This is a genomic window from Marinobacter sp. MBR-105, from assembly GCF_053628895.1.
Genome location: NZ_JBRJHG010000004.1, coordinates 115344 through 173014 on the forward strand (window position 1 = coordinate 115344; position 57671 = coordinate 173014).

Sequence of the window (57671 nt, forward strand, 5' to 3'; positions counted from 1 at the left end):
GCCAGGGCATCCTTACCGGAGCCGGTCTCGCCATGGAGCAGAATATTGGCCGAGATATCCAGTACCGGGTCGATGGTAGCCATCACCTTTTGCATGGCGGGGGAGTCCCCCAGCATGCGTGGGCCAGGCCGTGCCAGGTGCTTCAGTTGGGCTTTCAGCCGGCGGTTTTCCAAAGCCAGGTGGCGCTTTTCCAGAGCGTGGCGCAGCAGTTCAATCAGCTCCTCGTGATCAAATGGCTTTTCAATAAAGTCATAGGCCCCTTGCTGCATGGCCGACACGGCGGTACTGATGTCGCCCTGGCCGGTCAACAGGATCACCGGAATATCCTCATCCAGCGCCCGGATATTCTGCAACAGCTCCAGGCCATCCATACCCGGCATGTTGTAATCGCACAGAACGATGCCCTCGAACTCGGGATGAATCTGTTTCAAGGCCGACGCACCATCGGCAAAGCAGGCCACCGGAATATCTTCCAGCGCCAGGGTCTGCTCCATCAGTGGCCGGATATCCGGGTCGTCATCCACGAAAATGACCGAAGCTGTTGTCATTCCTCTGCCCTACGCTGTTTCAGTTTCAGAACAAATTCTGCACCCGGGCCGTCGTTACGGTTGTGGCCGACCAGACTGCCACCAAGCGCCTCAACTATCTGGCGCGAGATGGATAGCCCAAGGCCCAGGCCCTGTTTGACCGAGCGGGTGGTAAAAAACGGCTCAAACACCTGCTCGGTGTTGCCAGGAAGACCGTGACCGTTATCCCGCACCCGGCAACGCCAGTGATCACCGTCATCATCAATCATAATATCGATAGCCGGATCGTCACGGCCTTCCAGCGCCTGGACCGCATTCGCCATCAGGTTGACCATCACCTGCTCAATACGGATCAGATCGCCATGGCACATGACCGGCTGATCGGGCCGGTGCCAGCGCATCTCGATGCCGGTGCTGCTGTTCTGGGCACGGATAATCTTCAGAGCCGCATCAACCGCCAGCCTGAGATCGACTATCGACGGCGGCCCCTCAGACTTGCGGGCGAAAACCTTGAACTGCCGGATCAGCTCCGCCATTTTGTCGCACAGGCCAACGATTTCCGCCAGATTCGCATCCACCATGTCGGTGGCGCCCCGCTCCAGAAACTTCCGGCTATTGCGGGCATAGCCCTGAATCGCCGTCAGGGGCTGATTAATCTCGTGGTTCAGCCCCGCAGACATCTGCCCCAGCACCGCCAGCTTGGCTGCCTGAATCAGTTCCTGCTGGGTTTCGCGCAATTCGGTCTGGGCGCGTTCTCGCTCCTGGATCTCCCCCAGCAGCTGATCGTTGGAGCGTTTCAGGTCCGCAGTACGCTGTGCCACGCGACGCTCCAGCTGTTCACCCCGCAAGGCCAGCTCACGCTCTCGCCGGTAGCGCTCCCGCAGGTAAAGCCAGGTCAGGAAACCGGCCAGGAACAGCGCGAGGCCTGCGGCCACAAACCCGGCGCGAACCCAGAGGACCGATCGGGTTTCCGTCAGTACCAGCAGGCTCCAGTCCAGACGGGGCAGACCGATTTGTACGGTCAGATAGGTGCCAACCCTGTCGTTGTCCCGCAACTGGATTCGGGCGGATTCTTCAGCCAGCCCCCAGGGCCTGCCGGAAATCGAGAAATCGACAGGCCGCAGATCCCGCTCCGGGTACCGCTGGTGAATCCGGTTGGCTTTTTCGGCATCGTTTCCGGGTCGGAAATCCCGATAAAGCCACTGGCTGCGACTGGAGAGGAAACTGATACCGTCGCCATCCAGCACCACCATTTCAGCCTGCTGGGACGATTCAGGCCGGTGCCACTGGGATTCCAGCTCGTGCACCAGCACCTTGATGGCCACCACCCCCAGCATGTTCCCCCGCTGATCACGCACCGGATGGGTGAAGTAAAGGCCTCGTTCCAGGGAGCGGGAGCCCAGCGCAAAGTAGGCAACAGATTCCCCGGTGCGGACGGCCTGATAAAAGTAGGGTCGGAAGGCGTAGTTGTTGCCAACGAAGGTGTCCGGCTGACCAAAATTGTTGGCGGCAATGGTCATGCCGGAGAGATCCATCAGATAGATGTCGGAGCCACCAACAATGGTCGCCATCCGCTGCATCTGCTCATTGGCCCTGAGCAGGGTCACGGCATCGTCCGGTTGCTCGAGCGCACCAGCCAACAGGGGGTGTTCGGCAATCAGGGCCGGTACCGGCAGGTAACGGTTCAGCTCGTTGGCCACCAGTTGCCGGTACCGGAAGGCCTCCTGCAAGGCCTCCTGCTCCAGTTGCCGGTAACCGTACCAACCGCCCAGAAGCCAGGACAGCAGCATGATGACAACCAGAATGACAACGACGCTGAGGCGCTGGAGCATGGAGTTCAGTTCCGAAACAGCAAAGAGGGGCCTCGGCCAAGCCTAGCGCCCCCGGCCCGGCAGGACAACCCGCTCAGCAGCGGGCTGCCCTCAGGGCACTGGCCAGATCAGGCCGTGGCGAGAGCCGGCGCACGTTTGCGCTGGATGAGCATGGCGATCACCGCCAATGCGATACCTGCCAGGTCCGTCCACAAACCGCCCTCGATGGTGAGCAGGGCTGCCGCCACCAGCAGCAGCCGTACCAGAACCGGGGCAGACGACCGTGCGAACCAACCCAGCACACCGGCAGACAGCAGGTACACGCCAAAGGTAGCGGTAATCAGCGCCCGGGCGATCTCGAACCATCCACCTTCCATCAACAGGGCACTGTTGTAGAAGAACATGAAGGGCACGATGAACGCTGCAATGCCGATACGGAACGACGCGACCGATGTCGACATGGCGTTGGCACCGGAAATACCCGCTGCCGCATAGGAGGCCAGGGCCACGGGCGGTGTGATGGCCGAGACCACCGCAAAGTAGAACACAAAGAAGTGCGCGGTCAGCGGTTCAATCCCCAGCTGCACCAGGCCCGGCGCCACGACCGAAGCCGCAACCGCATAAGCCGCGGTGGTCGGCATGCCCATACCCAGCAGAATGGAAATGAACATGGCAAACACCAGTGCCAGCAGATGGCTATGGGCCGCCACATCCAGCAACAGCACCGAGAACCGGGCGCCAACGCCAGTGAGTGAGATCACACCCACAATCACGCCGGCTGCCGCACAGACCACGATGATCTGAATCGACATGTAGGCCGCTATCTCAAACGCATGCAGAATCTGCCGCAGGCCCATCTTGTTGGGCGAAATCCAGCTGACCACCGCCGCGGAAATCGTGGCAAGGGTACCGGCGCGAATCACCGAGTAGCCCTGGAACAGCGCCACAATCAGAATAATGATGGGCACAAACAGGTATACCTGGCGCAGCATCAGGCGCAGATTGGGCAGTTCGTCTTCGCGCATGCCGCGCATACCCAGCTTCTTGGCCTCGAAATCGACCATGAAGTAGACCGAGGCGAAGTACAGAATCGCCGGAATGATCGCTGCAATGGCAATCTCGGTATAGGGAATACCGGTGATTTCCGCCATGATGAAGGCACCCGCACCCATGATCGGCGGCATGATCTGCCCACCCGTGGACGCTGCTGCCTCAACCGCGCCGGCGGATTCCTTGCTGTAGCCAACCCGCTTCATCAGGGGGATGGTCAGGGAACCGGTGGACACCACGTTCCCGGCACTGGTGCCGTTGATCATGCCCATCAGGCCAGAGGCGAAAATGGAGACTTTGGCGGGACCACCCCGGGACCGGCCAGCCGCTGCAAAGGCGAAATTCACAAAGTAGTCACCTACCTTCGACGCCTGCAAAAACGCGGCAAAGATAATGAACAGGATAATGTAGGTCGAAGACACCGCCGTGGTCGGCCCGAGGATACCGGCATCGGTATACACCTGGCTGAAGAAGCGCTGCACCGACAGCCCGGGATACCCCAGAAAGCCCGGAAGGTAGGGGCCGGCGAAGACGTAGGCCAGAAACACCAGCGCAATCACCACCAGAGCCATACCGGCTACCCGGCGGGTAAGCTCCATAATCAGCGCGGTACCGGCCACAGCGGCAAAAGAAATACCCACGGGGGCGAACGCGGTGCCGGTGGTCATCCGCATGGAGGTGTTGAACACCACCAGCAGGTAGGCAGCAACCGCCACAGAGCAGATGATGAGAACCAGATCCGGCACGCTGAACCGGGCACGATCGCGCTGGTGGAACCAGCTCATGACAATACCCACACCGGAAGCCGCCAGCAGCGGCCAGCCAAAGTGCCAGGTTTCCAGCTCGGCGGGAATCCGCAGGGTACCACCCAGAATCATCTGGTGAAAGGCGTAAGTCTGGTACAGCGCATAGAGCGCTGGAATCAGTGCGACTGCTGCAAACCAGGTGGTCCAGCGATGCCGCGCAGCACCTTCTTCACTGGAAACGAAGCGGGCACCGGCAAACAGGATAAAGCCCAACACCAGGGCACCGGCCACGTGCACAATACGGAACGACCAGGTTTCCATGGGCGACACGTTCAGGGTGTAGAGGTGAAACGCCGAATAGGCAATGGCCAGCAACACCACGAACTTCAGCAAAATACCGGTGTACAGGCGACGGTTCGCCTCTACCGGTTCTTCATCCACATTGTGGGCCAATACATGGTCTTCATTGACCGTCAGGTTTTCTGCCAGCTGCGTTTCGCCGCCGGCATGGGATTGTTCTTTGGTCATGATAAGTCCTGCCTGTCTGAGAGGCGGTGAATCGGTATCGACCGGATGCCGAAGGGTCGTCAGGCGACCCTTCGGCCTGGTTCATTACTGCTTGATGGCCGCGTCTTCGATGGGATAGCCGTTCTCGTTGAACCAGCGTGCTGCACCCGGATGCCAGGGCAGTACCTTATTCTTGGTGTAGTTCTCGGGAACGGAGTGGCGCGCTGCCTTGTGGATCGACACCATCTTGTCGTTGTTCTCCATGGTCAGCTTGGTGATTTCATACACAAAGCTTTCCGGCATGTCGCAGTTCACCATGGCGAAGTTCCACATGGAGACCACTCGGGATGGAGCGTCCAGGGACTGGTAGGTGCTGGCCGGAATGACGAACTCCGACACCGGGAAGTTATCGACGATCTTCTTGGCTTCATCATCGTTCATGCCGATCACGTTAACGTCGGTCTGGACTTCCAGCTGGCTGACCGCCGGAATGGGAATACCGGCCGCAAAGGCCACCACATCAATCAGACCATCCTGAAGCTGGCCACCGAGGTCTGACCAGCTGCCGTTACGACGCTCGAACTTGACGCCCAGCGTTTCCATCATGCGCGGGAAGTAGGTATCCGAGGTGGAGCCGGCCGGCCCGAAACCAATGGTGGCACCGTCCGGAATCTCGGAGATGCTGGTAATACCAGAGCTGGACAGCGTGGCGATGGAGAACGGGGTTTCATACATCGGGAACATGGCACACACGTTGTCCATCTTCATGCCCGGGGCCAGCGGGCTCTCGCCTTCCATGGACTCACGGGCCGGGCCCATGGTGGTCAGGCCAAACTTCAGATCCCCGGTGTGAACCAGCGCCATGTTCTGAACCGGGCCGCCAGTGATTTCAGCACCACCAGACACTCCCAGATTCTCCGCCACGAAATTTGCCCAGCCGGAGCCATAGGCAAAGTAGGTGCCGCCCTGGCTTGCCGTGCCAACGGTAAAGCTCTCGGGCCAGCCGGCACGATCCTGGGCAATCACAGGGCCAGCAACAACGGAGGAGGCGATCGCAGCCGCCAGAATGGTTTGAAGTTTCATAAGAAATGCTCCCGATTCATCTTGTTGGTTGGGTGCTGATGAGGCCTGCCCGGCCTCGCTGGGGGAGCTATCAGCAAGGGCCAGGCCAGTTAGTAAAAATACTTACAAAACAATTAATTGATTTCTTATTAGACAAATAGACGAAGAACATTGGGTGGCTAACCACCCACAGCAAAGCTAATAATGGGTGGATATTCACCCATGATATTTTCGGGAGAACCAATGTCAGACTCGGAGCAATTCGCCAGCGATAATTACAGTGGTATCTGCCCCCAGGCCTGGAACGCCATGGAACAGGCCAACCAGAAGGACGAACCTGCCTACGGCGAAGACAGCTGGACAACCAAAGCGGCAGACCAACTACGCGAAGTATTTGGTACCGATTGCGACGTTTACTTCGTATTCAATGGCACAGCCGCAAACTCGCTCGCTCTGGCGTCCATCGGGCAGTCCTTCCACAGTGTCATCTGCCACGAACTGGCCCACATCGAGACCGATGAATGCGGCGGCCCGGAATACGCCTCCAACGGGGCAAAGCTGTTGCTGGGTACCGGTGCCAACGGCAAGCTGACCCCGGAAAGCGTGGAACACCTTGTCACCAAACGCAGCGATATTCACTATCCCAAACCCAAGGCCCTGAGCATCACCCAGGCAACGAAAGTGGGTACCCTTTATTCCCCAGAAGAACTCCGTGCGCTGCGCGCAGTGGCCGACCGCCATAGCCTGAACATTCATATGGATGGCGCACGCTTTGCCAACGCGGTAGCAGCGCTGGACGTGCACCCTTCTGAAATCACCTGGAAAGCGGGTGTCGACGTGCTCTGTTTCTCCGGCACCAAGAATGGCCTGGCCCTGGGTGAAACGGTCATTTTCTTCAACCGTAAACTGGCCGAAGACTTTGAATGGCGCTGTAAACAGGCGGGGCAACTCGCCTCAAAGATGCGCTATATCTCAGCCCCCTGGTGCGGACTGCTCACGGACGATACCTGGCTAAAAAATGCCAGGCACGCCAATGCCTGTGCCGAACGACTGGAGCATGGACTGCGGGGTATTGAAGGCGTATCCCTGCGTTACCCCAGGCAGGCGAATGGTGTGTTTGTGGATTTACCGGAAACTACCCAGGCTGCGCTAAGGGCGAAAGGGTGGAAGTTCTACAACTTTATTGGCGGCTGTTCCCGGCTGATGTGCTCCTGGTCGACCTCGGAGGAGCAGGTAGATCGGTTTTTGCGGGATGTTCGGGAGTTTGCGGGGGTACCTGGGTAGAAGCGACAAATCGCATACTACGTGGATTGTTTGGCAAAGGGCAGCCTGTTCTCCATCCAAACTTACTCATTGGGACCGATGGGTGGCCCCTGCATTGGTTTTGTCGCGCACTAGCTAACCCTATGGTGCTGCCAATGGAATGGCTACCACGGCGACGGCATACTTCCCTCATCAATCAACTCCTGAGTTTGCAATCGGTAACCGCTTGGGTCCCCTTCGACCTCTTCGGCTTGGACGTTTTCGATCAGCGGCGTGTAGAAATCGTGGCTGCGATCGTAATTGCAGGTGGAGCAAAAAGCCTTCCACCAGGCAAGCGCTTCTCCCTTACCTGAAAACCCAACAATCAGAGTATGGCTATAGTCATCAAGCGGATAGTCCCGATACCATTTGCGCAGTTTGTCATCAAGATCCTCTGGCAGCGAAAGGATAACTTCATAGAATGTCTGGGTCCGGTAGGAGAACCAGCGGGCATGCACGGTGCTGGGGGCAGGTTTAGGGCTTATCCCCACGATAGCCCCTCCTGGGGGAATGTGGTCAAAGCCACCTCCCGATGTGCCGCCACGAGCAATCCATGAATCATCAAACTTTATGCTCTCAATCCAAACAGGCCACCCTTTTGGCCCTCCAGCCACGGACACGGCAAAGTCGTACCTGCGAGGTTCCGAGGAGCAAGCCGTTACCAAGACCAGCAATAGAAATGAAAAGGCTACCCTTGCCGTGATGTTATTGCGCATGAGCAACTCCTTTGCTGAGCGGGGTTATGGCCTTAGTTGGCCGGTTGAAAAACACTGTTCGATTACCAGAGGGGTCCGGCTCCAGACCAAGCCGGTAGATGCTGTCAGAGGTGTGGATATATCCACCCAGGTAATCTCTTGACGCATCAAGTAATCCCCCACTTGTATGCCAACTGCTCAGCGCGGCCTGCAAGTCTTGAGGGATTTGGAAGTCTTTGTTGTTGGTATTCATCTGCCTGCGTGGCACGTCGCTCTGCAACGCGAATTCGTACATCCGATGCAGGTTATAGATAGCCAATTCCTTACGGGTACGCCTTCGCTCCTGCACGTGGATGTCTCCATTTGGCTGGGGCACCGCTACCACCGTCCGGCCTGGGCGCGCGTACTTCGCCTCAAGATGTGGAATCGCTGTGCGCTGAGTATGGCCGCCGTCCGCAAGCCCCGAGTGGATACCCAGAACGATCTTCTCAATATTCTCGAAGCCCTTGTCCGGATTTTCATAACCGCCGCCCACATCGGAATGGGCACCCGGTACAGCTATTTCCATAAAGTGTGAGGGCCCATTACCGTTGGCATCCATAATACTGCTCAATGGGAAATTCTTGCGGATCTCGTGATGGGCTGTAAGGTGCACCACCCGTTCGGCACTGCTGGGCGAAAGGTTCAGGTTAAAGTCCAGGTTGGCGTTGTCTCCAGGTAGGTAAAAACTACCCACCGTATCGAACAGGCCAACAAAATTCACCCGGACCTTCACACCAGGCGGGAATGCAGGTACGGGTGTGACGCTAACCATTGGGGAAAACAAAGAGGCACCTTTAAACTGGGGCAGCAGGACCGCTTCACGTTGTTCATTAATCAGATTGACAAAATGCCGGGCCAGAGCCGCGCCACGGCTGAAGCCGAATACATCGAAGACCACTTCGTCGTAATCCCCAGCATGGATTTCATCTCGCATCCGTCTAATCGCAAACTCTATCCTGTCATGTCCACCCTCGGGCCCAATGCCCAAACCCAAACCCATGAGGTCCTCCGAGGCCTCAAAGCCATTCGGAGTGTGCTGGCCGTCAATGGTGCCAGGTCCATTAACGTAGATTCTTCGATATTTGCTGCCAAGGCCATCGTCACGGTACAGGTCATACAACTTCGCCACATTCGTCACATCGCGGTTCGCCAGGATCTGGTCATTGCCTCGATGGTTGCCAGTGCCATCAAAAAACACCCCCAGGCGGAGGGTTTTGCCAGACTCATCAATATCCTTGGTGGCCTGAGAAGGGGTTGCGGCTGAGCCACCTCTTCCACCTGCATGGCTGGAGGTGCGACTGCGTAGCTGCGCCCCGGAAGAGGCCTGCATGCCGTTTGTGTGTGTTTCTGCTGTACTGGATTCTGAGCTCAAAGGCGCAGAGTGAGCATTTGCCCCCGAAACACCAGAAAATGGCAATGGCGCATGGGTATCGCCAACCACCACACTACTGCTGCCAATGGTGACTCCACCACAGGAAATCGCACCACCGGTTGTGGCAACGGGTAACCCGTTAATGAAAACCGTGCTTGAACCGGAAGCGATAGTACGCGGATGAGGGGAATGCTTGGGTTTGGAGTGCAGGGCAAGTTGGTCACCTACCCGCGCGACGGGCTTGCCGTCGATGAGTACATCCGGAGAACCATTGATTACCGGGGTGGGCGGAAAACCCTCATGATCGGTACCGAGATCCCCCAACAGCACAACTTTCTTGCCGCTCATGGCTTTGCTCCTTGCTTCTTCCTTGATGCCCGAAAATCCTCGGGGTTCCTTGACGGGCAATCCTGCCCTCATGCCAACTTCAATAAGACCACATGCGCTCCTTATTGCTGTGGAGCAAAGTGTATCAGCACCACTCTCCCATAAGGAAACATCTACTATGTAATCGAATACTAGTCACAATAGTACGTGAAGGAGTTGTTTAGAATACAGCACCGGGCAATACCCAAGTACCTAACAACATATTGAAAGTGGAGACCTGAACGGAGAAGTGGCATGTTCCATTTTGGAACGTGCCACCCAATAGGACTCAGTCGAAACTGAACCCCACCTGTAGCTGCGTCGATCATCAAGTTACCGATCGTAATTGATTACAGCATCCAGAGCAGTCGCCATGGTTATTTCTGAGACTCAATCCACGCGCCCGCGAGGGGCGCGACGTGTCGATCTGTTGCGACCCTTGCCCTACGCCTCCGTTTCAATCCACGCGCCCGCGAGGGGCGCGACCCCCACAGCTTTTCAAGCCGGGCCGCCCATGCCTGTTTCAATCCACGCGCCCGCGAGGGGCGCGACCAGCAACCCCACCCTGACAGACCAGGACCTGCGGGTTTCAATCCACGCGCCCGCGAGGGGCGCGACACTGACGCTGAGACAGGCCGGCCATGAGGATTTGGTTTCAATCCACGCGCCCGCGAGGGGCGCGACGCCATCCTCCCAGCCATCCTGAGCGGCGATAGGCGGGTTTCAATCCACGCGCCCGCGAGGGGCGCGACTCTATCGTGGCCGGGACGCAGATCACCACGGCGAGTTTCAATCCACGCGCCCGCGAGGGGCGCGACTTCATCGGACAGGTCGTAGTTGCCGGTCTGTTCTCGTTTCAATCCACGCGCCCGCGAGGGGCGCGACCGCAGATTCAGGCCATCCGTAACGCGTCGTTCGGTTTCAATCCACGCGCCCGCGAGGGGCGCGACGCGCCAGGGGAAGGCATGGACCCCGCGGATGCGGTGTTTCAATCCACGCGCCCGCGAGGGGCGCGACAGGCGAAACTCAAAACGCGCAACCAATGGCGCAAGGTTTCAATCCACGCGCCCGCGAGGGGCGCGACTGGCCGAGGCAAGGGCAAAAAACGAAAGCCCTGGGTTTCAATCCACGCGCCCGCGAGGGGCGCGACGAAGTCGCTCACTTTTCACCTCCCGGCCCGGGCAGTTTCAATCCACGCGCCCGCGAGGGGCGCGACGGCTCCGGTGGAGTTGTGGGTAAACACTCATAAGTTTCAATCCACGCGCCCGCGAGGGGCGCGACCAGCTCGTCCAGCCGTAACCGTCCGGTAAACCCATCTTGAGCCAGGCGCTGCGGCCGTCAGGATAGTGTCCACTTATTTTTAAGTGGACACTTAACATGACCAACATAAGCGTAACCAAGCCCTACCAAAAACGTCGTCGTTACTCCAAAGAGCTGAAGGCTCGTATCGTCGCCGAATGTCTGAAGCCCGGGGCGTCTGTTTCCCGGATTTCGCTGGATAACGGCCTCAACGCCAACATGGTCCGGCGCTGGATGAGCGAAGCGCGAAGGGCGGCTAAAACTCCGGAAGCACCTGAATTCGTTCCGGTCCGTCTGCCAGCCGTAGCGCCTGTGCCGGACACCCTGTCAGTCTCGAATCAATGTAGCACCATCCGCATCAAGATTCCCCGCGCCGGTGGTGCGGTTGTGGTGGAGTGGCCTGCGGAGCAAGCTCATCAGTGTGCGGCTTTGCTTCGGGATCTGTTGGGATGATCCGCATTGATGAGATCTGGCTGGCCACCGAACCGCTGGATATGCGGGCCGGACCCGACAAGGCCCTGGCGCGGGTTATTCAGGTATTCGGTTCGGCTAAACCCCATTGCGCCTACCTGTTCGCCAACAAGCGAGGCAATCGGATGAAGGTGCTGATCCATGATGGCCTGGGCATCTGGTTGTGCGCCCGCCGGCTGAACCGGGGCAAATTCCACTGGGGCGAAACCTGGCGTGGTGACCAACTGCGCCTGACCGAGGAACAGTTGTCTGCCTTGGTTCAGGGCCTGCCCTGGCAGCGCATTGGCGCGGAGGGCGTCATCTGCATCCTGTAATCACAAGTGCTGTGATGCCGCTATAGCCAGAACCGCGAATCGCCTGCCGAACAGAGACTTGGCATACTAGGCGGCATGACTCAGCGCCCCGATATCAACCAACTCTCAGCCGATCAGCTCCGCGCTCTGGCGACGGAACTGATGGACTCTCTGGACGCCAAGGATCAAGCCTTGGGCCGGAAGGAGCGGGAGTTGGTGCGCCGCAATGCCATCATCGAGAAGCTGACCCACGAAGTCGCCATCCTCAAACGTCACAAGTTCGCCCGCCGCAGTGAGCAACTCGATGCCGTTCAGGGCAAGCTCCTGGACGAGCTGATCGACAGCGACCTGGCCGCCATCGAAGCCGAGCTGGACCAGGCGATGACTGAGGAGCAGAAGGCCGCTCGACCCAAGCAGAAGCCTAAGCGCACCCCGCTGCCACCGGAGCTGCCCCGTACCCTGATCCACCACGAACCGGACAATACCCGGTGCCAGTGTGGCTGCCAGCTCAAGCGTATTGGCGAAGACATCAGCGAGAAGCTGGATTACGTCCCGGGCGAGTTCACGGTGGAGCGCCACATCCGGGGCAAGTGGGCCTGCGAGCAGTGCGAGACCTTGATCCAGGCACCGGTACCACCGCAGGTGATCGACAAGGGCATCCCCACCGCCGGCCTGCTGGCTCAGGTGTTGGTGGCCAAGTACGCGGACCACCTGCCACTGTACCGTCAGGAACGCATCTTCGGCCGTGCCGGCCTGGAAATACCCCGTTCAACACTCGCCGAATGGGTCGGTGCCTGCGGTGTGCAGTTGCAGCCCCTAGCAGATGCGTTGAGAAACGCCTTGCTGGAACACAACGTTCTGCACGCCGATGAAACGCCGGTCAGCATGTTGGCTCCGGGTAAGAAGAAAGCCCACAAGGCCTACGTCTGGGCTTACTGCACCACACCGTTCTCGGACCTGAAAGCCACCGTTTACGACTTCGCCCCAAGCCGGGCGGGTGAACACGCCCGTACCTTCCTGGGTGACTGGCAGGGCAAATTGGTCTGTGACGACTACGCCGGCTACAAGGCCGGGTTCGGTAACGGGATCACCGAAATCGGCTGTATGGCCCACGCCCGACGCAAGTTCTACGACCTGCAAGAGGCCAACAAGAGCGAACTGGCGGCCAAGGCCCTGGAATACATCGGCGGACTCTACGAGATCGAACGGGAAACCAAAGACCTGCCGCCGGATAAGCGTCGGGACATCCGACAAGCCAGAGCTAAACCACTGGCTGAGGCACTGCATCAATGGATGCTGGAGCATCGCCAGAAAGTGCCGGATGGTTCCGGCACGGCCAAAGCACTGGATTACAGTCTCAAACGTTGGGAAGCGCTGACGCGCTACCTGGACGATGGCGGGGTGCCCATCGACAACAACTGGGTGGAAAACCAGATCCGGCCCTGGGCACTGGGCCGCAGCAACTGGTTGTTCGCGGGATCACTACGCAGTGGCCAACGGGCGGCTGCGGTGATGACCCTGATCCAGTCCGCCAAGCTGAACGGGCATGATCCCTATGCCTATCTGAAGGATGTGCTGACCCGCTTGCCGACGCAGAAGAACAAAGCCATCGACGAGCTGTTGCCCCACAACTGGACGCCGGCTACACCTGACAAGGTGTGATGGGCGGACGCTTACGTCCAGCCGGCTGCTAATGACGCCAGACAGTTTCAATCCACGCGCCCGCGAGGGGCGCGACGCCAGTGGAAAGCATGGCAAAACGCCAGAGATAGGTTTCAATCCACGCGCCCGCGAGGGGCGCGACCGCCCGAAGGTGCATATTGACCTGGGCCAACACGTTTCAATCCACGCGCCCGCGAGGGGCGCGACTTTTCGCCCCCTCCGTTTTCCCGAGCATCTTTTTTGTTTCAATCCACGCGCCCGCGAGGGGCGCGACCTGGCGAACTGTGCGCCCTGGCCAGAGAGGATGTTGTTTCAATCCACGCGCCCGCGAGGGGCGCGACCTGGCCAGTCTGTTCGGCCTGCATGGCGGCTTGCTGTTTCAATCCACGCGCCCGCGAGGGGCGCGACTTGGCTTGCAGATCCTCGAAATACTCCTGCAGCCGTTTCAATCCACGCGCCCGCGAGGGGCGCGACCCCTCAATCACGCAATAAGGCTCACCAGTTTTAAGTTTCAATCCACGCGCCCGCGAGGGGCGCGACATAAACGCCCCACGCCGCCGCCAGAATTGCGGCAGGTTTCAATCCACGCGCCCGCGAGGGGCGCGACATGTGGGTCTGGCGACTGGTGGGCGACAGGGCCGTTTCAATCCACGCGCCCGCGAGGGGCGCGACCGTTGGCGGCGATCTCCCGGCGGGGGATCTCGTCGTTTCAATCCACGCGCCCGCGAGGGGCGCGACGCCATGTATGCGGAGGTTTCCCCTCCAGAAAATGTTTCAATCCACGCGCCCGCGAGGGGCGCGACGCTTGGCAACCTCTACGTCAATTACCTTATCCAGGTTTCAATCCACGCGCCCGCGAGGGGCGCGACGAGCGATCCTGTTCGCCCTCGACTGCGAAACCCCGTTTCAATCCACGCGCCCGCGAGGGGCGCGACATAACCCATGGCCTCGCGGATCTCGTCAGCCGTGTTTCAATCCACGCGCCCGCGAGGGGCGCGACTTCCGTCTGCGACCCTGCCCGATGACGTGACAATGTTTCAATCCACGCGCCCGCGAGGGGCGCGACTTGTCGAAAAATTCGCCGTTCGTCCGCCCCTCAATGTTTCAATCCACGCGCCCGCGAGGGGCGCGACCTGCTGGACGAAGAGACCGCTAAGGCTCTGGACGTGTTTCAATCCACGCGCCCGCGAGGGGCGCGACCGTCCAACGCAGACAGCCGCTCACCGGTCGGGTCGTTTCAATCCACGCGCCCGCGAGGGGCGCGACACTACCGCGCCCTCGGTATCGGCGCTGACAATGTGTTTCAATCCACGCGCCCGCGAGGGGCGCGACTCAGGTCGCACTGCTCTTTGCTCTGGATGGGCGGGTTTCAATCCACGCGCCCGCGAGGGGCGCGACCCCATGATATTAGATTTATCCCAATTCCGGCTTGGGTTTCAATCCACGCGCCCGCGAGGGGCGCGACAACCTTGGCATGAGCCCTACGCTGTCCAAGTTCAGGTTTCAATCCACGCGCCCGCGAGGGGCGCGACGGCATCGAGGGTCATGATTGGCTGGCCGGTTCTTCGTTTCAATCCACGCGCCCGCGAGGGGCGCGACTTCATGCGGCCTTTGCCTCCTGATCGATGCGCTTGTTTCAATCCACGCGCCCGCGAGGGGCGCGACTTGACCAGGTGCGCCGCGCCGCCCGTGCCGACATGTTTCAATCCACGCGCCCGCGAGGGGCGCGACCAATGACGGATCTGTTCAAGACTTGGCAGAAAATGTTTCAATCCACGCGCCCGCGAGGGGCGCGACTGGTGTCTGATTGGCTGGCGGAAAGGCTGGAAAGTTTCAATCCACGCGCCCGCGAGGGGCGCGACAGGATATGGAAACCTTAACATTACTTAACCCGTGGTTTCAATCCACGCGCCCGCGAGGGGCGCGACCAATGGTGACCTATCCGGTAACACCAACGAAGAAGTTTCAATCCACGCGCCCGCGAGGGGCGCGACGCTATTCCCTCGAATCGACCAGAAGAAGTTGGAAGTTTCAATCCACGCGCCCGCGAGGGGCGCGACGTTACGGTCCAACGAACTGAACCAGCTTATCTGGTTTCAATCCACGCGCCCGCGAGGGGCGCGACACACAGAAGCACCGACAGGCGCAACCCTGAACGGTTTCAATCCACGCGCCCGCGAGGGGCGCGACTGAGTGCGTGCAAGGGCTTGACTTTGGTTACACGTTTCAATCCACGCGCCCGCGAGGGGCGCGACCATTGCCGTAGGTATCCCGCTGGCCCGCAAGCTGTTTCAATCCACGCGCCCGCGAGGGGCGCGACTGCCACCAACCTAAAAACGTCTCTAGCGGGAAATCCGTTTCAATCCACGCGCCCGCGAGGGGCGCGACGAACGGCATTAAAGAGATTATCCGTAATCCCGAGTTTCAATCCACGCGCCCGCGAGGGGCGCGACCCAGCTTAGCCTCGCACATCGTCACGCACAACCTGTTTCAATCCACGCGCCCGCGAGGGGCGCGACTGTCGAATGAGCTACGAAGTACAGTTGAGCGAAAAGTTTCAATCCACGCGCCCGCGAGGGGCGCGACGGCAAAGCGCAAGAAGTCGCATACCCGCTTAGTGTTTCAATCCACGCGCCCGCGAGGGGCGCGACACTGGCATCACCACTATTTCAATTGGGCAGCCGAGTTTCAATCCACGCGCCCGCGAGGGGCGCGACGGCGGGTCGCTCATCTCCGCTGTCTGCATTCCGTCAGTTTCAATCCACGCGCCCGCGAGGGGCGCGACGCAGCCTGAGACTTATTACCAAAATTGCTACCCTGTTTCAATCCACGCGCCCGCGAGGGGCGCGACAGAGCGCTCGCTGTTTTCGTTTACAAGGTCTTTTGTTTCAATCCACGCGCCCGCGAGGGGCGCGACCCCGATGTAGATATGCCGCCGCTGTATAACTTGGCGGTTTCAATCCACGCGCCCGCGAGGGGCGCGACGCTGGAGACAGTTGTTGGTAACGCCAGCGAAGGCATTGTTTCAATCCACGCGCCCGCGAGGGGCGCGACTGCTCTATCCTAACCGACTGAATCCAAAGCGGCCACTCCTCGGATTCCGCTAATATGGGCACGCATTATAATTTTCTTGCTGTTCATTAGATGCGCAAATACAAAAAGGCCAGGTGCCACACAGGCCCTGGCCTTTCGCTAACGTACCGGCTTTTTAATGAGCACTACCGGTTAGCGCTTATAAAATCATCGCATCCCGGAAAATATCCGGCGCTGGCTTCACTCCATGATGTTCAATTCGATTCTTCCAGTTTTTACCGAGTTTGTAGAATCTCAGGCTATCCTTCTCTTCATCATAAAGACCCAGTAATTCGTCCCTGAAAAAGGTCCACTGAGCCGGATCAACCTCGCATTCGAACACCGAATACTGAACACGCACCCCGTAATCAAGACACGCTTTTGCCACTCGCCTCAAACGCCCAGGACCCTCGGGATCTTCCATCGAAATGTCGTAAGTAACCAGTACCATCATGGCAGAACTCTCCTATCGGACGACACAAGGCGGGTATCTTTCCAGATCATTTCTGAGGTGGCGGGCAAGCAGCATCGCCTGAATATGCGGAATGATTCCTATCGGCACCTTTTCTTTTAGGAAGGGATGCATAACTTCCTGCTGCTTGCGTTCCTGATAACTCACCAGAAGCTTTTTCCTTGCATCGTCTGACATTCTGACCGCTCCGGAGGACTCTGTGACAAAATCCGTTGCTCTCAGCTGTTTCCGGTTTATCAAGCTCAGTACGAGCCTGTCCGCCAGCCATGGCCGAAATTCCTCAAGCAGGTCCTGTGCAAGACTGTCACGACCTGGCCGATCGGCATGCAAATAACCTACTTGCGGATCCAGGCCCACTCCGTTAAGTGCAGCACTGATATCCTGGCCAAGAATCGAGTAGACAAATGACAACAACGCATTAACCGGGTCACGTGGCGGCCTTCGATTTCTGCCTGAGAAAGCAAATTCTTCACGGGCACTCTTGTTAATCAATTCCTCAAATACAGCAAAATATTGTGCAGCAGCGTCCCCTTCAATGCCTCTCAGGGAGTCGAGATTATCGACATACTTTGCCAACCGGATTGAAGCGGCAAGATGCTTCACGGCCCTGCCCAGAGATGCTGTTTCCCCATGATTGCGCTGTTGCCTGAGCAGTACATTCCGGCAACCAACCAACTTTGCAGCGACTACGGAACGGGCAATTTCGAGACTCGTTGATTGATCAGCATTGTACTGAGCCCGCCTGAGGAGCACATTGCCTGATTTCTTTCCCTGTAGACGCCCATAAAAGCGACCATACTCCGTAAAAAAAGCCAGATTAACGCCTTTCTCCCCGCAAAACCCCATCAAGGCCGGAGAGACCAGCACGTTACCAAAACAAAACAAACCGGAGACCGAGTGAATGGGCACCTGCATGAGTTTCTTGCGCTCATGCTCTATAACAACGGTCTCACGCTCCTTGTGCACATAAGCACCTTGCCGGGTGACATAAAGACTGTTCTGAAGCTTTTTCACGATCGATCCACCTCATCGAACAGCTCGTCCACGTATCGAGTGCTTCGGTCATTACCAAGTAGTTTTGGGTTGCACAGATCGTATAGCGAGCACGAGTCACACTTCTTCTCATAAACTGCTTTAGGGGTTTGTCCGCTGCGGAGCAAATTGCGTACTTCAGTAATGACAGCCCGCGTCTCTTCCCTAAGGTCTTCTGTAAATGCCACCTCATCCCGGTGGCGAGTTTGCCAATACCATAGCGCGCCTGAAAGCACAGGTTCGCCCTTCATCTCCTCGAGGCAAAGCCCCTGGGCACACAGCTGAATCCGATCCCAGCTATCCCGCTTGGGTTTGCCTCTTTTATACTCGACCGGTTTCATTGTCCCGGTTGAATGCTCGATCTCCACCAGGTCCAGCTTGCCGGTGATCCCGAGCGACTCAGCGCTGACCAACACACCCCGCTCATAGCGAATACCCTTGCGGGTTTCCGGCTCACCCCGATCCACACGCTGGTGCAAAACCTGCCCTTGTGCCGTCAGCCAGTTCTCTGCCCACACCTGTTCGTTGTGTATCAAAGCACACTGACGGGGACAAAAGGCATAGTGCTGCAACGCGGAAAGCGGAACCAGCTTTTCATCCTGCATAACCAGGCGACCTTTTATTCATGCAGCGAACTGAATCACTTCTACCTCGTGATTTTGCTTGATCGCTTCCTCCGCCAAGCCAAGAATTTTTGCGGAGATCGAATCGTCGAGGTAGTACTCACCACAGTTATCACAAATCTCAGCGGGCACATTTTTGATAACGATAGTTGCCTCCCCTCGCGTCATCGTGACGGTGGTAGTGCCGGGATGGGTTTCCCCGTTTTTACAGATTGCGCATTTCATTCAGTTTCTCCTGGTTTTGAAGTCTTCCTTCCAGATGTCCGGTGATGGCACATAAGCGGTTATCACGTAACACTCATTGTTCTCCTGATTCTGAGCCACGACAACATGAACAGGCTTATCGTCTACCCACCCCAGGCGCAATTCACTCGGGTGGGGTTTATCGTCAGGATAGTCCGTTATCGTTTCCCCGGTCTGTATAGTGAATATGACTTCTTCCGTAGACAGCGATCTCTCGAACATGCGCCTGAGCGCATGGCCGCTGAACTTGACTGACGTACATTGTTTCATCCCTGAAGTACTCTCCCTGATATCGATACTGAATGAGGCAGTCAGCTCCGGGCTAGTCCAGATACTTGATCAGTTGCACACCCTTCGGCAGTTGGTCCTCTTTGACTGTAACTTCGTAGTCGCTGAAATCCCTGGCCGGCCCTTCAGATTTCCGCTTAACGTCAACCAACTCAAACAGCTTCCTGGCCGGCGCATTACCGAGCACGGAATCGTGCTTGAATACCAACAGTGCACAAGGTGACATTTCGCCCCGGCTGGCAGAGCGGTCATGATCAAGCATGTTTACCAGCGAATCCCAGAGAAGCTCCAGATCCTCTTCGCTGAAACCAGTCTGCTTCGCCAGATTCGCCGAGATGAATCCGTGACAACGGTACAAACCATACGGGATTGTGAACTTTCGCCCCATTGTCCGGTTATCACCGCTTTGAACCTCAGCTTCTTTTTCAGTCGTTACGGCCATTCTGGTAATACTGTGTTCGGCGCTGACAACCGGCTCGATACTTCGGGCAAAATTCATTTGGACAGGGCCTCGGACCTGGCCTGTATTTACGTCCGTCGACATGACCGCGCCGAACGTCCGAATATCAAAAAAGTTCTGGCACATCCACTGCGTCACCTTTCTGGCATCATCTTCTTTTTTAGGCAGCTTTTTTGACTCGTGTTTTAATTCCAGCGCCTCGTAAGCCCGAAGATTGTTCCTGTTCAGCACTGCCTTCTCTTTGATGTAGATCTCGAAAGGAGGAGTTTCCTCCTTCACCATGCCAACGTAGTTACGTACCTTGCGTTTCAGGCACACATCGGTAACCAACCCCTGCCCGGTCTCGGCATCCACCCGCGGCAAATTACCAGCGTCGGGATCTCCATTCGGGTTACCATCTTTTACATCAAACAGGTACACAAATTCATAACGGTTGTTAAGGCTCATGCTTCGGCTCCTTCTGATTCATTATGCGCTGGTTCTTTTGAATGCTTGGTAAATAACGCCTGGCGTTGGTGGTAGTAACCAATGGCGAACAAACCCTGATCCTCCAGATTGAGGTATGCGGGGAAGTCGTTGATATCTGAAATAATCTCCGCAATGCGCTTCTCGGCGACGACTCGCTGCCCCTGATGTGGCAGTTTCTTTAGGTGATGCGCATGCAAGCGCATCAGCGTTCCGAAAACAGATTTTGGATTACAGCTGGCGCTACTGTAATAACGATCCCGGATACCCGCGTTCAGTCCCGGATTGGCATCCGATTGCAGCTTTTCCAGCACAGCAAACAGACAGCCCAGGCGGTAACCAATCCGCTTTTCTTCAGGGTTATAGGCCATGGTCACTTCCTTATTGGTGAGGTTCTGATGACGATAAGAGCGGTTCAGAAAGGCTTTGATCAATCGCGCACGATAGGGTGTCACCTCGCCCTGCTCTGCTTTGATTCGCTTGATGACACCCTGCATAAGGCTCGTCGGCAGCGGCAAACCCATGAGGATTGCGCGTACTGATTCGCCGACCAAGTGTGGCGGCAAGTTTTCATCTTTTCCCAACAATGCCGTTGATCGAAGCAGTGGTTTCAAAGGCGGGTAGTCCGTGCTCCGGCTGACAATTTCGATATCACGGAACCACTGGGCCAGTTGTTTGCTGAATTCCGCCACGGTGCCAACCTGCCAGAACCGGACGGCTATTCGAGCTGCGTTGGGGGATAGTCCGAGAAGGTAAAAGCGATTCGTACCATCCCCTTCCAAAAATGCGCCGGAGTGAAGACTTTCGAACAGTTGCCTCACCGCTCTGACACCTCTATCAGGGTCATCCTTGGGGGTATCGTTGAAGAATGATGGCAAGCTGTCTTCGAGGAAACTCTCTCCCGATGACCACCAAACCACCGACGTCTCATTTAACTGTAACCTCTGAGGACTGCTGGTACGCAGCAGTTGATTAAGAGCGGTGGTGTACTTGAAGGCGGCTTCCTCGCCTACTGGCGCGTTATTACCTTTATCCTTGCCCCAGGAATTGAACGAGTCGATATTAAAAGAAACAATGTTCGCGCCGGCCATCTGGGCCCCCCACACACCTTTTACCGCAGGGTGCAGGCGAGCAATCTTGGTTTTATCGCCAGTAACCAGACAAATACCATCCTGATTCTCACTGTCGAGAGGTTGCTCCGCGATCCACTGGCGAACAGCCGTGGACTGGCAGACCAGATTATTGTCTGTGCTCAACTGAAAGGTGAGATTGCACCCCGAGATCTTCAGGCATTCCTGAAATTCTGGTGCCTGCCGGACTTTCGCTTTCTCGGCTTCGTCGTGAAGGAATGCATAAACGGCCTGAACGCCCTCGTCATCCGGTATCTCTGTTCGAAGACGGTCTACCAGATCAACGAACGCTTGGTGCTGCTTCCCGGCCATGTCGACTTCTTTTGGACTGGGCTCTGTACCCGGTTTGGAAACCTTGGGCTGTTCCAGTACATATCCGACATGGTCCCAGAGGCAGTAGGCTGTTTCGTAGGATTTTGCACCGCTGCGCTTTACACCTTGCGGTACCGTGAAAGCCTTGGCTACTGGCTTACCTTTCTCCTGAAACTCTCGGGTGTCCTTTAACTGAACAAACTTCCCTTCAGGACTAAGGACTATGACAAACGGAATTTCTTTCTCTTCAAATCCCACGGGCGGCAGCGGGCTTCCCGCCGTTTTCTTCCGGTCGTAATACTCACACAGTGCCTGAAGAATCATCCCCTCACCTCCGGGCTGTTGCGGTCAGGTACAGCTACTACACCGTTCTCCATTTTCGCTCTGAAGAACAGTGGCCGGGGCGAGGCCGGATCAGAGTAATCCAGGTCATACAGCATAAACCCGAGATCCGGTGAATCCTGAATCGGCTCAGGGCTATCACTGGCATTCACCAGAGCAAAATCACAACTAAACTCACGACATCCCAGATAGGGTTGGTTGAAACATTGACCCTTCTCGGCGCGGCGACGGAACATATCCGCAAACTTGGCAGCTGAATCCTGCGGGCCGGCCTTATCCGTCATTTGAAATTCGGCATGAAGTCGGTATCGCACATCTTTCAATAACAGGCTCGCACGCTGCTGGCGCTGTTCGTCAACATAAATCCCCAGATGCCCTTCCCCGCTGATCATTGCCGACTTGGCCGTGCGAGTGGATACAATAGACTCCACTTCGTTGCGTCTCAGGTTCATCCATTTGATCGGATTCAACACCTCGATCTTTGTAACCTGCCACTGAATCGCGGGTTTCCACAGAATGGCCTCGAAAATGGCTCTGGCCGACGACGGGGTAATCACGTCATAGCTCACCCGCTCTACCTTCATCTCGGGCCTGGTGAAACAGGCAAACTCTCCACTGACATCCAGGCAAAAGCCCATGAGCCCTCCTATATAACGGTTGATTCGGCGGGTATCAGGCTATCCGGTGCCTGAACACCCCAAACCGGGTGGTAATGACTGGATTCAACAACAAATTTACCGGCACGTTCGTAGATTGCCCCCATGCCATGCAACTGCTTGGCGAGCGACTCCGGCAATGTGACGCTGTACCTCTGTAATTTCCTGTGCACCCATTTCCGGGAGCCATCCTGCTCCAGCATCGCAAGCCACTGATCAACAGGTGTTTCTTCATACCCTTCCGGACAGAAAGGAACCACCACACCTATACCCTTGTCATCGATCAGTCGGAACTTGTCCGCTGCCTCCCGGAACTGGATCGCCAACGGTGCATCCGGTGAACTTTCCGCTTTCAGCAAACCGCAAATACCATGCTTGTCGCGATCACCCTGCGTGTTAAGGTCGCTAAAGAAAGCCTGTATAGCTTCCGGGCTGAGAGGTTCATTCAACTGACCACTTCTGAGCAGTTTGAGCGTTACCTGTGCGGCTTGCCTGAGGAAACCGGGAGGCGGCAATTGCTCTGGCTGAAACACCACAACACGACCGTGATTGGGCAGCCGCCCTTCGCGATTGCAGCGGCCCGCTGCCTGAGCGATGGAGTCCAGACCAGCCATTGCCCGGTAAACCACCGGAAAATCAACATCTACCCCGGCTTCAATCAGTTGGGTGCTGACAACTCGCAGAGGCCTCTCAGATCCAGAGCGCCGCTCAGCAAGCTTATGGCGAATATCCGCCAGGATCCGTGAGCGGTGCTCTGCGCACATATTTGCAGACAAGTGGTACAGGTCGCCATTGCCTGGCAGAAGTTCATAAAGCGCTCTCGCATCCTGCCGCTTGTTAACCACTACCAGAACGCAATCTTCTTTCACCAACTGCTGAGACAAGTCCTGCCAGGACATTTTTTCATCCGGATCGGACGGCATCTCGATGTTTACACGCTTCAACTCACTCGCCAGAGCGGCTGGCTCCTGGATTATTTCCCGAACTTTATCGAGACCGGTATGGAGAACGCTGCCAAAAGCATCTACCTGCTTCCCAAGATCCGGCTGCGTAGCCGTGCAGAGCACCCAGGTGACCCCGAAATACTCGCTCATCTGTTGCATTGCTCGTGTGATGGGTTCGTGAAAATCACGGGGAATTTGCTGGGCCTCATCAAGAATCACAATGCTGTTCACCAGATTGTGCAGTTTCCGACAGCGACTGGTTCTGCTGGCAAACAAAGATTCGAATAACTGGACGTTCGTGGTGACAATCAATGGCGCGTCCCAGTTCTCTGCCGCCAGCCTGGATCCCGCATTCTCAGATCCGGGATCAACATCCAGGCTGCTGTGGTGCTCCAGCACAGCTTCATCGCCAAGAAACTCACGGAACACGCCAGCATTCTGTTCAATGATGCTGGTGAACGGTATGGCATAGATAACTCTCGACTTACCATGTTTCCTGCCATGCTCCAGCGCAAATCCCAGACTGGCGAGTGTTTTTCCACCGCCGGTGGGAACCGTCAGACTGAATATTCCCGATGACTCGGCAGCGCTTCGTTGGCAAGCATTGAAAATCGCCTTTCGGGTCTGATTTAACGGGGTGTCATCTGCCGCGTTCTGCAGTCGATTCATCCGTTCAAAGAACACTGAATGAAGCTCAGACAGTTTCGGTAATCGACCTCTCTGGATAACCCTTTCAGGCACCATGTAGCTTTCGGTGTCCAGGAAATCGGCATCTACCAGGCACGAAAACAAAAGCCGCATCCATAGGCTGATTGAATCCGTGTTCCTGGCAGGTTCCGGAATATCCGGTTGTTGCGTAGTCAAAAGGTCGCCGGGGATCTTTGCCTCCATGGCTTCAGAGTACTCCGGCCCCACCTCTTTCAGGCGAAACTGCAACGAGCCACGACCACCCGACCAGTCTGGCAATCCTGCATGATGCCCGGCAATCAGATAAGCAATGATGTAACCCGGCACAGATGGCCATTGGTTAATCGCATGAACCGCACCTGCTGTGGAATGCGTCACTCTTTGCGGGTTTTCTACGTGAGCATTTTCCCGTTCATATCCAGAGGCATCGCGAATGTATTTCTGGAAAGCACTACGATACTTTCCGAGATCGTGCCAAAGTCCAGCAGCCATGCCCCAGCCCGATGACTGAAACGTTCCCGCTTTTGAGGCACTGAGCTTTGCTACTTTGCGCAAATGCTCCTCCAGGCGATGCGGTTCATGCCAATCGCCTGAGGAATCATCCTGCTTCACATGGGCAACATAACCGAGATTATTCATTCCAGTCATCGAAACCTTTACTTGTTATAAGGATCCCAGCCTAAATCAACCGCTGCCCCAACCACTGCACCACTGCAAAAATCCTCAGTAGATTTCTGCCATTCTGCGAACCCTTTCCGCCACTTCACACCTGAGGCTTTCCGGCGCAACAACCTCAACATCCGGACCATAGCGCAATACCTCCATGACCAACTCACGCTCATCAGAGTAGGGAACATGGAGGTGGTAGCGGCCATCCAGCCACTCACTTTTTTGCTCTTCATGCCAGACTTCTTCGGCCACCCAGCGGGCCGCATGCTCGGTAAACTTCAGGTGGGCGGTTTGTGTTGCTGCACCCCCGAATATTCCGAACCCAGAGCCCGCAAAGGCGTCCAGATCATCTTTCAATGCTTTTTTGGATGGATCAGCAGAAACGGAGGGGGCAGACATTCGGTCAAGTGAAAACAGCCGAAGGGAATTTGCTTCATTACAAATAGCCAGCAAATACCAATTAGAGCGGTAATGCACTAACCGCTGGGGGTGCACGGTTCGCAGCTTGTCTGTGCTCGTGCTTCTGGAGAGGTAATGGAAGGTCAGGCATTTGCCCGCAAGCGTTGCTTCTGCAACCGGATCAAAAATCTGGTGTTCCGCTGAGCGGGTCTGGATTGGTTGGATTCGAATGCGCTCGCTGATGGTCTCTGCATCATGGCCGGATTCACCCAACAAATCCCGGATTCTTGTCCTCAGCGGAGCCAGGCGATTAGTGATAAGCCCGGGCTGAACGTTCTCCAGCAAGTACTCGCAGGCTAGCAGGGCATAAAGCTCTGCTGGATTCATCCAAAACCCCGGCAGCTCGAATACAGGTGCTTCCGGTGCATAGTGGTGGCCATTCTCTTCCCGGCAGTATTCGATTGGAGCGCCCAGGGAATCTCGCAGGTACTCGAAGTCTCGGGTTATGGTATTCCGGCTGGCCTCCAGTTCTTCCATAAACCTGCGCATGGGGACTGGTTTTTTAGCACTGCGAAGTAATTCGTGGATTCGGTAAATGCGGTAAAAGCGGCTCACTTGCTCTCCTTGCTGAAGACACCTCCTTCATCAAGATTAGCTACATATCCATTTGGTTGCCACTTTCACTGAAACCTACTCACCAACGCCCCTGCAAAGTCGCCACAATTTTACGACCACCGGCATGATTCCGGTGTTCGCAAAGATAAATCCCCTGCCAGGTACCGAGGGCCAGGTGGCCGTGGCTGATGGGAATGGTCAGCGACGGCCCGATGATCACACTTTTGATATGGGAGGTGGTGTCATCCGGGCCTTCCAGGGTGTGCTCGTAATAATCAGCGTGTTCCGGCACCATCACGTTGAAGTGACGCTCCAGATCGCCACGTACGTCCGGGTCGGCGTTTTCATTGATGGCCAGGGAAGCGGAGGTGTGCTGAATGAACAGGTGCAGCAACCCCACCTCGCAGTTGGTCAGCTCCGGCGCCTGGGCCAGGATCTCGTTGGTCACGAGATTGAAGCCCCGCGGCAGCGGTGCCAGCTCAATGATGTTCTGGTGCCAGATCATAGGTACTCCAACGTTCGGTTATTTCTGAAGTTCGTCCCAGGGGTGTACCGGCACCACGGCTTCCTCCGACACTTCGTTCTCGAAGGAGCTGCGGAAGTAGTCCATAGCCTTTTCGGCTTCACCTAACTCGTCAAACCGCGCCACGTGGTAGATCGCTTCGCCCTCATTCACCAAGGGCAGATTGTTCACGCAGATGACGATCCCGGAGCAGGGCGAGGTGATGGCCACTTCGGTCTCGCCAAAGGGATCGGCCACCATGGCCAGCCGTTGTCCCTTGCGAACCTTCTGGCCCAGCCTGGCCACCGGCCGCATGATGCCGTCGATGTCTGCCCGCACCCACTGGGAATTGGCCGCCGTCTCCGAGCGCTTTTTCGGCGCCTTGGGGCCTTTCTTGGCGGGTACCATTTCCAGCTCCCGCATTACCCGGATTACGCCTTTAACACCGCTGGCGATAACCACTTCATCAAAACGCAGGGCTTCCCCGCCTTCAAAGGTGATCACCGGAATATCCAGCGAATCGGCATAGGCCCGCAGGCTGCCTTCGCGCAGGCCAGCATTGATGATAATCGGTGCACCAAAGGCTTCAGCCATGCGTGAGGTTTCCGGGCTTTTCAGTTCCGCACGGATCTGCGGCAGGTTGAACCGATGAATGGCGCCGGTATGCAGGTCGATAATGTGGGTCACGCTTTCCATGATCTGGGTGCGCAGCAGATAGGCAATACGCCCGCCCAGAGAACCACTCTCAGAGCCCGGGAAACACCGGTTCAGATCCCGACGGTCTGGCAGGTAGCGGGTACGCTGTACAAACCCGAAGATATTGACAATGGGAACCGCCACCAGGGTGCCCCGAAGGTGCCGCAGCACGGAGTTCTTCAACACCCGGCGGATGATTTCAACACCGTTGATCTCGTCGCCGTGGATGGCGCCACACACCATCAATACCGGGCCGTCCCGGCGGCCGTGCACCACTTCCACTGGAATGTGCAGCGGGGTATGGGTGTAGAGTTTTGCCACCGGGACTTCCACGGTCTCCCGGGTACCGGCTTTCACCTGCACGCCGGCAATCTCAAACGGTGCTCTGGCCATGCCGCTTATCCCCTGCCCCGGGTTTTGGTTTTCCAGGGTTTATAGTTCTTTTCGGTCCAGTTGATGATCATGCCGGCCACGTTCTTGCCGGTAGCATTTTCAATACCCTCCAGGCCCGGCGAAGAGTTTACCTCCATCACCAGCGGGCCACGGCTGGAACGCAGCAGGTCAACACCGGCCACATTCAGGCCCATGGCCTTGGCGGCGGTGATGGCGGTGCGGCGTTCTTCCGGGGTAATGCGCACCAGCGAGGCAGTGCCGCCGCGGTGCAGGTTGGAGCGAAATTCGCCTTCGGCGCCCTGGCGCTTCATGGCGGCAATGACCTTGTCGCCAATCACGAAACAGCGGATGTCGGCACCGCCCGCCTCTTTGATGAACTCCTGCACCAGAATGTCGGCTTTCAGGCCCATAAAGGCTTCAATAACGCTTTCTGCCGCCTTACGGGTTTCCGCCAGCACCACGCCGATGCCCTGGGTACCCTGCAACAGCTTGATCACCACTGGCGCGCCACCCACCATCTTCAGCAACTCCGGCACGTTGTCCGGTTTATTGGCAAAGCCGGTCACTGGCATACCTACACCCTTACGGGCCAGCAGCTGCAAAGAGCGCAGCTTGTCCCGGGAACGGGTGATGGCGACCGATTCGTTCACCGGGAACACACCCATCATTTCAAACTGCCTGAGTACCGCGGTGCCGTAAAAAGTGACCGAGGCACCAATGCGGGGAATCACAACATCAAAATCTTCCAGCACCTCTTCGTGGTAGTGGATTTTCGGGTCGGCAGAGGTGATGTTCATGGAGCAGTGCAGGCAGTCGATGACCTTCACTTCGTGGCCACGGTTAATGCCTTCCTCCACCAGACGCCGGGTCGAATACAGGTGACGGTTTCGGGACAGTACCGCAATTTTCATAGTCAGGTCCTTGGTGCCGGCTCACCGGCAAGATAAGAAGCTTCGGGGTAAATCGTTGAGCGTCCCGCCATGGCGGTGCGCCCAAGTAACATCCGGAACCGCATGGAGTCCCGGTTGGTCAGTGTCATTTCAATGGGCCAGCTCTGGTCGCCCAGGACCAGCGTGGTTTCAATCACCAGGCGTTGTTCCTTGTGGCCACCGGAATCCGATACCGTGCGCTCGTCCAGCACCCGGGCATCGCATTCCACCACATGGTGCAGATCGTTCTGAACCGGGTGCACCCAGAACTTCACACGACGTTCGCCGTTTTCGGTATAGGGCTCGGTTCGGAACGTGTGCAGACAGGATGTCCTGGCGCCAGTATCCACCTTGGCCTTGATACGCTGGATATCAAGATCCGGCAGCGCCACCCATTCCCGCCACCCCAGACTAACCTTGTTCTCCGCGGCTTTCGGGGGAGTGGTTTTGATGGCTTCAGGTTTTATTGTCGACATCCGGTGATTCCTTTTCTTGCTGTTGTTCCGACCCGACCAGCTGTATGCGGAAAGGTTCGGAATGACTGCCGGCGTAGACACTGGTGTGGGGGAACGGTATTTCGATGCCGGCCCCATCCAGTGCTTTCTTGATGGCGACCATCATGCCGCCTCTACCTTCCAGAAATTCCTCCCGGGCCACCCAGAAGGAAAACTGGAGATCCACAGACGAAGGCCCGAACCCGGTCACCAACACAAACGGCCGGGGCTCTTCCAGGCAATGAGGATTGGTCTCCGCCAGCCCGAGCAACAGATCCCGCACCCGCTCCACATCTTCAGCGTAGGCGATACCGATCACCAGATCGATCCGCCGGATAGGAAACCGGGAGCGGTTCACTACCCGGGTCTTGATCAGGGTTTCATTGGGAATACGCACATACAGGTTGTCCGGTGTTCTCAGCTTTACACTGAGCAGATCAATTGCCACCACCTCACCGATGGTAGCATCCGCCTCGATGAAATCGCCTATCTCAAACGGGCGCTCCATCACCAGGAACAGGCCGCTGATGATATTGGAAGCCGATGTCTGCGAAGCAAAACCAATGGCTACCGTAAGAATACCGGCCGCCCCCAGCACCACTTCCAGCGAAAACCCGGCTTCCCGCAGCGCTGCGATGGCAAACAGCACGAAAATTACATAGAACACCAGGCGCCGGATCAGCACCTGGTGGTGCCGTGAGGTGCGACTTTCGACCAGCCGCCCGACGCTGCGGGCCAGCATGGTACCCAGGAATATACCCAGCACCAGCAAAAAGCCCGCCGACAGCCACTGCCCCCAGGCAATACCACTGATCAATTGAATAAAGGTAGTTTCAATAGCCTCAATCAACAGAGTTGCTCCTGGTTCTGTCAGCCAAACATCCGGTCAAATGCCCGCACCAGGCGGCGCCCTTTGGCCAGTTTTTCCCTGGCCGGCGCCACCAGCTGGCATTGACCGGCACAGGCGGGCACCGACTGCTCAATATGCAGGCTGGCAGAATTCATATCGGTTTCACACTCTACCGTGACACCCGGCGTCCACAGCTGTCCACGTTCGTTACGATAAAGGGCCAGCAATGGCGTGGGCAGGCTGAACCGTTCCAGCAGGAGTGCCTGCTCACGGCGATTGATAATGGTCACCGGGGTGACCGCGCGCCAGGGCCGTTTCGGCACTGCTTCCAGCGCCAACCGGCCAAAGGTGGAGGAAGCGTAGCAAAGCTCGCCCTCCATGGTGTTACGGCCAAGCCAGGTCATGGATGGCACGGCCAGCGGGATCTCGGTCAGCTCCGTTTGCCCATCGCCCACACACACTTTCATCCACAAGGATGTTCCCACGTAAAGCAAACAGCGCCCACCGGCGGGAATGGTTAAAGGCTGGAACGGACGTATGACCGTGGGCAGGCCGCCCATAGCCGGGTTGAAGCGGACGATACCGTTATCATCCATACGCACAAAACGCTGCACCGGGATATCGGCGGATGGCAAGGTATGGCCCAGGATTTCCTGCCAGTGGAGCGGGTCGGAATGAATATCCAGCTTTTGCTCTCGAACCTGCCACTCCAGATCCAGCAGGGTAATCCACACCCGGGTATGCCCGAGCTGATGCTGTTGCGTCTGGCCGGAAGCCAGTTGATAGGGGTGTGCCCAGACACCTTCGCGCTGGCTTTCGGTTTGCTCGGTCATGCCTGCGAAACGGCTCCTTGTTGTCAGCGTGATTCGGTGGCGGCTGGTTTTAACTATAATCCAATCCGGTAGTCGCAGCGAATATACAAGCCTATGATTTTTTGGGTTGTATTTACCCTTATATGCACCCGTCAACGACCTGGATGACCCGATGACACAACTGGTGTGGTTCCGTAATGACCTTCGGCTTGCCGACAACCCTGCCCTGACGGCCGCGTGCCAGTCAGGAGAACCGGTGCGCGCGTGTTTTGTAGTCACCCCTCAGCAATGGCAGGAACACGATTGGTCTGCCGCCCGGGTACGCTTTGTTCTTGAACACGCCAACGCCCTGGCCCGGGAACTGGCTGAGCTTGGCGTTCCACTAACGTTCCTGAACGCCGAGCGTTTTTCGGATGGCAGTGATGCACTGCTGCAGTTCTGCAAGAACAGTGACATTGCCGACGTCCATTTCAACGAGGAGTACGGCATTAACGAACGCCGCAGGGATAAAGCACTGCGCGATCGCCTGGTGGATTTCGGCATCCGGGTGAGCAAGTACCGGGATCAGACCGTCGCCCCGGTCGGCCAGATTCTGACCCAGCAGAACGAACCCTACTCGGTGTTTACGCCCTTCTCCCGTCGTTGGCGCAGTTGGATAGAGGAAACACGGCCCACTCTGCACCCCAGGCCCGCCGCGATCGGCAACGCGGTCAAACCCGAACAGACCGACACCCTGCCTGCGCCGTTCAGAGAGGCACCGAAGCCCCTGGTACCAACGGGAGAGGATGCCGCTCACGAGCAGCTGGAGGCGTTTCTGGCGGAGCGCGCCAAGGACTACAAAGATAACCGGGACTTCCCGGCGCTGGATGGCACCAGCCAGCTCTCCCCCTACCTGGCCAATGGCGTGCTCTCCGGGCGCCAGTGCCTGATTGCGGCAAAGCAATCAGGCCTTTCCGGGGAAGGCGTGGAAACCTGGATCAATGAAATCGCCTGGCGGGATTTCTACATCCATATCCTTTATCACTACCCGCGGGTGAGTATGGGGCGTGCGTTCAAGGAGGAAACCGAGGCTCTGGCCTGGAATACGCCGGGCGAGCATTTCGAAGCCTGGAAGGAAGGCCGCACGGGTATCCCTATTGTGGATGCAGCCATGCGCCAGTTGAAAGCCACCGGCTGGATGCACAATCGCCTGCGGATGATCACTGCCATGTTCCTCACCAAGAACCTGTTTATCGACTGGCGGCTTGGTGAAGCCTGGTTTATGCAGAATCTGGTGGATGGCTTTCTGGCGTCTAACAACGGTGGCTGGCAGTGGAGTGCCTCAACGGGTACCGATGCTGCGCCCTACTTTCGGGTGTTCAATCCGGTGACCCAAAGTGAGCGGTTTGATCCGAAGGGGGAGTTTATTCGGAACTGGGTGCCCGAGTTGGCAAAGCTGGACAACAAGCGGATTCATGATCCTTCCAAGGGCGGTGTTATCCCGAAAGGCTACCCCAGACCCATTGTCGATCTGAAAGAGTCCCGTAAAGAGGCCATTGCCAGGTTTCAGGCGCTAAAGGACTGATCATTTGGCGTGTTAACCGCCGTGTCGGGTTGGGGATGCCCTTCCAAAAACCGCTCCTTACGGCACATCCCTGTGGCGCTTCTACTCCGCCATCCATGGCTCCGCAAATTTTTGGAAGGGCATCCCCAACCCGCCACCACTTTGGCGTTAGCCTGCGCATACGGAGCAGTCTGGATCTTTTGCGAGTTTCATTTCTCGCCACTCCATTTGCCAGGCGTCGAGTAGGAGCAAGCGACCGACAAGCGGCCTGCCTACCTCTGAGATTACTTTTATTGCTTCCATGGCCTGAGCCGAGCCGATCATGCCGACTAACGGAGCGATGACGCCGGCTTCTGAGCAGGTCAGGTCTTCGTTGCCCTGTTCAGGATACAGACAGTGGTAACAAGGGCTTTCCGACTGGCGAGGATCGTAAACGGAAAGCTGGCCTTCACCTCTTATTGCAGCACCCGAAACCAGGGGCACTTTCGAAGAAACCGAAGCCCGGTTCAATGCAAACCGGGTGTTGAAGTTGTCCGTGCAGTCCAGCACCAGTGTGGATTCGCTCACCAGCTGGCGCAGATCATCGCCATCCACCCGGCGATTGACTGCGTTAACGGTAATTTCCGGATTGATGGCCCTCACCCGCTCTGCCAGACGCTCGGCTTTTGAATTGCCCAGCCAGCTTTGCTCAAAGGCTATCTGGCGCTGCAGATTTGCCAGCTCGATCTGGTCATCGTCAACCAGAGTCAGGTGGCCAATACCTGCGGCGCCCAGGTAGAGGGCCACAGGGCAACCCAGGCCGCCAGCGCCGATAACCAGTACATGGGCGGCTTTGAGTTTTTCCTGGCCGGCGATGTCGAACCGGGGCATCAGGATTTGCCGGCTGTAGCGGAGGAGTTCTTCGTCGCTGAGCATAGTTGTTCTCGCTATTGGTCGCTGGCCGGTTTTCGGGCCAGGGTCATGCGATCATTGCCGCCGTAATCTTTGCGGGTTTCTATGTTGCGCCATCCGGCTTTGGCAAACAAATCCCGTACGGCGCTGCCCTGGTCGTAGCCATGCTCCAGCAGCATCCAGCCATTGGGATTGAGCCATTTCAGTCCTTCGGTCACCAGCAGGCGAATATCGTCCAGGCCGTCGTCTCCGGCCACAAGGGCAGATTCAGGCTCGAAGCGCACATCGCCTTCGCTTAAATGTCGGTCGCTGGCCGGTATATACGGTGGGTTGGAAATCAGAAGGTCGAAAGTACCGGCGGGAATCTGGTCAAACCAGTGGCTCTTTACCACGGTAATGGGCAGGCTCAGGCGCTGGCTGTTTTCCCGGGCCAGGGCGACCGCGTCTTCAACACGGTCACTGGCCATAATCTGCCAGCCAGGCTGTTCACTGGCCAGAGCCAGCGCGATAGCACCGGTCCCGGTGCCGAGGTCCAGCACGCTTGCGCTGGCAGGTAATTCCAGCGACAGCGCGGCCTCTACCACGCACTCCGTATCTGGCCTGGGGATCAGGGTGGACGGACTGACTTTCAGAGGGAGAGACCAGAACTCCTGCTCCCCCAGCAGATAGGCAACGGGTTGGCCGCTGGCACGCTCGCCCACCAACGCGAAGAACCGCTCTGCCTGCTCCACCGGCACGTCCCGCTCCGGCCACGCCCGGAAACTGGTGCGGGTCAGGCCGGTGATATGGCTCAACAGGAGTTCGGCATCCAGCCTGGGAGATTCACCACCAATCCGGCCTGCCGCTTCTCTCAGCAGGGCCTCACAGCTGAGCGAACATTCACTGTTGCTCATTGGCCATATCTGCCAGCAGTTCCGCCTGGTGTTCCTGCTGCAAGGGAACCACCACGGCGTCCAGATCTCCGGCAATCACTTCGTCGAGCTTGTACAGAGTCAGGTTGATACGATGATCCGTTACCCGGCCCTGGGGGAAGTTGTAGGTGCGGATACGTTCGGAACGATCACCGCTGCCCACCAGGCTCTTGCGGGTTTCCGCCATGCTCTTCTGCTGCTTTTCCAGCTCGGCATTCTGAAGGCGGGAGGCCAGCAGGCTCAGGGCCTTGGCGCGGTTCTTGTGCTGGGAACGTTCTTCCTGGCATTCCACCACAATACCCGTGGGCAGGTGGGTAATACGGATCGCCGAGTCAGTTTTGTTCACGTGCTGACCACCGGCACCGGAGGAGCGGAAGGTATCCACCCGCAGGTCGGCCTTGTTGATCTCGACTGCTTCGGCTTCGTCGGCCTCCGGCATCACGGCAACCGTGCAGGCCGAGGTGTGAATGCGGCCCTGGGATTCGGTTTCCGGCACTCTCTGCACCCGGTGCGCACCGGATTCAAATTTCAGGGTGCCATAAACGCCATCGCCAGAGAGGCGGGCGATGATTTCCTTGAAACCGCCGTGCTCCCCTTCATTTTCGCTGAGCACTTCGACCTGCCACCGGCGTTTCTCTGCATAGCGGGAATACATGCGGAACAGGTCGCCGGCAAAGATAGCGGCTTCATCGCCACCGGTGCCGGCCCGGATTTCCAGGAACACGTTCTTGGTGTCGTTGGGGTCTTTGGGCAGCATTAACCGCTGTAATTCTTCGTCCAGCTCTTCACTGCGAGCCCGGGCACTGGCCAGCTCCTCTTCGGCCATTTCCCGCATATCTGCATCGCCGTCTTTGGCCAGTTCCGTGGCCGCGTCGATGTCCTCCAGAGACTGTCGCCAAGCCTGAAAACACTTGACCACCGGTTCAATCTCGGCAAATTCGCGAGACAGGTCCCGGAATTTATCCTGATTGGCAATCACCGATGCATCACTCAGCAACGCATTCACCTCCTCGAACCGTTCAACAAGCTGTTCGAGGCGGGACTGGATGGATGGTTTCATAGTTTTTCCGTGGTGGTGGGCTCGTCAGCTTCCAGTGCGTCCAGCTGGTAAAGCTCCCTCAGGCATTCGGTCACTTCGGTACGGCCTTCGGCCATCGCCTTGCGTACCTGAACCGAGGGTTGGTGCAGAAGTTTGTTGGTCAGGCCCCGTGCCAGTGAGCGCAGGGCCGTTTCAGGATCAGTGCCGTTGCGCAGGGCGCGCAGGGCTTTTTCCGTTTCGACATCGCGCAGCAATTCCGCGCGCTGGCGGAACACCTTGAGGGTGGAAACCGCATCCAGGGCACGCAGCTGATCCAGAAAATCCTGAACGCCACTGCTGATCAGGTTTTCCGCCTCCCGGGCCGCGCCTTCCCGGGAACGAATATTCTCTTCAATCACCTGGCGCAGGTCGTCTACGGTATAGAGGTAGACATCGGCCAGCGAGGCCACTTCCGGTTCGATGTCCCGGGGCACAGCAATGTCGACCATGAAATAGGGCCGGTGCTTGCGCTTTTTAAGCGCCCTTTCCACGGCGCCTTTGCCAAGAATCGGCAAGGGGCTCGCGGTGGAGGAAATCACGATATCTACATCGGAAAGATGGTCCGGAATTTCCGACAGCAGAATGCCTTTACCACCGTGGGCTTCTGCCAGCGCCTGGGCCTTCTCCAGTGTACGGTTGGCCACCAGGAAACTGCGCACACCGGCTTCTGCCAGGTGCCTGGCGACCAGTTCAATGGTTTTCCCGGCACCAATCAGCAGCGCCTTGTTGCGGGACATGTCGGCAAAAATGTGGTGCGCCATGCTGACCGAGGCATAGGCTACCGACACCGGGTTTTCACCAATGGCCGTCTGGGTGCGTACCCGCTTGGCTACTGAAAAGGTCTGCTCGAACAACCGGGACAGGAAGGAGCCGGTGGCGCTGTGTTCCCGCGCCAGGGCATAGGCATCCTTGAGCTGGCCCAGAATCTGCGGTTCGCCCAACACCATGGAATCCAGGCCAGCGGCCACCCGCATCATATGGCGCACCGCATCGGAATCCCGATGCACATAGAGCACGTTTTCAAGGTCGGCCACATCCAGCTCGTGGAACCCGGCCAGCCAGCGCAACACCGAGGGGGCACAGTCGTCATCGCCGGCCAGATAGAGTTCCGTCCGGTTGCAGGTGGACAGGATAGCAGCCTCGCTGGCACCGGAGGCAGCGCGGAGTTCTGAAAAGGCCTCGGCCATTCGCTCCGGCGTGAACGCCACACGCTCGCGGATCTCCACGGGTGCGGTGCGATGGTTGATTCCCAGCGTTACTAGTGCCATTTGGAGTACAGAAAACCCTGCCCAGATTATGGATAATCACTCGCCATTCTACCGGGGCAACTGCTCAGTCGCCACCCGAAAACCCGTCGCCTTCGGCAAGTGCGGACAGGTTGGGCAAGTTCAGATGCTTATGCCATTATAGGGCCTTGGCCGTGGCCGCAACCCGATCTGCCTCAATTACCGGGCAGAAAACGGTTTTCACAGACCTATCGCCGATAGCACACAGGAAGTTGCATGCAAAAATCCGCACCGTATCTGGTTACCTGCCTGTTGGGACTCACTCTCGCCGCACTTCCGGGCTGCGCCGTATTTTCTGGCACCCCGGAACCCGCCGATGAGGTAACCGGGACCGATACCCCCGCAGCTATCCCGCCTGCCACGCCCATCAACTATGCCGAATTCGAACCGGAAGTGCTTTATCAGCTTCTGTCGGCTGAAGTGGCCGGCCAGCGTGGGCGCTACGATGTCACCCTGGTCAATTACCTCCAGGCTGCGAAAACCTCACGGGACACCGGCGTGATTGAGCGGGCCATGCGGATCGCCCAGTCTCTGAATGCAGACAATGCCCAGCAACAACTGGCTACGCTCTGGCTGGACGTGGACCCCGACAATCTGGAGGCACATCGGATATCGGCCATTCAGGCGGTCAAGCGCCAGAAACTGGAAAACGCCCTGTTCCATATGGAGCAGATCATGGACCAGGGAGAAGACGCGGATTTTGACAGCCTCGCTGCCATGGCCGCGGGACTACCGCCCGCGCAGCAACAGGAGCTGTTGGCGCTTTACAGTCAACTGGCCGTCAAGCACCCGGATAACCCCGAACTGCAGTACAGCATTGCCCTGCTGCAGAAAATAACCGGCACCCCCACGGTCGCCCTCCGGCAGATTAACCAGTTGCTTGAGCAGGCGCCGAACTTCCAGCCCGCCATCATCCTAAAGGGCGATCTGCTCTACCAGACCGGGCAGAAACGTGAGGCCCTGAATTACCTGACCACCAATACCCGGCGCTTCCCGGCCAACCGCCAGATGGGCACCCTCTATGGCCGCATGCTGATCAACGAGGGCGAACTGCAGGCCGCCCAGGACGAATTCGAACGGCTGGTAAAGCGCTATCCGGAGACCCCGGGGCTGAGACTCTCGCACGCCCTGGTCGCCCTGGAAAACCAGCAACCCGCACTGGCACGGGAGGAACTGACCCGCCTGATCGAGCAGGGCCACCATGAAGACGAAGCCAGCTACTACCTGGGACGCATTGAGGAAGATGCCGGCAATACCGACCAGGCGATCGAGTACTACCAGAGCGTGCAACGGGGAAACTATTTCTTCCCGTCGCTGGCCCGTGCCAGCGAACTGCAGGCCCAGGCCGGCGAACTGGACCAGGCCATTGCCCACATCCAGAACCTGCGCGAGCGAGCCCCTGATCACGCCGAGAAGTTCTGGCTGCTGGAGGTGAATCTGCTGATCGACCAGGAGCGGAATGAGCAAGCCCTTGCCGCAGCCGATGCCGCACTGGAACGCTACCCCAACAACGTTGAACTTCGCTATGCGCGGGCCATGCTGCAGGACACCATGGGAGAACCGGCTGGTGCCGAACAGGATTTGAAAACCATCCTGGAACTGCAACCGGAAAATGCCGTTGCCCTGAACGCCCTGGGCTACATTCTGACGGTGCGCACTGATCGCCTGGATGAAGCCCGCGGCTATATTGAAAAAGCCCTCGCGCTGGATCCGGAGAACCCGGCCATTCTGGACAGCATGGGATGGATACTGTTTCGCCAGGGCGAAACGAATCAGGCCCTCGACTTTCTGGCCCGCGCCTGGGAAGCCTACCCGGACCCGGAAGTAGCGGCACACTATGGCGAAGTCCTGTGGGTAACCGGTAATGAAGAACAGGCACGCATCATCTGGGAAGAAGGACTGGACCAGAACCCGGACCATGAAATTCTTCGGGAAACCATCGACCGGCTGACCAGTGATGGGACCGACCAATGATCCGAAGACTACTCGGCGTGGCACTGCTAACCGGTGCCATAACCGGCTGTACCACCATCCAGCTGGAACCCTTGCCCGAGGGCATGACCAACCAGCCGCCCGCCGACTGGGCCGAGCGCAGCGACCACCTGAGCCGCTTTGACCAATGGCAACTGAGAGGAAAGCTGGCGGTAAAACAACCCTCAGACAGCGGCACTGCCATTATCAACGGCTGGCGCCAGCAGGGTGAACGCTACGACCTCTCGCTGTCATCCTCATTCCTGGGCATGGGCACAACACGACTCACGGGCGTTCCGGGCTTCATAGAATTAACTCTGGCCAATGGTGAGACCTACCAGTCCTCAGACCCGGAAACCCTGGTGGCCGCCGCTACAGGGTGGAACCTGCCCATCGACAACCTCGCCTGGTGGGTTCGAGGACTGCCGGCGCCGGAGGGTGATTTCCGCCTGCTGTTCGACGAACAGCACCAACTGGCCATCCTGCGGCAGGATGGCTGGGAAATTCGCTATGACCGCTGGCAGCCATTCATTGACAGCCTGCCCGCGCTTCCTGCCCGGATCACAGCCCTGAACGGCGACAAACGGGTACGCGTCGTCATCAGCGAATGGCAACAAGAGGACTGAGTATTGTTAACCCGGATTACCCTGCCCTCGCCCGCCAAACTCAACCTGTTCCTGCATATCGTTGGCCGGCGCCCGGACGGATACCACGAGCTCCAGACCCTGTTCCAGTTTCTGGACTATGGCGACGAACTCACGTTCACACTGACTCCGGAGCAGCCCGGCATACGACTGGCAGAACCCGTACCAGGTGTTCCGGACAGTGACAACCTGGTGATCAGGGCAGCCAAAGCCCTGGCCGCAACCACCGAGAACACGCTCCCCGGCGTTACCATTCACATCCACAAGCGCTTGCCCATGGGCGGCGGCCTGGGTGGCGGCAGCTCCAACGCCGCAACCACCCTGCTTGCAATGAACCGCCTCTGGGAACTGAATCTGGGCGAAGACCAGCTTGCAGAAATCGGCCTGCGCCTGGGCGCCGATGTGCCGGTATTTGTGCGTGGCCATGCAGCCTTTGGCGAGGGTGTCGGCGAAAAGCTGACCCCCACAAACCCGCCGGAAGACTGGTTTGTGGTGCTCAAACCCGAGTGCAACATCAGCACCGGAAAGATTTTTTCAGCCGAAGGGTTGACAAGGGACACACCAAAAATCAAAATACGCCCCGCTTTTGAGGGAGACGCCTCGAGGTACCGAAACGACTGTGAGGATGTAGTTCGAAAACTGTATCCTGAGGTTAACCAGAGCCTGGAGTGGCTTTCACAATTCGGACCTGCAAGATTAACCGGAACCGGGGCTTGCATTTTTGGACGTTTCCCGACAGAATCCGCAGCCCGGATTATCTGGGAAAGCAAACCCTCCGGCATCACGGGGTTCGTAGCTAAAGGGGTGAACCATTCACCTCTGCACAAAAAGCTGACAGAGCTGAAATGATGCCAAAAAAGCACGATGATATTGGGGTGTCGCCAAGTGGTAAGGCAACGGGTTTTGATCCCGTCATGCGCAGGTTCGAATCCTGCCACCCCAGCCACCTTTCTCCCGCTTCTTCTGAATCAAACGCCGATACTGAGAAGGATGCTGTCGTGTCCAAATTGATGATTTTCGCTGGCAATGCCAACCCCGAACTTGCGCGTGATATTGCCAGAAAACTCCATATTCCCATGGGCCAGGCCACTGTAGGCCGCTTCAGCGATGGCGAGACCACCGTTGAAATCAATGAGAATGTTCGTGGTCACGACGTTTTCATTATCCAGCCCACCTGCTACCCCACCAACGACAACCTGATGGAACTGATCGTGATGGCTGACGCCCTGCGTCGTGCATCCGCCACACGAATCACCGCCGTTATTCCTTACTACGGCTATGCCCGTCAGGATCGTCGCGTTCGCTCTACCCGGGTAGCCATCAGTGCAAAAGTCGTCGCCGACATGATCTCCAGCATTGGCGTGGATCGTGTGCTGACCGTAGACCTGCACGCCGACCAGATTCAGGGCTTCTTCGATATCCCGGTGGACAACATCTACGCCACCCCGGTACTGCTTGAAGACATTGAAAAACAGCGGTTCGAGAACTTTGTCGTCGTATCTCCGGACGTAGGCGGCGTTGTCCGCGCCCGCGCTGTTGCCAAGCGCCTGGATGATGCCGACCTGGCCATTATCGACAAGCGTCGCCCCAAGGCCAACGTTTCCCAGGTAATGCACATCATCGGTGACGTCCGCGACAAGACCTGCATCCTGGTGGATGACATCGTCGACACCGCCGGCACACTGTGCAAAGCAGCCAACGCGCTCAAAGAGCACGGCGCCTCCCGCGTGGTTGCCTACATTACTCACCCGGTACTTTCCGGCCCGGCCATCGAGAACATCAACAACTCGGAGCTGGACGAACTGGTGGTGTGCGACACCATCCCGCTGGGTGACAAAGCCAAAAATTGTGATAGAATCCGCCCCCTCAGCATGGCTGGGCTGCTCGCCGAATCCATTCGCCGCGTGAGCAACGAAGAGTCCATCAGTGCCATGTTCGAGAACGTCTGAACAGCCTTATCGCTGTAACCCTCAGACTTAAAGGCAGTTTCCGGGTCGGGAGTCCAACAGGGCTCCCGACTCTTTTAGTCGATCGGAAAACTCCGGTCTTTTTGAAATGCTCATCTGTTCAGAGCCTGGTCGCGGGCCGCTCAGATGACCAACGAGGTAATTACCATGTCTCAGGATTTTGTTATTGAAGCATTTCCTCGTGACGATCAGGGGAAAGGTGCGAGCCGCCGCCTGCGTCGCGAAGAGCGTAAGATTCCGGCCATCATCTACGGTGGCGGCAAAGACGCAACTCCGGTCGCCATCTGGCACAATGAGCTGAAAAAGGCCATCGAAAACGAAGCCTTCTTCTCTCACATCCTGACCGTCGACATTCAGGGCAAAAAAGAGAGCGTGATCCTGAAGGATCTGCAGCGTCATCCGTACAAGCCCATCCTGACTCACGCCGACTTCCTGCGCGTTGACAAGGACCACGAGATTCACGTTAACGTACCGCTGCACTTCATCAACGAAGACACAGCTCCGGCCGTGAAACTCCAGGGCGGCATTGTTTCCCACACCATGACCGAAGTTGAAGTGATCTGTCTGCCGCAGAACCTGCCCGAGTTCATCGAAGTCGACCTGAACGAAGTCGAGATGGACCAGGTAGTTCACCTGAGCGACCTGAAACTGCCGAAAGGCGTTAAAGTTGCCGCTCTGCAGCAGGGCGAAGACCACGACCTGCCAGTTGCCTCTATCCACAAGCCGAAAGGCGCCAAGGCGGACGACGCTGAAGGCGAGGAAGGCGAAGAAGGCGGCGAGGAGTAATAACTTCGGGGGCAACGGCGAATGGCACAGGATATTGTCATGGTGGTTGGACTAGGAAATCCCGGTTCCGACTACGAGAATACCCGCCACAACGCCGGCGCCCTGTTCGTCGAAGCGCTGGCCCGCGAAGCGGGTCAGACGCTCCGTCCCGAAAAGAAGTACCACGGGCTATACGCCCGCATTCAGTGGCAGGGCCTGGACCTGCACTTACTGAACCCCAGTACCTTTATGAACCGCAGCGGCACTGCCATCAAGGCCCTGGCGGACTTCTTCAAGATCTCCCCTGAACAGATTCTGGTTGCCCACGACGAGCTTGACCTGCCTCCCGGCACGGCCAAACTCAAGAAAGGCGGCGGCCACGGCGGCCACAACGGGCTGCGCGACACCATCGCCCATCTGGGCACCAACGATTTCCAGCGCCTGCGCCTTGGCATAGGCCACCCCGGCGACAGCCGCAAAGTCACCGGTTTTGTACTGGGCCGACTCGGCAAACAGGAAACCGAACAATTGACCGCCGTGTTTGACGAAGTCATGCGGGTATTACCGGATGCCGCCAACGGCAAACTGGCTGCCGCCATGAACCGTTTGCACAGCTTCAAACCAACGCCCTGAGCAAGGCACATCCCCTTACTCGCACCCTTACCGATACACCGGTATAATCCGCCCAAATTTTTCAGTTCCAGCAGAGGCATTCCATGGGATTTAACTGCGGCATCGTCGGCCTTCCCAACGTCGGCAAATCCACCCTGTTCAACGCACTGACCAAAGCCGGCATCGGCGCGGAAAACTTCCCGTTCTGCACCATCGAGCCGAACGCCGGCGTGGTGGCCATGCCAGACCCGCGCCTCACCAAACTGGCGGAGATCGTCAAGCCGGAACGGGTGGTGCCCACCACCATGGAGTTCGTCGACATCGCCGGCCTGGTCGCCGGCGCCTCCAAGGGCGAAGGCCTGGGCAACCAGTTCCTGGCCAACATCCGCCAGACCGATGCCATTGCTCACGTGGTGCGCTGCTTTGAAGACGGAAACGTCATCCACGTGGCCAACAAGGTAGATCCCGCTTCCGACATCGAAGTGATCAACACCGAGCTGGCCCTGGCCGATCTCGACACCGTAGAGAAAGCCATCAAACGCGTCCAGCGCGTCGCCAAGAGTGGCGACAAAGAAGCCAAGGCCCAACTGGAAATGTTTGAAAAACTGTTGCCGGTACTGAACGAAGGCAAGCCAGTGCGCAGCATGGGCCTGGACAAAAACCAGATGGCACTGATTCGCGAGCTTTGCCTGCTTACCGTCAAACCCACCATGTACATCGCCAACGTGAACGAAGACGGCTTCGAGAACAATCCCCACCTGGACAAGGTGCGTGAGATTGCCGCTTCTGAAAACGCAGTCGTGGTACCCATCTGCAACAAGCTGGAAGCCGAGATCTCTGAACTGGAAGACGAAGAGAAATCCATGTTCCTGGACGAAATGGGCATGGAAGAACCTGGGCTGGACCGTGTGATCCGCGCCGGTTACGGCCTGCTTGGCCTGCAAACGTACTTTACCGCCGGCGTGAAGGAAGTGCGTGCCTGGACCGTCAGAATCGGCGCCACAGCCCCTCAGGCGGCAGGCGTCATCCACACCGACTTCGAACGCGGCTTCATCCGGGCTGAGGTGGTGAGCTACGACGATTTCGTACAGTACAACGGCGAAGCCGGCGCCAAAGATGCCGGCAAATGGCGCCTGGAGGGCAAGGATTACATCGTCAAAGACGGCGATGTTATTCACTTCCGGTTCAACGTGTAATTTTCGGTATTTTTTGGCCGTAAAGCCTTGACAGGATGAGCCCAAATACCGAAAATACGCGCCTCGTTTGGGGCGTGTCCCGAAGCGAAATGGCAAGGTAGCTCAGTTGGTTAGAGCACAGCACTCATAATGCTGGGGTCGGCGGTTCGACTCCGCCCCTTGCTACCAGAATTCAAAGGGTTACAGCTCACGCTGTAGCCCTTTTTTTGTGGCTGTCCCCTTTTTGACCCCCGGTTGCCCACAACAACTTTGCCGGCGCTATTGCACCCCGAAACACACTGTCAATCACGGTCAGTGAATGCCGGATGGAGAAGCTATTGAGGATGCTTCCGCTCTGAACATAAAGACCAGTTCAGAATCAGATAGCCGCCATCAGAGACGGTTAGTCGGGGACTGTCAGTATCAGCGGTCAAAAGAACCTGGTGAGCGTCCCCTTTTAAGAGCAACGAGAAAGAAACAAATCCCTTTGGACGACACGCCTGCTTCCAATGCAGAAGTACCAGGCTCCGCAATAGAGCATTCTCAACGACACCGCGATGCGAACTGACTAGAACCCCAAATAACGGTGCAGCAGCAGCTCCTGATACTGATCAATGTGTTTGCTGTTGATTTCAACTATCCGGCCTTTCGCACTGAGGCGATCAAAGCATTCGTCAAACTGAGTGGCAAGCTCCTCACTTCGGAAAACCATTTTGTAAGGAGTCGGATTAAAAACCGGATAGAATACAAAATCGTCCAGCTCTTTTGGCCAACTCTCCCCAAAACGACGGTCTGAACGGATCCGCCTGTCCAGAGTAGCCACCACAAGACCGTCGGCAAGAATGACATCAACACGGCCCATTAACTGCATCCGGGCGTGGATCGTCTGGTCAGTCACCTCCAGCAACAGCTCAAACTCCTCCACGCGATCAGATAGTCTGAGTATGTCGATTCCATTCTGAAACGTAACCGCCCTTAACCCTGCCAGATCATCAATTGTCGTTATGGGACCAACCACCGACGCGTTATAGAAAGCGCCGTTGTGGTACCAGATATAGGCAGATGTGGAGACCCCCGGTATGTCCAAAGATAGCGGGACCGTCATAACGGCATCGGCGGCACTCAGGTCGCGAAAAGTGCGGATGTGGCGACCGAAGGGCTGGTAGACAAATTCGGCTTCCCAGCCGCAGGCCTCCAGCACAGCATTCACCAATTCTACATCTCGGCCAATTTCACCTGGCTCCGACATCCCGGGTATGTCGGGCGCCATGACGATGAGGGGCGCCAATGGAAACGCGTCTGACTTCACTGCACCAGGAATCAACAGCAGAACATAGAAGAGAAAACGGGTCAGAGAATCTGATATCAAGGGATAGGCCACCGGTAAGCAGTTTATGCCGCTACCGAATACAGTACTTCTTTTTGAACGATTGCTCCACAAAAAAGGATAGAATCCGGGTCAGCCATTACTCGCGGTCATCATAGGTTTCGCAATCACGAATAGCTCTACGGAATTCCGGTGCCAATCGCCCCGCACCGAAGCGGTGTGACACATACAACGAAAGATCTACCCACGCTGCGGTTCGTACGTAGAATGGCTTTTCATACCCCGCCATCAAATGGTCGATAAGAACCGCCGGTAAAACCACGATATCAGCGCGGCCAAGCTTCACCATATCAACGGCCTGCTTCCATTCAGCCACCATGACCGCACTGGCGTTGTCTCCCTGAAGAAACTGGTTGCCTATGAACCGACGCACAAAGGCATAACGCAGGCCGGACACCTGGCGCAAAGGCGGATATTGCTCCAAAAACAGATACACGTACTCGGTCTGGAACAGCCTGCCACCAAAATCGGCATATTGGTCGCGGTCTGCCGTTTGCACAAGAGGTAACCCAATCGCTAATTCTCCCTTCTCCAACTGAAAGAGAATTCTCGCCAGCGGCATCTCGATAAACTGGAAGTTTCCTTCCACGCGATCAAAGACGCAGCGGTAAATGTCGGCAAAGCGGCCAACCAGCGAGCCGTTCTCAACGCCAATTTCCCGCGGGATCCCCTCAAAAACACCAACGGGATAGACGGTCTTATCAGTTACGGCACCCGATAATGAAGGTATAGTGAGAAAGTAGATTAAAACCGGCGCAAGCCAGTACGGTATCCTGCCCATGTGAGCTGCTCCCTGCCCGTGCAAATCGAACGGTGGTTTCAGGGTAGTACAGAAATGCCCTGTCTGCCGGCAACACGCTGATCGAACTAACCTCTTCAATACCTGTGCAAAGTGACTATGCCAAAACGGAATACCGGAAAATTCGAGCCAATCGCTTCTTTCTTTGACACTCATTACCTTCAGCCGAGGAAGCTTCCTGGAATGGTTACCCTGGTAGCCCGGCATGGCGAGATTCTGTGGTGTCACGCCCAGGGCCTGCGGGATGTGGAGAGAAACTTACCGATGAACCGGGACACCCTGTTCCGCGTGTACTCCATGACCAAACCCGTCACCAGCATTGCCATGATGCAGCTATACGAGCAGGGCAAGTTCCTGCTCAACGACCCGGTCCACAAATACATTCCAGGCTGGCGCAATCTACGCGTCTACAAGGGAGGCCGTTATCCGGATTTCGAGACCGAACCCGCGGCCTCGGTCATGACAATCCGGGATCTGATGACCCACACCTCCGGGCTGACCTATGGCTTCACCGAGCGAACCGAGGTAGATGCCGCCTACCGCAAGCTGAAACTGGATGGCAGTACCATTCTGACTCTGGACAAGCTGGTCGACCGGCTGGCCGAGTTACCTCTGGAGTTCTCTCCCGGCACTGCGTGGAACTATTCTGTGTCCACCGATGTCCTGGGCTACCTGGTTGAGCTGCTCTCCGGCCAATCTCTGGACAGCTACTTTCAGGAGCACATCTTTGCCCCCCTGGGCATGACCGATACCGGATTTCATGTGCGACCAGACCAGCAGGAACGCTTTGCCGCCTGCTACCTGTACCAATCCGGTAATACCATGAAACTTCAGGATGATCCGGAGCGGTCACGCTATCTGAAGGAACCCAAATTCCTGTCGGGTGGCGGCGGGCTGGTGTCCACCATAGATGATTATTTCCGCTTCGCCCAGGCCCTGTGCCAGGGTGGCGAATATCAGAGCCAGCGCATCATCGGCCGCAAAACCCTGGAGTTTATGCGCCTGAACCACCTACCGGGCGGCCAGGATCTCCCTGCCTTGTCTATTGGCGGCTTCACTGAAACACCTTATGCCGGCAGCGGCTTCGGATTAGGGTTCTCGGTCAAAACCGATATCGCCAAATCCGCCACGATTGGTTCGCCGGGAGAATTCGGCTGGGGCGGCCTGGCTAGCACCAGCTTCTTTATCGACCCGGTGGAAGATCTGGTGGTGATTTTCATGACCCAGCTGATGCCGTCTTCGTCCTACCCCATCCGACAGCAGCTCAGAGCTTTGGTATACGGTGTCCTGGACTGACTCCGCGTTCCACCTTATATCGGTATAACCGCTGGAACTGTGCCGAAGCCCGAATGCCTGTGGCATACTCGGCTCCTTAAACCAATAACGAACAATCCACCAGCAAGGAATGTTGTGATGAAACCAGCTACTCTCGCGTTGCACGCCGGCTTCAAGAGCGACCCGACCACCAAGGCCGCCACCACGCCTATTTACCAGACCACGTCTTACACCTTCGACGACACCCAGCATGGTGCCGACCTGTTTGACCTGAAGGTACAGGGCAACATCTATACCCGCATCATGAACCCCACCAACGCGGTTCTGGAAGAGCGTATGGCAGCGCTGGAAGGTGGTATTGGCGCACTGGCAGTAGCGTCCGGCATGGCGGCCATTACCTATGCCCTGCAAACCATCTGCAAGGTGGGCAACAACATTGTCAGCACCAGCCAGCTGTACGGCGGCACCTACAACCTGTTTGCTCACTCGCTGCCGAACCAGGGCATCGAATGCAAGATGGTGCCCCACGATGATTTCGCGGCGGTAGAGAACGCCATCGACGACCAGACCCGAGCCCTGTTCTGTGAATCTATCGGCAACCCGGCCGGTAATGTGGTGGATATCCAGAAGTGGGCCGAGATTGCCCACAGGCACGGCATTCCGCTGATTGTCGATAATACTGTCGCCACGCCGTTTCTGTGCCGCCCGTTCGAGCATGGCGCAGATATCGTGATTCACTCGCTAACCAAGTACATCGGCGGCCACGGCACCACGGTAGCGGGTATTGTGGTGGACTCCGGCAAGTTCGACTGGAAGGCCAGCGCCGACAAGTTCCCGATGATGAACCAGCCCGACCCCTCCTACCATGGCGTGGTTTACACCGAAGCCCTGGGCGAAGCCGCTTTTATCGGCCGCTGTCGGGTGGTACCGCTTCGCAACACCGGCTCCGCCCTGTCGCCGTTCAATTCTTTCCTGATTATGCAGGGGCTGGAAACGCTGGCCCTGCGCATGGAACGCCACTGCGACAACGCCCAGAAGGTTGCCCAGTTCCTACAGGATCATCCCGCCGTGGAATGGGTCAACTACGCCGGCCTGGCGAACAGCCCCTATAAGGCGACCTGCGACAAGATCTGTGACGGTAAGGCCTCCGGCATTCTCAGTTTCGGCATTAAAGGCGGCCGCGAAGCCGGCGCCAAATTCATCGATGCCCTGGATCTGATCCTGCGACTGGTGAACATTGGCGACGCCAAGTCCCTGGCTTGCCATCCGGCCACCACTACCCACCGCCAGCTCAATGCTGACGAGCTGAAAAGTGCGGGGGTCAGCGAAGACCTTGTACGGCTGTCGATCGGCATTGAAGATGCCGACGATATCATCGCCGATATCACTCAGGCCCTGGAAAAATCCCAGGCTTGATTTCCCTCAACCGGGTACGACCAAAGTCGTGCCCGGTAACCCCGTGATTGCCCCTACCTGCCTTGTAACTGCCCTGTCTGCCGATTACTCTTAAAGGTTCACCACACCCTTATCCGAGAGTTCCTGGCCAATGAGCGAAAGCGCAAAGCCCCGCATTACCAGTGGTTCCAAATTCCGTAACGAACACGGCTTCTCCGCCATCAAGGACGGCGTCAAGCGTTCATCATCAAACACGGAAGGCAAATCTCTGGAGCGCAAGCCAAAATGGCTGAGAGCGCGTATGCCGGGCGGCGAGCGCTACGATGCCGTGCGCCGGAACGTAACCGAGCACCGCCTGAGCACCGTCTGCCAGGAATCACATTGCCCTAACATTGGCGAATGCTGGACCAACGGCACCGCCACCATCATGGTGATGGGCTCCGTATGCACACGGGCCTGCAAATTCTGCGCGGTCGACACCGGCAACCCTAAAGGCTGGCTTGACCCGGAAGAGCCGGAAAACACCGCCAAGTCTGTGGAACTGATGGGCCTGCGCTACATCGTGCTGACGTCGGTAGACCGTGACGACTTACCCGACGGCGGCGCCGCACACTACGCGGCCTGTGTCTCGGCCATCAAACAGCGTACCCCGGAGGTGGCGGTAGAAGCCCTGACCCCGGACTTTGATGCAGTAATGAGCGACGTGGAAAAAGTGGTGGATTCCGGACTGGACGTTTTCGCCCAGAACGTGGAAACCGTCAAGCGCCTGACCAGTCGTGTGCGAGACCCCCGTGCCGGTTACGAAAAAACCCTGAGCGTACTGGCCCACGCCAAGAAACATCGGCCAGATGTGCTCACCAAGACCAGCCTGATGCTGGGTCTGGGTGAAACCGAAGAGGAAATCCTTGAAACCATGGACGATCTGCGCGCCATTGGTGTGGATATTCTCACCCTGGGCCAGTACCTGCGCCCCACGCCGAACCACCTGCCGGTGGAGCGTTACGTCACCCCGGAAGAATTCAACCGTTACCGCGACATTGGTCTGGAAAAAGGTTTCATGGAAGTGCCGTCCGGCCCCATGGTTCGCTCCAGCTACCGGGCCGACCGGGTATTCGACAAGAACAATCTTGGCCTGAGCGTGCCGGAGGTTCCCGTGCCCGACAAGGCGATGCAGATTCCGGTCAAGGCCGTTGACTGAGAGCTGCCAATGCTGACCCTGTTGCGAAATATCCGGCTGAAGTACAAATTCTGGTTGCTGAATATTCTCGTGTTTGCGGTGCTGTGTCTGCTGGTGCTCTATGCCATGCAGGTGATTGCAGGCCAGACCGAATCCAGCTTCAGCCAGGTTTTTGCAGACACCGCGCCGGGCTTTGCACTGATCGTGGCGGTGCTCATGGCGCTGGAGATGGCCGGTTCCCAGCTGCTGATTTCCTTTATCGAACGCCATGTTAACCGGCTCAAGGACACCATGGTTGCGGTGCAGACCAGCGGCGACCTGAGCCGTCGGGCCGACGTCGACTCCCTGGATGAAATTGGCGAAATGGCCGCTGCCTTCAATGCGATGCAGGATCGTACATCTGATGTCGTTCGCAGCATGAAAACGGCCACTGAACACCTGCACCAGGAGGTCGAATCTCTCACCAAGCGGGCCGCCGCACGCAGGGACAGCCTCACGCGGCAACAGGAAGGCGCCAACCGCTCGGCCGAATCCGTTGAGGCCATGCTGCAAAGCTTTGTCGGCATTGCCGAACAGGCAGGCATTGCCAAAACCCTGTCCACAGAAGCCCGGGAGACTGCGGTAAATGGCAGCCAACGGGTCAGCCAGAGCGCTGACAGCATTCGCATGCTGGCGAGTGTGGTTCGCCAGTCTGCTGGCAGCGTACAGTCACTGGCCGAAAACAGCCATGAGATTGGCCAGACCATTACCGAAATCAAGGGCATTGCCGAGCAAACCAACCTGCTGGCCCTCAATGCCGCCATAGAAGCCGCCCGCGCGGGCGAACAGGGCCGGGGCTTTGCGGTGGTTGCCGAAGAAGTCCGTAACCTGGCGCGCCGGGTTCAGGACTCCACTGACCAGATCCAGACCACCCTGGATCGCCTGTTGGCCTCCATGAATACCGCTGTCGAACAGATGACGGGGAGCTCAGACGACGCCGAGCGATGCGTGGAAGAATCCGAGAAGGGGCGCCAGGCCCTGGAAGCCATTAACGAGGTGGTCGGCCGTATCGACCGGACCAATCAGGAAATCGCGGATATGTCTGCCGAACAGACCGCCGATACCGATCAGGTTCTGACCAATGTTCAGGACATCCGGGAGACTACCCGGAACATGGTTGTCCAGCTCTCGGAAAGCGCGGATATGACGCAACGTCTGGAGCAACTGATCCGTTCACTGGAAGAAGCCTCGGCAAAGGTCACAGTTCGCTGAGGTTTGTGGCACACTCTGCACTCGTTTTTGACTGCAGAGTTGTAACTCATGAATCGCCTTGGCGCCTTCTACGACCGTTTTATCCTGCCCCACCCCTGGATTGTTCTGGCCCTGTTTGCCCTGCTACTGGCACTGACCGCGCTGCGTTTTGATCAGTTCCGGCTGGATGCCTCGGCAGAATCCCTGGTGCTGGAAAACGATCGTTCGCTGGAGCAGTACCGACAGGTAAACCAGACCTTCACCACCTCTGACGATTTCCTGGTGGTCACCTACACCCCCAACGAGCCCCTGTTCACCACCGAAGGCCTGTCGCGGTTGAGGGCTCTTCGCGACGACTTGCAGGCTCTTGAGGCCGTCGGTTCCACCAACAGCATTCTGAATGTACCGCTGCTGCACAGTCCGGACCTTACCCTGGACACCGTCGACAGCGAGATCAAAACGCTGGATGAACACGATGTGGCTCCGGCGACCGGCCGACAGGCGTTGCTGGACAACCCCATGTACCCCAACCTGCTCATCAGCGAGGACGGCAAGACCACGGCCATCCAGGTCAACCTGCCAACCCCTGACCGCTATTTTGACTTACTCAACCAGCGTAACGAACTCCGGGAAAAGGTGAATCGGGGCGAGGCCAGCGAGGCCGAGCGGACGCAACTTGAGCAGACAAGCGACGAATTCATCCGCTACACCGAGCAACTGGGTGAAGAGCGTGATGCCACCATCAATCAGGTTCGCGCCATACTGGAGCAATACCGCGACCACGCCAGCATCCACCTGGGCGGCGTGCCCATGATTGTCGCCGACATGATCCGGTTTATTGAAAACGATCTCTCCACTTTCGGCTTCGGGGTATTGGCTTTCCTGCTGCTCACCCTGGCGATTATTTTCCGGCAATGGCGTTGGGTCGTGGTACCACTGTTGTGTTGCGGTTTTACCGTCTGGCTGATGGTCGGATTTCTGGGCTGGGCCCAATGGCCGGTGACAGTGATTTCGTCCAACTTTATTTCGCTGCTACTGATCATGACCCTGTCGCTCACCATCCACCTGATTGTGCGCTACCGGGAATTCCAGCATGACGAGCCCGAGGCTGCGCCAAACAACATCCTGCGCAACACCCTGATGACCATGATCCGACCGTGCTTCTATATGGCGATCACCACCATTGTTGCCTTCGGCTCCCTCACCTTCAGCGGCATCCAGCCGGTCATCGATTTTGGCTGGATGATGACCCTGGGGCTGACCGTGGCTTTTCTCATTACTTTCTTGATCTTCCCGGCCCTGTTGAGCCTGCTGCCACCCCCTATCGACCAGCGCGTGAGCTCAGACAAGGTGCCCTTCACCGATGCCTTCGCCCGCTTCACCGAGCGCTTCAGCGGGACGGTTCTGGTCAGTTCCGGGGTCATTGCCGTGCTCTGCGTGATTGGCCTGAACCGGCTGACGGTGGAGAACAGCTTTATCGACTACTTCAAGTCCTCCACCGAAATCCATCAGGGCATGGTTACCATAGACGACCGCCTGGGGGGCACCACGCCGCTGGATGTGGTCATCACCGACCAGCCCGCCCCGGCAAATGCCAACACAGACCCCTTCGCCAGTGACTGCGACCCGTTTGTGGAAGACTGCGGTGACGAGGAATACCGGGATACCTGGTACACCTATCAGAAAATGCGCCAGCTGGGCGAGGTGCATGATTACCTGCACAGCCTGCCGGAGACCGGCAAAGTCCTGTCCATACAGACCACGCTCGAGCTGCTGGCCCAGGTTAACGGAGGTGAGCCCCTGGACGCTCTGGAGCTGGCCTTTGTGCCCGCCGCCGTACCGGACGATCTACAGGATATTCTGCTGACCCCTTACATTTCTGAGGAGCAGGACAAGGCGCGATTCAGCATCCGCATACTGGAAACCATGCCAGACCTGCGTCGACAGGAGCTGCTGGATGACATTCGCCACCACCTGAGCACCGAACTCGGTTACGACCGGGATCGCATACTGCTCTCAGGCATGACAGTGATGTACAACAACATGCTTCAGAGCCTGTTCGATTCCCAGATCAAAACCATCGGCGTGGTGTTTGGCGCTATACTGGTCATGTTTCTGATCCTGTTCCGTTCCGTGAAGCTGGCGCTGGTGGGTATGGCACCCAACCTGATAGCCGCAGGCTCAGTACTGGGGCTGATGGGCTGGCTGGGCATTCCACTGGATATGATGACCATTACCGTGGCGGCCATCACCGTCGGGATTGCGGTAGATGACACCATCCACTACATCCATCGCTTCAAAACCGAGTTCGCCAAAGACGGCGACTACCTGGCCACCATGCACCGTTGTCATCGCAGCATTGGCCAGGCCATGTTCTACACCTCGCTGACTATCATTGCCGGTTTCTCCATACTGGTGCTGTCGAACTTCATTCCCACCATTTACTTTGGCCTGTTCACCGGTTTTGCCATGTTCATGGCCTTGCTGGGTGCACTCACCTTGCTGCCCAGGCTGATCATTCTGGTTCGCCCGTTTAATACCCCATAACAAAAAACCCCGCCGGGGCCAGGCTCCGGCGGGGTTTCTCTCAAACACACCGACTCAGCGGATTACTGCTGGCCCTGAGGCTGCATCATCTGACGCTGTTGTTGCATCTGCTGCTGCATCTGCTTCATGCGGCGATCCAGCTCATCACGCTGCTCCTGGGTGAACACCGCATCTACCTTCGCCTGCATCAGGGCAGAAAGCGCTGCAATTTCACCGGTCACATCACCGAGTTTGGCGGCATTGTCACGAATGGCAGACTCGTCGTAATCCGGCTTGATCTGCTCTTGCAGGTCTTCCTGCAGCGAGCGGGCATCCTGACGCAGTTCGCCGATCTCGCCCTGCATGTCGTCGATGATGCCGCGAATCTCGGTTTGCTGTTCTTCAGACAGCCCCACCATCTGGGCCAGCTGGGCAACCTGATCCGGCTGACCACCCGGCGACTGCTGTGCGATCGCCGGCGCTGAGATAGTCAGGGCGACAAGTGCGGAACCGATGAATTTTGCGAGCTTCATACTGTTCTCCATCATTGAGGCGGCCTGTCGGGAGCCACCACGGATTGGCTTTGATCGTTTGAAGTGACACCCTAAAGCATTCTCCTGCTTCATTTCACCCCGATATCCCTTCAATTTGTACAGGTTCTCAGTTTGATTCGCTCTGAGGGCGCGGCACTGGCGGGATTTGATGAATGTGAAAATTTAGTCATTCCCCTGCATAATGGCGCCCTCAATCAATCAGCGGAGTAAACACCATGGCCATTAACTGGTTTCCCGGGCATATGCACAAGGCCCGAAAGGAGATCAAGAAAGTCATGCCCCAGATGGACCTCATCATCGAGGTAGTGGACGCCCGGATTCCCTTCAGTAGTGAGAATCCACTGGTGCCTTCGCTGCGTGGCGATACCCCGCTGATCAAGGTGCTTAACAAGCGAGACCTGGCCGACCCGGTCATCACCGAGCAGTGGCTGGCCTGGCTGGAGCGGGAACGGGGTGTACGTGCGGTCACACTCACACACAATCAACGTCAGGAAGCCCTGGGCATCCTCAAGCTGGCGGAAGAGATGACGCCCGGGCATGATCGACAGAAAAGCGCCTTGAGGGTGATGATCCTGGGCATCCCGAACGTCGGCAAATCCACACTGATCAATACCCTGGCTGGCCGGCCCGCCGCCAAAACCGGCAACGAGCCGGCGGTTACCCGGGCACAACAGGCCATCAAACTGCCGGATAACGTTCTGCTCTACGATACCCCTGGCTTCCTCTGGCCCAAGCTTTCGCCAGTGCAATGCGGCTATCGCCTGGCAGTAACCGGCGCAATCCGCAGTGCTGTGCTGGATTTCGAGGATGTTGCGCTGTTCGAGGCGGATTATCTGATTGCCCACTACCCGGAGCTCGTCGTCAACCGCTACGGGCTGGACGAAACACCCGTGGATGGGCTGGCACTGATGGATGCCATCGCCGTAAAACGCCGTTTCCTGGGCCGCGGCGGGGTACCGGATCTGCACAAGGTTTCCGAAGTGCTGCTGAACGAACTCCGAGCCGGGACGCTCGGCCGGATCTCGCTGGAAACGCCGGACATGGTGGAACAGGAACTGGTGGAAGCCCGGGCCCGGGAACAGGCCGAGGCGGAAGAGAGAGCCAGAAAGGATGAGCAGCGCAAGAAGAAGAAACGCTAGCCGGACTCGGCGTAAAGGCCAAACCCGTAAAGACTAAAGTTTGGGCATAAGACTAGCCTTTTTTGCTATACTTGATTTAAATCAAGGTGACTGAAACCAGATGTTTCAGCATTGGCACCCATGGGAATCCGCCGCATGCCCAGGTATCCGGATTGCCCAGGGTGTCCGCCCCGAACGCAGGCAAAAGCCTTACCTGTTGGGGCTGAGGACGCACCGCACACGCTTCGGTGCGGTTTTGAATGGATCAACCCGGATGGTTCGTCAACTATGGCCCAGGCAATTCGACTTCACCAAGTATCTCCTCTCAAGGCCTCCTGTCACCAGTGCAGCCTGAGCAACCTGTGTCTACCTCTGGCCATTGAAGAGAACGATCTTGATCGCCTTGAGGACATTGTCCAGCAGGGAAAAATCTATAACCGCGGCGAACATATTTTCGACCAGAGCACCCCGGTTCGCTCCTGCTTTGCGGTCAAGAGCGGCTCCATCAAAACATCCATTATTACTGAGGGCGGCGAAGAACAGGTAACCGGTTTCTTCATGCCGGGTGAACTGGTGGGGCTGGACAGCATGAGCAGCGAGAACTATGCCTGCACCGCCAAAGCGCTGGAACGTACCAGCGTCTGTGAATTCCCGGTCGACAAGCTGGAGGAACTCACCGGCAAGCTGCCGGAACTGCAGCACCACATGTATCACCTGATGAGCCAGGAAATCCAGAACAGCCATCAACTGGCCATGCTGCTCAGCAAGAATACCGCCGAAGAGCGCATTGCGGCGCTTTTGCTGTCGCTGTCCAGCCGCTTCCGGCGTCGTCGTATGTCGGCTACCAATTTCAGCCTGCCCATGGCCAGGAACGACATTGCCAACTTCTTGGGCCTGGCAGTTGAAACCGTGAGCCGGGTTTTCACCCGCTTCCAGAATCAGGGCATCATCCGCGCTCGCGGGCGGGAAGTGGAACTGCTGGATGTGGAAGCGCTGCAGATGGTAACGCGGGATTTCGCCCGTCAGGGCCAGTAAGCACTAACCAGCCACACGCCCTGAGCGGATTCAGGAATTTGCCGGAACCCGCTCAGCGCTGTTCGATTCCTTCAACATCGCCACCTCTTCAGACAACCAGGTGCGCCACGGCATCTGTTTTATGCCGAAGGTATTGCGGATCTTGGTACAGACCATAGTGGTGTTTACCGGTTCGATGTGGCCCCAGTCGGGCACCTCGTCCACCACCTTGATTCCCTCAGGAATGCCGGGCATGCCGGCTATCGCCAACCCAAGTTCATACAGATTGATCTCTTCTGCCCCGGCATACTGGTAGGTACCCCAGACTTCAGCACCACAATCGATCTGGAGCGCCACTGCCACGATCACCCGCGCCAGATCCTTCACCGCCACCGGCTGCCCCTGACAGCGGCCGGGCAAAGACAGTCCACCTTGCGCCGTACTTCGCTGAACCTTGCCGATAAACCGGGCCAGGCTCCAGCCGGTACGCAGAATAATATGCCGCGGGAGCTGCGTTCTCAGGGCCTGCTCACATTCCCATTGCCAGCGGCCCAGCTCGTTAACAGGCTGCCCCGGATTCGACGCAATGTAGGCACCCTGTTTCCGACCATCAAACACGTAACACGAAGAAAGCTGCAGCAAGGCCATGTTGCGCTCACGGGCATGCTCTGCGAGGGCCAGCGGCAGGGAGAACGCTGCTTCGTGGGTGGCCTCCCGGTTGTTCTCCGCCTTTTCCGGATCCGCCAGCCACAACGCATTGATAATCAGCGCGGTGTCTTCAGGAATCCAGTTATCCAGGGCATGCAGGTCGACATTGGCAGGATCACTGACCAGCAAAGGACTGATCCGCAGATGCGTTTCCCGCAGGCGCTCCAACAGCACCTTGCCAAGCGGGCCATAGTCGTGAACAACAAGTACATGCACGTGGAAACAACGCCTCCGGAATATCACTGATGTGACGGATGTCAGGAAACACTCGGGCCAATGGCTCGGAACACTACTTTACTGCAGTATCATGCAGCCTGAAACGTCAGCCTTACGGGGAGCCGGTGAACGCTCCCGGATCCACAAGCATACAACAACGGGAATCCCAATGCTGAAACAACAGAGCCATATAGTGGCCCCTATCCCCGATGAACTAAGAACCCGGGCTCTTTATACCGTCAGTGAGCTCAAAGGCCGCGGCAAAGCCGACAAGCAGGCCATCGACCAGCTGTATGAGCTCATCGTTGAACTGACCGAATCCGGGCTGGATTTCTTTTTCCTTGAGCCACTACGCCGCCTGAATGCCGGCAGCATGATGATGGGAATGGCCAAAATGGGCATCAGCAGCATGCTCAAGGGCAGCAAAATGGTGATTCACAAAGTCCTCAAGAAACTGGACGACCGCAGCCTGGCGGCGATTCTCGATTTCATCGAAGAAATCATTCATGAACCCGAGGCACCCGCGACGTAACGCCGGTGAGCAACTCATAGCCAATGGTACCGGCGTAACCGGCCACCTCGTCGACACTGACGGTTTTGCCCCAGAGTTCCACCATGTCGCCTTCCCGAGCTTCAGGGACGGCACTGAGGTCTACCGCCAGCATGTCCATGGAGACCCGCCCCAACAAACGGATTCGCTGGCCGCGCACGGCGGCTGGCGTTCCGGTACCCGCGTGACGCGGGTAGCCATCGGCATAACCAATGGCCACCATGCCCATTCGGGTATCCTGACTGGCCGTCCAGGAAGCGCCATACCCTATCGACTCCCCGGCACGGACCACGCGTGTGGTAATCAGAGGCGCCTGCAAGGTCATCGCGGGGCAAAGCCCCAGCTCCGCACCGGTTTTACCCTCCATGGGCGACGCCCCGTAGAGCATGATCCCCGGGCGGCTCCACTCGTACAGCGGCTGATTCGGGCGAAAGTGAGCCGCGGAATTACCCACGCTACGCATCAAATCCGGCCAGGGAGCTACCGCCCGCTCAAAAATCCGGGTCTGGAGCCCGGTCATCTCGCTGTCCGGATCATCGGCACAAGCAAAATGAGTGACAAAACCAATCGCAAGATGCTTCAGACCCGT

At 57.5% G+C, this 57671-nt stretch carries 51 protein-coding genes, 2 tRNA genes and 2 CRISPR repeat arrays (2 of these 55 cut by a window edge); of the genes, 22 read left to right on the top strand and 31 right to left on the bottom strand.

The genetic code is table 11. The annotated features are described in order from the left end of the window. The 4 genes from ACSSVV_RS06530 to ACSSVV_RS06545 all read right to left on the bottom strand — a co-directional run. Positions 1-548, bottom strand: the start of a protein-coding gene (locus tag ACSSVV_RS06530) for a sigma-54-dependent transcriptional regulator (RefSeq protein WP_022991008.1). The gene continues 805 nt to the left of window position 1, outside the view; the window shows 548 of its 1353 coding nt (coding positions 1-548); its start codon is at positions 546-548; the stop codon falls past the left edge of the window. Next, on the bottom strand, positions 545-2359 hold the full coding sequence (locus ACSSVV_RS06535; protein ID WP_022991007.1) for a sensor histidine kinase: 1815 nt from the start codon (positions 2357-2359) through the stop codon (positions 545-547). The genes ACSSVV_RS06530 and ACSSVV_RS06535 overlap by 4 nt, the downstream gene beginning before the upstream one ends. Positions 2360-2466: 107 nt before the next feature. Continuing rightward, positions 2467-4662 carry a TRAP transporter permease gene (locus ACSSVV_RS06540; RefSeq protein WP_454105751.1) on the bottom strand — a complete coding sequence of 732 codons (2196 nt, stop codon included), beginning with the start codon at positions 4660-4662 and terminating at the stop codon, positions 2467-2469. Between the two features lie 84 nt (positions 4663-4746). After that, positions 4747-5724 carry a TAXI family TRAP transporter solute-binding subunit gene (locus ACSSVV_RS06545; RefSeq protein ID WP_022991005.1) on the bottom strand — a complete coding sequence of 326 codons (978 nt, stop codon included), beginning with the start codon at positions 5722-5724 and terminating at the stop codon, positions 4747-4749. 222 nt (positions 5725-5946) lie between these two features. Here ACSSVV_RS06545 and ACSSVV_RS06550 point away from each other — a divergent pair, with 222 nt between their 5' ends. Continuing rightward, positions 5947-6987, top strand: a complete 1041-nt coding sequence (locus ACSSVV_RS06550) for a threonine aldolase family protein (RefSeq protein ID WP_022991004.1) — start codon at positions 5947-5949, stop codon at positions 6985-6987. 143 nt (positions 6988-7130) lie between these two features. Here the strand turns inward: ACSSVV_RS06550 and ACSSVV_RS06555 are convergent, their stop codons facing one another. Both ACSSVV_RS06555 and ACSSVV_RS06560 read right to left on the bottom strand, forming a co-directional pair. Next, the gene (locus ACSSVV_RS06555; RefSeq protein ID WP_022991003.1) at positions 7131-7721 is read right to left on the bottom strand and encodes a DUF2931 family protein; all 591 of its coding nucleotides are present in this window, start codon (positions 7719-7721) and stop codon (positions 7131-7133) included. After that, entirely contained in the window at positions 7711-9462 is a 1752-nt protein-coding gene (locus ACSSVV_RS06560; protein WP_022991002.1) for a type VI secretion system PAAR protein, read from the bottom strand. Before ACSSVV_RS06560 ends, ACSSVV_RS06555 begins: the two co-directional genes overlap by 11 nt. 405 nt (positions 9463-9867) lie before the next feature. After that, a CRISPR array of direct repeats spans positions 9868-10761; the repeat unit is 32 nt; unit sequence GTTTCAATCCACGCGCCCGCGAGGGGCGCGAC. A 96-nt stretch (positions 10762-10857) separates the two neighbouring features. Here ACSSVV_RS06560 and tnpA point away from each other — a divergent pair. The 3 genes from tnpA to tnpC all read left to right on the top strand — a co-directional run bounded on the left by tnpA (position 10858) and on the right by tnpC (position 13205). Continuing rightward, positions 10858-11232: an IS66-like element accessory protein TnpA gene (tnpA, locus tag ACSSVV_RS06565; RefSeq protein WP_424012967.1), complete on the top strand. Its 375-nt coding sequence runs from the start codon at positions 10858-10860 to the stop codon at positions 11230-11232. Further along, positions 11229-11564, top strand: a complete 336-nt coding sequence (gene tnpB, locus ACSSVV_RS06570; protein WP_022990718.1) for an IS66 family insertion sequence element accessory protein TnpB — start codon at positions 11229-11231, stop codon at positions 11562-11564. The genes tnpA and tnpB overlap by 4 nt, the downstream gene beginning before the upstream one ends. A gap of 75 nt (positions 11565-11639) precedes the next feature. Next, positions 11640-13205, top strand: coding sequence for an IS66 family transposase (gene tnpC, locus ACSSVV_RS06575; RefSeq protein ID WP_454105752.1), 1566 nt, complete (start codon positions 11640-11642; stop codon positions 13203-13205). A gap of 44 nt (positions 13206-13249) precedes the next feature. Continuing rightward, a CRISPR array of direct repeats spans positions 13250-16259; the repeat unit is 32 nt; unit sequence GTTTCAATCCACGCGCCCGCGAGGGGCGCGAC. A gap of 178 nt (positions 16260-16437) precedes the next feature. On the opposite strand, the gene cas2 is transcribed toward tnpC, so the two are convergent. From cas2 to ACSSVV_RS06655, 16 genes are all read right to left on the bottom strand, one after another. After that, entirely contained in the window at positions 16438-16731 is a 294-nt protein-coding gene (gene cas2, locus ACSSVV_RS06580; protein ID WP_022991916.1) for a CRISPR-associated endonuclease Cas2, read from the bottom strand. Positions 16732-16743: 12 nt separating this feature from the next. After that, complete coding sequence (gene cas1c / locus ACSSVV_RS06585) at positions 16744-17763, bottom strand: type I-C CRISPR-associated endonuclease Cas1c (RefSeq protein WP_022991917.1); 1020 nt, start codon at positions 17761-17763, stop codon at positions 16744-16746. Then, a complete protein-coding gene (gene cas4, locus ACSSVV_RS06590; RefSeq protein WP_022991918.1) occupies positions 17760-18386 on the bottom strand; it encodes a CRISPR-associated protein Cas4 in 627 nt (208 codons plus the stop codon). The genes cas1c and cas4 overlap by 4 nt, the downstream gene beginning before the upstream one ends. A gap of 18 nt (positions 18387-18404) precedes the next feature. Further along, positions 18405-18629: a type II toxin-antitoxin system MqsA family antitoxin gene (locus tag ACSSVV_RS06595; protein WP_454105753.1), complete on the bottom strand. Its 225-nt coding sequence runs from the start codon at positions 18627-18629 to the stop codon at positions 18405-18407. Beyond that, on the bottom strand, positions 18630-18917 hold the full coding sequence (locus tag ACSSVV_RS06600; RefSeq protein WP_022991920.1) for a DUF4258 domain-containing protein: 288 nt from the start codon (positions 18915-18917) through the stop codon (positions 18630-18632). It abuts the gene before it with no gap. A gap of 52 nt (positions 18918-18969) precedes the next feature. Next, on the bottom strand, positions 18970-19842 hold the full coding sequence (gene cas7c / locus ACSSVV_RS06605; RefSeq protein ID WP_022991921.1) for a type I-C CRISPR-associated protein Cas7/Csd2: 873 nt from the start codon (positions 19840-19842) through the stop codon (positions 18970-18972). After that, positions 19839-21626, bottom strand: a complete 1788-nt coding sequence (gene cas8c, locus ACSSVV_RS06610; protein WP_454105754.1) for a type I-C CRISPR-associated protein Cas8c/Csd1 — start codon at positions 21624-21626, stop codon at positions 19839-19841. The genes cas7c and cas8c overlap by 4 nt, the downstream gene beginning before the upstream one ends. Continuing rightward, entirely contained in the window at positions 21623-22282 is a 660-nt protein-coding gene (gene cas5c / locus ACSSVV_RS06615) for a type I-C CRISPR-associated protein Cas5c (RefSeq protein ID WP_022991923.1), read from the bottom strand. The genes cas8c and cas5c overlap by 4 nt, the downstream gene beginning before the upstream one ends. Before the next feature lie 8 nt (positions 22283-22290). Then, positions 22291-24570, bottom strand: a complete 2280-nt coding sequence (gene cas3, locus ACSSVV_RS06620; RefSeq protein ID WP_454105755.1) for a CRISPR-associated helicase Cas3' — start codon at positions 24568-24570, stop codon at positions 22291-22293. Between the two features lie 84 nt (positions 24571-24654). Further along, entirely contained in the window at positions 24655-25614 is a 960-nt protein-coding gene (locus tag ACSSVV_RS06625; RefSeq protein WP_036149262.1) for a helix-turn-helix transcriptional regulator, read from the bottom strand. Positions 25615-25693: 79 nt separating this feature from the next. Further along, complete coding sequence (locus tag ACSSVV_RS06630) at positions 25694-26119, bottom strand: secondary thiamine-phosphate synthase enzyme YjbQ (RefSeq protein WP_278350376.1); 426 nt, start codon at positions 26117-26119, stop codon at positions 25694-25696. A gap of 18 nt (positions 26120-26137) precedes the next feature. Further along, positions 26138-27205, bottom strand: a complete 1068-nt coding sequence (locus tag ACSSVV_RS06635) for a succinylglutamate desuccinylase/aspartoacylase family protein (RefSeq protein WP_454105756.1) — start codon at positions 27203-27205, stop codon at positions 26138-26140. 5 nt (positions 27206-27210) lie between these two features. Continuing rightward, positions 27211-28116, bottom strand: a complete 906-nt coding sequence (gene rimK / locus ACSSVV_RS06640; RefSeq protein ID WP_011785816.1) for a 30S ribosomal protein S6--L-glutamate ligase — start codon at positions 28114-28116, stop codon at positions 27211-27213. 2 nt (positions 28117-28118) lie between these two features. Beyond that, positions 28119-28610 carry an ATP-dependent zinc protease family protein gene (locus ACSSVV_RS06645; protein ID WP_011785817.1) on the bottom strand — a complete coding sequence of 164 codons (492 nt, stop codon included), beginning with the start codon at positions 28608-28610 and terminating at the stop codon, positions 28119-28121. Beyond that, entirely contained in the window at positions 28591-29478 is an 888-nt protein-coding gene (locus ACSSVV_RS06650) for a mechanosensitive ion channel family protein (protein ID WP_181800069.1), read from the bottom strand. Before ACSSVV_RS06650 ends, ACSSVV_RS06645 begins: the two co-directional genes overlap by 20 nt. 20 nt (positions 29479-29498) lie before the next feature. Further along, positions 29499-30311, bottom strand: coding sequence for a hypothetical protein (locus tag ACSSVV_RS06655; protein ID WP_454105757.1), 813 nt, complete (start codon positions 30309-30311; stop codon positions 29499-29501). Positions 30312-30462: 151 nt separating this feature from the next. Here ACSSVV_RS06655 and phrB point away from each other — a divergent pair, with 151 nt between their 5' ends. Then, positions 30463-31854, top strand: coding sequence for a deoxyribodipyrimidine photo-lyase (phrB, locus tag ACSSVV_RS06660; RefSeq protein WP_454105758.1), 1392 nt, complete (start codon positions 30463-30465; stop codon positions 31852-31854). Positions 31855-32001: 147 nt separating this feature from the next. Here the strand turns inward: phrB and ACSSVV_RS06665 are convergent, their stop codons facing one another. The 4 genes from ACSSVV_RS06665 to hemA are packed head-to-tail and all read right to left on the bottom strand — an operon-like array spanning position 32002 to position 35981. Continuing rightward, a complete protein-coding gene (locus ACSSVV_RS06665) occupies positions 32002-32748 on the bottom strand; it encodes a HesA/MoeB/ThiF family protein (protein ID WP_454105759.1) in 747 nt (248 codons plus the stop codon). An 11-nt stretch (positions 32749-32759) separates the two neighbouring features. Continuing rightward, entirely contained in the window at positions 32760-33617 is an 858-nt protein-coding gene (prmC, locus tag ACSSVV_RS06670) for a peptide chain release factor N(5)-glutamine methyltransferase (protein ID WP_369612291.1), read from the bottom strand. Then, positions 33604-34695, bottom strand: a complete 1092-nt coding sequence (gene prfA / locus ACSSVV_RS06675) for a peptide chain release factor 1 (protein ID WP_011785823.1) — start codon at positions 34693-34695, stop codon at positions 33604-33606. Before prfA ends, prmC begins: the two co-directional genes overlap by 14 nt. Further along, positions 34692-35981, bottom strand: a complete 1290-nt coding sequence (gene hemA, locus ACSSVV_RS06680) for a glutamyl-tRNA reductase (RefSeq protein ID WP_011785824.1) — start codon at positions 35979-35981, stop codon at positions 34692-34694. Before hemA ends, prfA begins: the two co-directional genes overlap by 4 nt. A 234-nt stretch (positions 35982-36215) precedes the next feature. Here hemA and ACSSVV_RS06685 point away from each other — a divergent pair, with 234 nt between their 5' ends. The 9 genes from ACSSVV_RS06685 (at position 36216) to ACSSVV_RS06725 (ending at position 43322) form a co-directional block, all read left to right on the top strand. Then, complete coding sequence (locus tag ACSSVV_RS06685) at positions 36216-37973, top strand: tetratricopeptide repeat protein (RefSeq protein WP_454105760.1); 1758 nt, start codon at positions 36216-36218, stop codon at positions 37971-37973. Further along, entirely contained in the window at positions 37970-38596 is a 627-nt protein-coding gene (gene lolB / locus ACSSVV_RS06690) for a lipoprotein insertase outer membrane protein LolB (protein ID WP_011785826.1), read from the top strand. The genes ACSSVV_RS06685 and lolB overlap by 4 nt, the downstream gene beginning before the upstream one ends. A 3-nt stretch (positions 38597-38599) precedes the next feature. Beyond that, the gene (gene ispE, locus ACSSVV_RS06695; RefSeq protein ID WP_014420700.1) at positions 38600-39463 is read left to right on the top strand and encodes a 4-(cytidine 5'-diphospho)-2-C-methyl-D-erythritol kinase; all 864 of its coding nucleotides are present in this window, start codon (positions 38600-38602) and stop codon (positions 39461-39463) included. Between the two features lie 22 nt (positions 39464-39485). Then, positions 39486-39560, top strand: a tRNA-Gln gene (locus tag ACSSVV_RS06700). Between the two features lie 52 nt (positions 39561-39612). Then, positions 39613-40563 carry a ribose-phosphate diphosphokinase gene (locus ACSSVV_RS06705; protein WP_011785828.1) on the top strand — a complete coding sequence of 317 codons (951 nt, stop codon included), beginning with the start codon at positions 39613-39615 and terminating at the stop codon, positions 40561-40563. A gap of 165 nt (positions 40564-40728) precedes the next feature. After that, positions 40729-41367: a 50S ribosomal protein L25/general stress protein Ctc gene (locus tag ACSSVV_RS06710; RefSeq protein WP_011785829.1), complete on the top strand. Its 639-nt coding sequence runs from the start codon at positions 40729-40731 to the stop codon at positions 41365-41367. 21 nt (positions 41368-41388) lie between these two features. Then, complete coding sequence (pth, locus tag ACSSVV_RS06715; RefSeq protein ID WP_113879843.1) at positions 41389-41979, top strand: aminoacyl-tRNA hydrolase; 591 nt, start codon at positions 41389-41391, stop codon at positions 41977-41979. 83 nt (positions 41980-42062) lie between these two features. Beyond that, entirely contained in the window at positions 42063-43154 is a 1092-nt protein-coding gene (gene ychF / locus ACSSVV_RS06720) for a redox-regulated ATPase YchF (protein ID WP_454105761.1), read from the top strand. Positions 43155-43245: 91 nt separating this feature from the next. Next, positions 43246-43322 (top strand) — tRNA-Met (locus ACSSVV_RS06725). Between the two features lie 379 nt (positions 43323-43701). Here ACSSVV_RS06725 and ACSSVV_RS06730 read toward each other — a convergent pair. Further along, positions 43702-44574 (bottom strand): amino acid ABC transporter substrate-binding protein, encoded by an 873-nt coding sequence (locus tag ACSSVV_RS06730; protein ID WP_454105762.1) that lies wholly within the window; start codon positions 44572-44574, stop codon positions 43702-43704. 25 nt (positions 44575-44599) lie between these two features. Next, positions 44600-45301: a hypothetical protein gene (locus ACSSVV_RS06735; RefSeq protein WP_454105763.1), complete on the bottom strand. Its 702-nt coding sequence runs from the start codon at positions 45299-45301 to the stop codon at positions 44600-44602. A 117-nt stretch (positions 45302-45418) separates the two neighbouring features. Here ACSSVV_RS06735 and ACSSVV_RS06740 point away from each other — a divergent pair, with 117 nt between their 5' ends. The 5 genes from ACSSVV_RS06740 to ACSSVV_RS06760 all read left to right on the top strand — a co-directional run bounded on the left by ACSSVV_RS06740 (position 45419) and on the right by ACSSVV_RS06760 (position 52943). Beyond that, a complete protein-coding gene (locus tag ACSSVV_RS06740) occupies positions 45419-46615 on the top strand; it encodes a serine hydrolase domain-containing protein (RefSeq protein WP_454105764.1) in 1197 nt (398 codons plus the stop codon). A 117-nt stretch (positions 46616-46732) separates the two neighbouring features. After that, positions 46733-48010, top strand: a complete 1278-nt coding sequence (locus ACSSVV_RS06745) for an O-acetylhomoserine aminocarboxypropyltransferase/cysteine synthase family protein (protein ID WP_014420692.1) — start codon at positions 46733-46735, stop codon at positions 48008-48010. Between the two features lie 130 nt (positions 48011-48140). Then, positions 48141-49187: a lipoyl synthase gene (gene lipA, locus ACSSVV_RS06750; protein WP_011785836.1), complete on the top strand. Its 1047-nt coding sequence runs from the start codon at positions 48141-48143 to the stop codon at positions 49185-49187. 9 nt (positions 49188-49196) lie between these two features. Then, positions 49197-50417, top strand: coding sequence for a methyl-accepting chemotaxis protein (locus tag ACSSVV_RS06755; protein ID WP_454105765.1), 1221 nt, complete (start codon positions 49197-49199; stop codon positions 50415-50417). A 48-nt stretch (positions 50418-50465) separates the two neighbouring features. Continuing rightward, complete coding sequence (locus ACSSVV_RS06760; protein ID WP_454105766.1) at positions 50466-52943, top strand: efflux RND transporter permease subunit; 2478 nt, start codon at positions 50466-50468, stop codon at positions 52941-52943. 62 nt (positions 52944-53005) lie between these two features. Here ACSSVV_RS06760 and ACSSVV_RS06765 read toward each other — a convergent pair whose 3' ends face one another. Continuing rightward, entirely contained in the window at positions 53006-53455 is a 450-nt protein-coding gene (locus ACSSVV_RS06765; RefSeq protein ID WP_014420689.1) for a Spy/CpxP family protein refolding chaperone, read from the bottom strand. Between the two features lie 236 nt (positions 53456-53691). On the opposite strand from ACSSVV_RS06765, the gene ylqF reads away from it, so the two are divergent. Next, positions 53692-54615, top strand: coding sequence for a ribosome biogenesis GTPase YlqF (ylqF, locus tag ACSSVV_RS06770; RefSeq protein WP_153740892.1), 924 nt, complete (start codon positions 53692-53694; stop codon positions 54613-54615). Positions 54616-54882: 267 nt separating this feature from the next. Continuing rightward, positions 54883-55629 carry a fumarate/nitrate reduction transcriptional regulator Fnr gene (fnr, locus tag ACSSVV_RS06775; RefSeq protein ID WP_023011460.1) on the top strand — a complete coding sequence of 249 codons (747 nt, stop codon included), beginning with the start codon at positions 54883-54885 and terminating at the stop codon, positions 55627-55629. 30 nt (positions 55630-55659) lie between these two features. On the opposite strand, the gene ACSSVV_RS06780 is transcribed toward fnr, so the two are convergent. After that, positions 55660-56532, bottom strand: a complete 873-nt coding sequence (locus tag ACSSVV_RS06780; RefSeq protein WP_454105767.1) for an SDR family oxidoreductase — start codon at positions 56530-56532, stop codon at positions 55660-55662. Between the two features lie 169 nt (positions 56533-56701). Between ACSSVV_RS06780 and ACSSVV_RS06785 the strand changes: the two genes are divergently transcribed. Further along, positions 56702-57064, top strand: a complete 363-nt coding sequence (locus ACSSVV_RS06785) for a hypothetical protein (RefSeq protein ID WP_022991953.1) — start codon at positions 56702-56704, stop codon at positions 57062-57064. Here ACSSVV_RS06785 and alr read toward each other — a convergent pair. After that, a protein-coding gene (gene alr, locus ACSSVV_RS06790) for an alanine racemase (RefSeq protein WP_454105768.1) crosses the window boundary here: on the bottom strand, positions 57033-57671 show its 3' portion. 435 nt of this gene lie beyond the right edge of the window; only the last 639 of its 1074 coding nucleotides appear in the window; its start codon lies beyond the right edge, outside the window — the gene reads right to left on this strand; the stop codon is at positions 57033-57035. The two genes, ACSSVV_RS06785 and alr, sit on opposite strands and share 32 nt — an antisense overlap.

What these genes read in the sequence shown, in the direction of transcription:
- ACSSVV_RS06535 (WP_022991007.1), bottom strand. Translation starts at nt 2,359, where the DNA reads ATGCTCCAGCGCCTCAGCGTCGTTGTCATTCTGGTTGTCATCATGCTG.
- ACSSVV_RS06540 (WP_454105751.1), bottom strand. Translation starts at nt 4,662, where the DNA reads ATGACCAAAGAACAATCCCATGCCGGCGGCGAAACGCAGCTGGCAGAA.
- ACSSVV_RS06545 (WP_022991005.1), bottom strand. Translation starts at nt 5,724, where the DNA reads ATGAAACTTCAAACCATTCTGGCGGCTGCGATCGCCTCCTCCGTTGTT.
- ACSSVV_RS06550 (WP_022991004.1), top strand. Translation starts at nt 5,947, where the DNA reads ATGTCAGACTCGGAGCAATTCGCCAGCGATAATTACAGTGGTATCTGC.
- ACSSVV_RS06555 (WP_022991003.1), bottom strand. Translation starts at nt 7,721, where the DNA reads ATGCGCAATAACATCACGGCAAGGGTAGCCTTTTCATTTCTATTGCTG.
- ACSSVV_RS06560 (WP_022991002.1), bottom strand. Translation starts at nt 9,462, where the DNA reads ATGAGCGGCAAGAAAGTTGTGCTGTTGGGGGATCTCGGTACCGATCAT.
- tnpA (WP_424012967.1), top strand. Translation starts at nt 10,858, where the DNA reads ATGACCAACATAAGCGTAACCAAGCCCTACCAAAAACGTCGTCGTTAC.
- tnpB (WP_022990718.1), top strand. Translation starts at nt 11,229, where the DNA reads ATGATCCGCATTGATGAGATCTGGCTGGCCACCGAACCGCTGGATATG.
- tnpC (WP_454105752.1), top strand. Translation starts at nt 11,640, where the DNA reads ATGACTCAGCGCCCCGATATCAACCAACTCTCAGCCGATCAGCTCCGC.
- cas2 (WP_022991916.1), bottom strand. Translation starts at nt 16,731, where the DNA reads ATGATGGTACTGGTTACTTACGACATTTCGATGGAAGATCCCGAGGGT.
- cas4 (WP_022991918.1), bottom strand. Translation starts at nt 18,386, where the DNA reads ATGCAGGATGAAAAGCTGGTTCCGCTTTCCGCGTTGCAGCACTATGCC.
- ACSSVV_RS06595 (WP_454105753.1), bottom strand. Translation starts at nt 18,629, where the DNA reads ATGAAATGCGCAATCTGTAAAAACGGGGAAACCCATCCCGGCACTACC.
- ACSSVV_RS06600 (WP_022991920.1), bottom strand. Translation starts at nt 18,917, where the DNA reads ATGAAACAATGTACGTCAGTCAAGTTCAGCGGCCATGCGCTCAGGCGC.
- cas7c (WP_022991921.1), bottom strand. Translation starts at nt 19,842, where the DNA reads ATGAGCCTTAACAACCGTTATGAATTTGTGTACCTGTTTGATGTAAAA.
- cas8c (WP_454105754.1), bottom strand. Translation starts at nt 21,626, where the DNA reads ATGATTCTTCAGGCACTGTGTGAGTATTACGACCGGAAGAAAACGGCG.
- cas5c (WP_022991923.1), bottom strand. Translation starts at nt 22,282, where the DNA reads ATGGGCTTTTGCCTGGATGTCAGTGGAGAGTTTGCCTGTTTCACCAGG.
- cas3 (WP_454105755.1), bottom strand. Translation starts at nt 24,570, where the DNA reads ATGAATAATCTCGGTTATGTTGCCCATGTGAAGCAGGATGATTCCTCA.
- ACSSVV_RS06630 (WP_278350376.1), bottom strand. Translation starts at nt 26,119, where the DNA reads ATGATCTGGCACCAGAACATCATTGAGCTGGCACCGCTGCCGCGGGGC.
- ACSSVV_RS06635 (WP_454105756.1), bottom strand. Translation starts at nt 27,205, where the DNA reads ATGGCCAGAGCACCGTTTGAGATTGCCGGCGTGCAGGTGAAAGCCGGT.
- rimK (WP_011785816.1), bottom strand. Translation starts at nt 28,116, where the DNA reads ATGAAAATTGCGGTACTGTCCCGAAACCGTCACCTGTATTCGACCCGG.
- ACSSVV_RS06645 (WP_011785817.1), bottom strand. Translation starts at nt 28,610, where the DNA reads ATGTCGACAATAAAACCTGAAGCCATCAAAACCACTCCCCCGAAAGCC.
- ACSSVV_RS06655 (WP_454105757.1), bottom strand. Translation starts at nt 30,311, where the DNA reads ATGACCGAGCAAACCGAAAGCCAGCGCGAAGGTGTCTGGGCACACCCC.
- phrB (WP_454105758.1), top strand. Translation starts at nt 30,463, where the DNA reads ATGACACAACTGGTGTGGTTCCGTAATGACCTTCGGCTTGCCGACAAC.
- ACSSVV_RS06665 (WP_454105759.1), bottom strand. Translation starts at nt 32,748, where the DNA reads ATGCTCAGCGACGAAGAACTCCTCCGCTACAGCCGGCAAATCCTGATG.
- prmC (WP_369612291.1), bottom strand. Translation starts at nt 33,617, where the DNA reads ATGAGCAACAGTGAATGTTCGCTCAGCTGTGAGGCCCTGCTGAGAGAA.
- prfA (WP_011785823.1), bottom strand. Translation starts at nt 34,695, where the DNA reads ATGAAACCATCCATCCAGTCCCGCCTCGAACAGCTTGTTGAACGGTTC.
- hemA (WP_011785824.1), bottom strand. Translation starts at nt 35,981, where the DNA reads ATGGCACTAGTAACGCTGGGAATCAACCATCGCACCGCACCCGTGGAG.
- ACSSVV_RS06685 (WP_454105760.1), top strand. Translation starts at nt 36,216, where the DNA reads ATGCAAAAATCCGCACCGTATCTGGTTACCTGCCTGTTGGGACTCACT.
- lolB (WP_011785826.1), top strand. Translation starts at nt 37,970, where the DNA reads ATGATCCGAAGACTACTCGGCGTGGCACTGCTAACCGGTGCCATAACC.
- ACSSVV_RS06710 (WP_011785829.1), top strand. Translation starts at nt 40,729, where the DNA reads ATGTCTCAGGATTTTGTTATTGAAGCATTTCCTCGTGACGATCAGGGG.
- pth (WP_113879843.1), top strand. Translation starts at nt 41,389, where the DNA reads ATGGCACAGGATATTGTCATGGTGGTTGGACTAGGAAATCCCGGTTCC.
- ychF (WP_454105761.1), top strand. Translation starts at nt 42,063, where the DNA reads ATGGGATTTAACTGCGGCATCGTCGGCCTTCCCAACGTCGGCAAATCC.
- ACSSVV_RS06735 (WP_454105763.1), bottom strand. Translation starts at nt 45,301, where the DNA reads ATGGGCAGGATACCGTACTGGCTTGCGCCGGTTTTAATCTACTTTCTC.
- ACSSVV_RS06740 (WP_454105764.1), top strand. Translation starts at nt 45,419, where the DNA reads ATGCCAAAACGGAATACCGGAAAATTCGAGCCAATCGCTTCTTTCTTT.
- ACSSVV_RS06745 (WP_014420692.1), top strand. Translation starts at nt 46,733, where the DNA reads ATGAAACCAGCTACTCTCGCGTTGCACGCCGGCTTCAAGAGCGACCCG.
- lipA (WP_011785836.1), top strand. Translation starts at nt 48,141, where the DNA reads ATGAGCGAAAGCGCAAAGCCCCGCATTACCAGTGGTTCCAAATTCCGT.
- ACSSVV_RS06755 (WP_454105765.1), top strand. Translation starts at nt 49,197, where the DNA reads ATGCTGACCCTGTTGCGAAATATCCGGCTGAAGTACAAATTCTGGTTG.
- ACSSVV_RS06760 (WP_454105766.1), top strand. Translation starts at nt 50,466, where the DNA reads ATGAATCGCCTTGGCGCCTTCTACGACCGTTTTATCCTGCCCCACCCC.
- ACSSVV_RS06765 (WP_014420689.1), bottom strand. Translation starts at nt 53,455, where the DNA reads ATGAAGCTCGCAAAATTCATCGGTTCCGCACTTGTCGCCCTGACTATC.
- ylqF (WP_153740892.1), top strand. Translation starts at nt 53,692, where the DNA reads ATGGCCATTAACTGGTTTCCCGGGCATATGCACAAGGCCCGAAAGGAG.
- fnr (WP_023011460.1), top strand. Translation starts at nt 54,883, where the DNA reads ATGGCCCAGGCAATTCGACTTCACCAAGTATCTCCTCTCAAGGCCTCC.
- ACSSVV_RS06785 (WP_022991953.1), top strand. Translation starts at nt 56,702, where the DNA reads ATGCTGAAACAACAGAGCCATATAGTGGCCCCTATCCCCGATGAACTA.